The sequence below is a fragment of the Pelagimonas sp. genome (assembly GCF_058892305.1).
This window is the reverse complement of the sequence record NZ_JBZXVN010000017.1, coordinates 57,672-115,342: the sequence shown is the minus strand read 5'-3', so window position 1 is coordinate 115,342 and position 57,671 is coordinate 57,672. Positions and strand designations below refer to the sequence as shown.

The following is a 57,671-nucleotide window of genomic DNA, read 5'->3' as shown; positions in this document are numbered from 1 at the left end:
TTCGGGACAGCCGAGATCGCGCGGCATTCGCGCGGCTTTTTGACTATTTTGCGCCGCGCCTGAAGGGGTTTGTGATGCGTAGCGGCATGGGGGGGGCGCAAGCCGAAGAAATCGTCCAAGATGTGATGCTAACCGTGTGGCGTAAGGCGGCGATGTTTGATCCGCACCGGGCGCAGGCCTCGGCTTGGATATATCAAATCGCCCGCAACCGTCAGATCGACATCATCCGCAAAGAACACCGGCCAATTCCAGATGAATTGAAACACGATCCCGTGGCGGAGCCAGACGCAAGTCAGATTCTCGCGTTTGATCAAGAGGCTGAGAAACTGAAATCCGCAATCGACCAACTTGGTCCAGATCAAAAAGACATGATCGAAAAGGCCTATTTGGGCGACCTCACACATCAAGAGATCAGCGCCCAAACCGGCCTGCCGCTTGGCACTGTAAAATCTCGCATCCGGCTGGGGCTTCGCCGCCTGCGAAAAGAGTTAGAGGGGTTGCGTTAAATGAGTGCAATCACACATCATATTCCCGATGCCATGATGGCCGCCTACGCCTCTGGCAATCTGCCGCACCCGTTTGCTGTTGTTGTCGCGTCCCATGTGTCGCTATGCGCCGAATGCCGGGCTGCTCTTGGCGCCCATCAATCGGTTGGTGGCGCGCTGCTTGAGCGGGCTGACCATGTATCGGTATCGGCAGGGCTGAAATCCAATACTATGGCCATGCTTGACGATCCGGTGGTGCCCGAACCCATATTTGAGCGACAGGGAATTTATCCGGGGCCGGTTGTCGAAGCGCTAAAAGGAAAACCACCGCGATGGAAAACCCTTGGTATGGGGGTCAAACAGAGCATCTTGTCCGAAACCGGCGGCGGCTCGGTGCGGCTGCTTTATATACCAGCGGGCCAAGCTGTCCCTGATCACAGTCACAACGGACTGGAAATGACGCTGGTTTTGCAAGGCAGTTTTAGCGATGAAACCGGTCGTTTCCACGCTGGCGACGTCGAGATTGGTGATGAAGACTTGGAACACACCCCAATCGCCGATGCCGGTGACGCCTGTATTTGCCTTGCGGCAACCGATGCGCCCTTGCGGTTCAACGCTTTTGTACCACGCTTGTTGCAACCGTTCTTCCGGATTTAACGATTGTTGCGAAGAAGACCGAAACCGCCCGCAATTTGCGGGCTTTAATAGCCGTGTTATTTGTTTCTCCTTTTGAACCCGAAATCCAGAAAAACAAATCTGATCCCAAGGCCTTGGGCCCATCAAATGCTCGTCTTCAGCAAAATGGGAGACACCCAAATCGCATCTAAAGACAGACAACAAAAACCACTTTCAAAGCAGCCGTCATCGCCCTTGCCTAGGAGCCTTACTGACCACGATACACAAGCCAGTCGGGAAGCATATCAAACGCCTTGATCCCCCATGAAAACGGCCGTGGGAAATCGGTTCGGAACCGTTTACCATCCATCGCTTTCAATACGGTTTTCGCGGCTCTTTCAGATGTCATAAGCTGCGGCATCGAAAAACTGTTTTTATCGGTCAGACGTGTTTTGATAAATCCCGGGTTGATAATCCGCACGTTCACGCCCGTGTCTTTCAGGTCATGATGCATGGTTTCAGCAAGGCTGATCAGGGCGGCTTTGCTTGCGCCATATCCAACCGCCGATGGCAAGCCTCGATATCCGGCCAATGAGCCGATTAAAGTTATATCACCCTGATTTTTGGCAATAAACTCTGGCACGACATGCCCGAGCACCCGCAAGGCACCGGTCAAGTTGACCTCCACCATCCTCAGCGCCGCCTGATTGTCCCAGACCTTGGTATTTAAAGGATCATAGACACCGGCGTTATAGACCAGACCATCAATCGGACCAATGTTTTGTGCTGCCGTTGCAACCGACTGTGGGTCGGTAACATCCATAGGAAGAACCGTCGACTTGTCGTTACCACTTGAGAGGTCTTGTAACCGAGCCTTGGACCGCGCCGACAGCACAACATGCGCCCCGCCCTGAACCAGCCCTTTGGCAATTTCACGTCCAAGGCCTTCGCTGGCCCCGATCAGCCAATAAGTTTTGCCATGGAACCCGCTCACAACTCTGCCCGTGTTGCTTTGCAATTGGACACCAACGGCTTTGGAGGGGGTGGTTTGCGCTTAAACGGGGCACCTTTGAGCCAGAGTTTCAAGGCTTGCCAATAAATGAGAGCAACAACCCGAACCGCCCCAAACGGTCGACGCAGAGCAATTTTCACAAAGTCATATGATGATGCAGGGGTCCGCAAACCGTTGAGTGTCGCCAAAACACCTTGGTCGCCGTTTTCATAAGAAATCCGAATGTTGAAGGCCAGATCGGTCATCTCAAACCCAAAGCGATACTGGCCTGCGACTTGCTGAAACGGAGACACATGCATGAGCTTTTCGGCCTGGATAACTTCGCCACGTTTGATCGGGCGGAAATCCTCTTGGGCACAGAAATAACAATGGCGATGGCCAAAGGTATTGTTAACCTCGGCGACAAAGGCACGGGGTGTACCATCAATGACGGCGATCCAAAAACTTACCGGATTGAAGTGAAACCATAGAAAGCTTGGCTGGGTTAAGAGCAAAAGTTGTGCGCGCTCTACCGGGAATCCGCGGCTTTGCAACACGTCGCGAAACCACTCAACCCCTACCCCATGACCACGGGGGCCGCCGTGGTGGCGGTCATGGATTGAAAACAGGTTGAACCGATTGCGTGACAAAAGCGGCGGTGCGCCCGTTGTCATATCGGTCAGCACATAATCCACGCCATAGCGAAAGGCATTTTTCGATCGGCCGCGGCGGGCGTGATAGGTTTGGGCAGAAACAAGTTCGATCATACCAGTCATACGGCCTCCGGCCTATCGCGGATCACTTTTAAGACGCGTTTTTGAAAACAAAGTGATCCATCTGTTGGTCCGTTGCGTATCCCCCTCAAACACAATCACGAACGAGGACCGCATGTTGGATCAAACCCAAGGGCCACGCCGCAAGATCGCCATCGTTGGTGGCGGCATTTCCGGATTGTCAGCGGCCTATTATTTGTCGGCCCAACATGACGTGACATTGTATGAGGCGGCATCGCGTTTGGGCGGACATGCACGCACGGTTTTGGCGGGCAAGACGGGCGATCAACCCGTCGACACGGGCTTTATCGTCTTTAACTATGCGACCTACCCATACCTGACCCGCCTGTTTCGCGAATTGGATGTGCCGGTGATGAAAAGCGAGATGAGCTTTTGCGCCAGCATCGACAACGGCAAGATCGAATACGGTTTAAACAGTCTCGCGGCGATTTCGGCGCAAAAACGCAACCTTGTGCGGCCCGAGTTTTACAAGATGGTGTTGGATATTCTCCGCTTTGGCAAGGAGGCCGAAGCCGCCGCGACCAATGACGACAAGACCATCGGTGAATTGGTTGCCGAATTGGGTCTGGGGCGTTGGTTCCGTGACAACTATTTGATGCCAATGTGTGGCGCGATCTGGTCCACACCTGTGACCGATGTCGACGCTTTTCCGGCCAAATCCCTCATCCAGTTCTTTCGCAACCACGCGCTTTTGGCCGGAACAGGACAGCATCAGTGGTGGACCGTAAAAGGCGGTAGCATCGAATATGTTCGACGCCTAGAGGCCGCGATTTTGGCGCGGGGATGCACAATCCATACCGCAACCCCAATAGAACACGTCACCCGAGGCGGTACCGATGTTTCGGTTGTTGCCCAAGGCCACGGGGCACAAAAATTCGATGACGTGATCTTTGCCTGCCATTCCGACCAAGCCCTTAACATTTTGGGACACAATGCCACCTCGGGCGAAGCTGATGCGCTTGGTGCGATCCGATACCGGCCGAACACAGCCGTTTTGCATTGTGACGATCGGCAAATGCCAACACGACGCGGGTGTTGGTCTAGTTGGGCCTATCGCAGCCAAGATGGCGGCGTCGGCGTCACCTATTGGATGAACCGCCTGCAAAACATCCCCGAAAGCGATCCGCTTTTTGTGACTCTCAATCCGACGACACCAATCCCTGCTGATAAAATTTATGACCGCGTCGCGTTTTCGCATCCGGTTTTTGACAAAGCGGCGCTTCGGGCTCAGCGCCAATTGCGCGCCATGCAAGGCCAGAACAACACATGGTTCGCCGGGGCCTATAATCGTCACGGGTTTCACGAAGACGGCATCGCCAGCGCCATGCGGATTGTTCGCATGATGACCACACCAAGCGCCCTGACAACCAAAGGACACCCGCATGACATTGACGAACAAAGCGATGACATCTCAATTTCTGGAAACCTGCGCGCAACTGCGTGAGGGGCAATTGACACTGCGCACGCCAGATGGTGCGCGCTATCAGTTCGGGACCCGCGGCCCCGAAGCCGAGATGCAGATCCACGATTGGGCCGCGCTCTCGGCAATGGCGGCGCATGGTCAGGTCGGGCTTGGCGAGGCCTATGTACAGGGCTTGTGGGATACCCCTTCGATTGAGGGCTTGATGACGGTGGCAATGCTGAACCGCGAGCATTTGGGCAATTATGATCAGGCAAGCCCGTTCAATCGCGCCAAATTCCGTCTTGTTGACCGGGTTCTACGCGCCAATTCCAAACGTGGGTCGCGCAAAAACATTCGGGCGCATTACGACGTCGGCAATGAGTTTTATCAGCTTTGGTTAGATGAGGGCATGACCTATTCTTCGGGGATTTTTGAAGCCGGTGGCGACGATCTTGCCCAGGCACAGACCCGCAAGAACGATCGTGTCTTGTCGCGACTGAATGGCAAAGAAAGTGTTTTGGAAATCGGCTGTGGCTGGGGCGGTTTTGCCGAACACGCCAGCTCGGAAGGTCGCGCTGTGACGGGGGTGACCATCTCGCGCAATCAACACAGCTATGCCGATTGCCGGCTGGATGGACGCGCCGATATTCAATTGTGCGACTACCGTGATGTGCAGGGTCAGTACGACAACATCGTCTCTATTGAGATGATCGAAGCCGTGGGCGAAGCCTATTGGCCCAGCTATTTCAATACGTTGAAACGCAACCTCGCCGAAGGCGGGCGGGTGGTTTTACAGGCGATCACCGTGCGCGATGAATTCTTTGACAACTACCGTAGCTCTTCCGACTACATCCGGCAATTTGTCTTTCCTGGCGGGATGCTTTTGTCCGACCAAGTCATCGCCGCACAGGCAAAATCCGCCGGATTGCAGGTCAAAGACAACTTTGCCTTTGGTCAGGACTACGGCAAGACCTGCCGCATTTGGGCCGAGCGTCTGGTGACGCAGAAAGCCAAGATTGCTGAGCAAGGCTATGGCGAAAGCTTCTTTCGCAACTGGCAATACTACTTGGAAATCTGCGCGGCCTCGTTTGCGATTGGGCACACCAATGTTGTGCAAGTTGAGTTGGCCCATGCGTAACCTGACGCTGGCCATATTCTTATGTCTTGTCCCCTTTGCCAGTGCGGCAAGACCGCTGGCGTCGGCACTCCCTGAGGCAGAACTGCGGGGGCAAGCATCGTTGCGCTATTTGGGGGTCACAATCTATGACGCCAAGCTTTTTACCAACGGCGGATCGGCCTTGGATTGGTCACAGGATTTTGCGCTAGAGTTGACCTACAAACGCAACCTCACCCAATATGATTTGGTCGAAGCCACCCTGCGTGAAATGTCACGGATGGGCAATGCCACGCCCAGTCGGGCGCAACTTGAACGCTGCTATCAGGCCGTCGCACCGGGGGACCGCTATTTGGCCGTTAGTCGCGGGCCGGATCACCTGCGGTTCTGGCGCAATGACCGCGCGGTTTGTTCCTTGTCGTACAAGGGAATCAAGACGACGTTCATGGCCATTTTTCTTGGGGAAAACAGCCGTTCGCGGCGCTTTACCCGGTCTCTATTGGGGCAATGATGGTCTATCCTAGGGTCAGCCTATACGCCGTGATGTTGGCCTGTGCTGGCATCCCGCTCTACATCCATCTTCCACAATTTGCCGCAACCGAGCTTGGCCTTGGCCTGGGAACATTGGGCGCAATCTTGCTTGCGATCCGGCTGTTTGACGTGGTGCAAGACCCGCTGATTGGCTGGGCGATTGATCGTTGGCCGCATTGGCAAACCAAATTTGCAATGGCGGCAGCGGCGGGCCTTGCCATTGGTTTTCCGCTGCTGTTCAGCTTGCAAAGTGGCCCCTATATTGAAGCCGAATTGATTGGCGTGCTGATGCTTTTGTTTTCGGCATACAGTCTTGGTATGATCTTGCTTTACGGGCGCTCAGCGACCTTGGCAAAATCTCCTCATTCCCGCGACTTGATGGCTCTGGCAACCTACAGAGAAAGCGGCATGTTGGCTGGCGTTGTCGTTGCGTCGATTGCCCCCAGCATTCTGGTCGGGTTGGGACGCACGGGCCAAGGATATGGAGCATTTGGCGTGCTCTTGGGCGTGGTCGCTTTGGCAGCAGGGATTTTGACCAAACCAATTTGGACACGGCCCGCTCTGTCTGGGCACCCGATAAGTCTTGCTGCTCTGTCGCAGGCAGGAGGCGTAAAGCTGCTTTTACTGGCCGTTCTCAACAGCCTGCCTGTCGCCCTCACGTCAACTTTGTTTTTGTTCTTTGTTCAAGATCATCTGGGCCTGGCCAAACTGGCAGGTCCTCTGTTGGTCCTGTTCTTTGTCTGCGCCGGTCTGAGCGTCCCCGTCTGGGGGCTGGTGGCCCGCAAACTTGGAACCAAACCAACCCTGCTTATTGCCATGCCTCTGGCTATCCTAAGCTTTATCGGTGCGGCCTTCTTGTCCGCTGGCGATGCCCTTGGGTTTGCACTCATTTGCATGGCGTCCGGCGCGGCGCTTGGGGCGGATATGGTACTATTGCCGGCGCTCTTTAGCATTGCCCTCACAAAGGCTGGCCTCAACGCGGCGACCGCCTTTGGTATCTGGTCCTTTGCTGGCAAGTTGGCATTGGCTCTTGCCGCCGCTATTGCGCTACCGGCTTTGGAATTGCGTGGGTTCGTTCCGGCGTCTGACAACTCCCCCAGTGCCTTGGCCGCCCTTGTTGCGGCCTATGCGATCTTGCCATGTCTCTTGAAAACTGCGGCTTTTGGCTATGCCATGACGCTGCCCTCTGAAAGCACCTCCTGATGAAACTGATTGCTGCCTGTCTTTTGATCCTGCTGATTGCCATCATCGCAAAAACCTATCTGTTCAGCTTTCGATTTCAATCCCCCGACGATTACGTCGACAGCGGACCGCAGTTTGACCTGAAAAAGCATCTGTCCGGAGAGATTCTCTCCGAAGGCCTCATCTTTGGGCCCACTGGCAAAATGACCAATAGTTTTGTCGCCAAAATGGTTGGGGAATGGGAGGGAGACACCGGAACTCTGAGCGAAGAGTTTACTTATTCCAACGGCAAAACCCAAAGCCGTAAGTGGTACCTCACCCTCGGACCAAACAACAGGTTCACAGCAACCGCAGATGATTTGGTCGGCACAGCCCAAGGTATCATTTCCGGATCAACCGTTAAGTTGACCTATGATATCATCCTTCCCAAAGACGCAGGGGGCCATACCCTGCAAGCCACCGATTGGATGTACCTTACGGCCGATGGGGCGATCATGAATAAATCCGAGATGCGCAAATTTGGTTTGAAAGTCGCCGAACTCATCGCGACAATGCGCCAAGAGGATAACGATTAGGGGCACGATTGATCACGATTAGGACGGCGCGATTTAGCCCCAGTGCTCAATCCGTGTTTTGCAAGGAATAGGCCCCCCCGACGGTTCTCGCTGCCACTGGGTAAGACGTCAAACGAAGAGGTTCATTGACGTTAACACCGCGCGTTCAACTCAGTCCCGCATGTCTTGGTCATTTCTCACGCCAAATCACCGGTTGGCAATCTTATACGCGGTCTTGCGCAAAATCGCCTCTCTGCCCCTGAGTCTACTGGCCCATGACTTGCCGGGCATAGGCCGCAGCTTCGGCGCGAGATGATATTCCGAGTTTGGTATAGATGGTCTTGATATAGCCGGAGACTGTGTTTTCGGATATCTTCAATTCCCTTGCAACCTCGGCATTTCGAAGGCCAAGCCCAATAAGATCAAGGACTTCGTGTTCGCGATTGGTGAGCGCAACATCAGGCATGATCGGGGCTGTGGCTTGAAAATGGCGCATAATCCGATTGGCGATTGTCGGGGACAGCGCCGGCACACCCATCGCCACCTGACGCAATTGCGCGCTTATGATTGCCGGTTCGTGGTCTTTCAGAAGATAGCCCTGCACGCCTGCTGACAAGGCTTTCACGATGCTGGCATCATCTCCGGCCACTGTTGCAACCACAATAAGAGCATCGGGAGATGCCTGTCGGATTTCACTCAGAAGATCGAGCCCATGTCCATCAGGGAGGCCCAGATCCAAAAGAACCAAATCATGCTTTAGGTTTGCAATAAGAACGCGGGCCTCAGCAAGAGACGCGGCAAGCGTGATGTGACAATCGTCAAATGTGTCCTCAATGATGTGCTTTAGCCAAAGCCGGGTTTCGCGCACGTCTTCAAGGATCAAACAGGTTTTCATACACGGCCTCTATCTTGGGACTGAGAGGTTTTTCCAAGACGATTGACCCCAATTGTCAAACACAACCCAGCGCCACCGGGACCGGGTTCAACCGAGAAACCACCGTCCAGTTGCTCAACACGTTCTCGCATGTTTCGTAGCCCATTCCCGTCTCGCACATCGACGCCAAGCCCCTGCCCGTTATCGCAAATCGTGATGTCGATTTGTTCACGTCCTGCGTGCAATGCATAGGAAACCTGGGTGGCTTGGGAATGACGGATCACATTGGTAATCGCTTCGCGCGTCACCGCCTGAATGGTGGCGCCGACCTCTTCGCTAACGACCTGGCCCCGTAGGTCCGACACCGGCCATTCCAAATCTATCGACCGGGCAGTCAAGGTTTCGGCCATCGACAACCGCAGCTCGCTCAACAACAGGCCAAGGTCCGTTTGGGTTGCAGGATCGCCCGATATAATGCGGCGCAAATCGCCGAGAGTTTCGCGCACACAGGCATTTTTGCGTTCAGGATCGTCGCTGTGCAAAGCGCTGAGCAAATGGATGCTGATGTTGTCGTGAAGGTCGCGGGCAATGCGGGCCCGTTCGGTGGCAACACCGGTGTCATAGGCCTCCTGACCGCGCAACAATTCATCGACCAAGGCCAGTATTTCCGAAGCACGGTCACGGTCCTCGGCGGCAAAAAGACGATGGCCACGATTGGGGAGCACCAAACGAAGCGGGTCCATCCCGTCGATGGGGGGCGGAAGATCAAGCGCCCGGCCGAATTCAACCAGCGTTGGCGATTTCGGGTGTACATCGCTTGGCAGGCGTTCGATTTCCAACGGGTCAAACAGCTTGCGCAGGCTGTCTTGCCAGCGGGTTTCAGCCAGATCGAGACGATGCGCCCGAGAAATAAAATCCGCCATGGCCAGCAGGCTCACCCCTTGGTCCGGGATGGCTTTGGGCCGCCGAACAAGCAAAGCCATCAAACGGTCGCGCAAAGGCAAATAGAAAAAACCAACGACAAGAAGCGAGAGCGCCAACGCAGGTGTCCGGTCGAGCGCAAGACCGTAAATCAAAAGCGCGTCGAATGCCAAAAGCACACAGGCACCAAAGAAATAGAACAATAACAAAGACGACCATCGCGGCATGTCAAACAGGCGGTACTTTACCACCGCCAAGGCGACGCTTGCATAGACGAGGAAAATGACAGGAAACAGAGTTGCTTGCGAAACCAGCAACGGGATGCCCAACAAAATGGGCAAGGTGCGGGTCATAATAAACGCCCCTGCCCCCACGATCACCCCCAACCCCAACAGGCGCAGGGCAGCCCGAGCCAGAGCGTCTTGCCGCGCGGCCACAAATTGTATGGCAATAAAAACAAGAATCGCAATCATGAGGAGCAGCGTCGGGAGATAGTTCCTGATCTCAGTCGATTGCACCGCAAAAAGCTTCATGGCAACGTTCCACAGCACCAGAAGCACCACCGGAACCCAGATCATACGCGGGCCAAGGAGACGTATGGGATAAGTCGAAAAAACCAAGACAAGACCCAGCCCAAAGGTAACTGTGCCGGTTTGGTTGGTCACGCTGAGAGAGGAAAAGACCGGCAGCGGCAAGGCAAGTTCACGGCTTGAATAAACCGCCGCTGCACTTGCCGAAAGCTGAAGCCCGAGACCGGACAAAAGCAAAGCCGACTGAGGCCACCTTCGCGGGTTTAGCGACCAGACCCACCCCCCCACAAGCGTCGCCGCCAGACCACTCAGTATCTGAATCCAAAAGCTAAACGGCACATTCCATACGGCACGCGTAGGTTGGGCGGTTATGGTGGTTGTCCAATCGCCGTTTTCATTCGTCCCCGAAAGCGTCACCGGACCGGCGATTAGGGCCCGCCAAAGCTGATCTTGCGTGGCCATGAATGCCTGCATTTGGTCAATGCTCCCAAGGGTATCAGGCTCTTCGGTCAAGGTGGTGGCAGTGATGCTTAGCTCGGTTCCATCCGCGGCAACCAACCGATCAACAATCCAGCCCGCTTTGATCTCTGACGCGGGCCCGACCCCGGCACTTTCGAGCTGAACCTGTCCATCCAAAGTCAGCCCAAGATCGAGACCAAGAAAGGGTTGCTTGACGGTCAAGGCGAGGGCCGTTGCGCAAATCGCCAGAGCAACAAAAAAGATCGCACTTAAATACCGTATCGGAGCGTTGTGGGGTGCCATGAAAAAAACCTGCCTCGGTCGTGTAGAAAAAGAATCACCTCAATCGCTTCGACCGTTACGTCGTCACACTTAAAAACATGCATTCTAAATTAAGTTTTTCCAAGCGTCTGCCCCCCGTTCAGGGGGGAGACGACGATCACAGTTCCCGCATATTTAAGATTTAAAATTTCTTACGTGTTATCTTCATAGGAAACGATATGACCATTAACGCCAATGTTACCTTGGGAACGACCCAGTCTTTGGACAATCTCTCCGGGGTGGATGGATATAATACACCCGTCCAGACCTATGACCTTGGCGACGGTCGCGTCGTGTCAACGTGGCTCAATGGCGATGATTTCACCGGATATTATTCAATACATTCGATTGATGGGTCTGAGTTGGTGGCCGCGACCGCCTATGATCCGGATGGCGCATTTGATCCAGGGATATTTGGATCTGCGCAATCGGTCTTTGCAGTGACAACAAACTCAGACGGGTCGTTTGCGTTGCATTTCACCGCCACACCACCGCCTGCAGTTGGTTTTCCTCAAGGGGCAGATCACTACTCGGTTCAGATATCTGCTTCTGGTGTGCCCGCTGATCCGGTCGAGGTACCGTCTTATACGGCGATCATCACTGCGACCAACTCTGCAACCTTGAGCCTGAGCAATGGAACGGCCGCCATTGTATCAGACGCTGGCTTGACGGTGATTGACAGTACTGGTGCCGTGATCGGTGGGACATCGGAAGGGCCGGTCAACTTTTCGGACAGAAGTATCTACGGCCTGACCGAAACCCCCTCAGGCGGGGTATTTGTCGTGTCCGGCACGACAACGGATTATTTTGGCACAGGGTTTGACATTAAAGGTCAGTTCTTTGACGCCAACGGCCAAGCACTGGGAGACGCCTTTGAAATCGCGAACCCAGTGGATGCGGCCCCAACATCGAATAACCTTAACGGTCGGTTGAATGTCGCAACCTTATCGGACGGGCGGTATGCCGTTGTATTTGATCATCGCGATTCAGAACTGGAGGCTGGCGACAACTCAAGTGCCATTCATGTGATGATTTTGAACGCCGATGGCTCTGTTGCAGTTGGCCCCTTCCTTGGCAATCCCGATGCCGCAAGCGCCCGACAGTTTTATCCAACCGTGCACGCATTTGAGGACGGTGCCTTTGTTGTGGCCTATCAGACTGATGACGTGACGGCGGAAAATGTGAGCCCGCTTTGGCGCCTTCAGGTTTTTGACGAAAATGGAGTCGCACAGGGCGAGTCCTTCTTTCGCGGGCCAGATACCGACGCTCGGACAACGACGCATCTTGAAACAGTCGTTCTGCCCGACGGGCGGGGTTTGGTGATCGATCACGGCGGCGGGTCTACGGCCATTACCATTGGTGATGGCAATGGTAGCGGCACTCCAGTTCCAAGCAATGCCGCACCTGAGACGCCTGGCCTTGAGATTGAAGCCACCCCCGGCGAAGTCTTGACTGACACGTTGATTGCGACCGATGCAGATGGCGATTCACTGATTTTCTCAAACGGTGCCGTTGTGGCATCGCTTGGCATCGCAGCGGTGAACCCTGATGGCAGCTTTTCCTATACGGCCAATCCCGGAGCGTCAGGCACCGACACATTTACCTATCAGGTTGCGGATGGCACCAATCAACCGGTGATTGGAACCGTAACGGTTACGATCAACGCAACGCCAAACACGCCGCCGGTTATAGACCCCATCACACTCCGCGGGTCCGAAGACAGCACGCTCATGGGTTTGGCAACGGCTACGGACAATGAAAACAACGCGTTGTTCTACGGTCTCGGCGCGACACTGGCCACAAATGGCACCGCCTTCATCAGCGAAACCGGTGACATAACATACACCCCGAATGATGATTTCTTTGGGACGGATCGTTTCGACATCACCGTGACCGATGGCAATAGCGACCCCGTCTCGACCACCGTTTCCGTGGATGTCACAGCCGTCCAAGACGCGCCAATTGCACAAGATGACGCGGCCTCAGTGATCTCGGGAGACGTATTGACCACAACGCTAGAGGCATCGGACGCAGACGGCAATACGCTTGAATACATGCTTGAAACCGGCCCCACGCACGGCAGCGTCACAGTCTCTGCCGACGGAACTGCGGTTTACACCCCCGATGCGGGATTTGTCGGAAACGACAGTTTCGTTTTCAATGTGTCAGACGGAACTGACACCGCATCCGGGACGGTTTCGTTAGACGTTACACCGGCCTCTGTCCCCGCCAACTCTGAGACAAATCTCGCGGCTCTTGATGGCACCAACCTGAGTGGGCTAACACCCGGAGGGCGCATAACAATCAGCGACGGGACCGATCTTGGCTTTGCCGATTTGGTGGTGAACACCGGTACCGGACAGGTTACTTTCGGAACAGCAACTTTCAACGTTGATGCCGATCTGGACGCCAACAGTTTTGTTGTGGCCGACGCGACGGGTGGTGGGGTCGACTTGATCCTGCTGGATGAACTCCTAGGAGACGGAAACGATCTTGCCGATGGTGCAGCCGTCTCTGCGGGCATGGTCAACGGCCTTGGGCCAGAAGAGTTCTTTGCGGGGAATGGCACACGCGATTTTACAATCACATTGGACAGAGCAACATCGGGCTACGACAACGCCATCGGGGCCTATGTTCGCAACGCGGACGGCAGCATAACTGACGTACAAATTCTATTCGCAGATGCCCAGGCCGCCGGGATTGGCGCGACAACCACTCTGTCGAATATTCCCGACGACGGCACGTTGGAATTCTTCTTTATCCAAGACGCGGCTGCCGACGCTGCAACCCTTGGGGCCGATCTTTCAATTGGTGCAGATGGGGTTTTGTTGGATGGTGGCACAGACACTGGGCTGACAACCTATTTCTCAGAAGGCGGACTCAATAGCGACGGGGTCGAGCATTTTTTATCCGGAGCAATTGATGGCGGGGGTGAAATCCGCGTTGGGATCGAAGACCTCACAGGCGGAGGTGATCTAGATTATCAGGATATGGTCTTTACGGTTGGCTGGACAGACGACGGTATCTAACACTCTAATACGACCTTGGTTCAAAAGTTTTCTAGGCAACTAGAATGAAAGGAATTCTTCCACCGTTTCAGGTGGAAGCGCCTTGGACATTTTGAGACCAAGGGAGTGACTTCATATTCTAAGCGCGGACTTAACAACGAAAGGGATCAAACCGCCCTTTTCCACTTATGAATATAGACCGAAAATTCTGAAGTGTTCGCGATAACAAGCCATGGTAAAACACCAGTCGACACGACTCTGTCTCCAATTCATCAAAACAATAGTAAAAGGCGGTCCGGCCGCGTAAGTCACATCCACACACCATACTTCTCCTGAAAGTATTTTATAGCGCGCTTGTTTGATGCCATTCGATCATCACCGTTAAAAATGCTATTTCTCAGCGCATCAACGGTGTCGGTCTCCGCTTTTAAGCAAACCGGAATTCTTTTGGGGAGCCAAACTGGAATATTCCGTCTGGCAAAATGCCCAGATAACCAAATATCATCCACCATCCAAAGATCATCGGGTATGTCGTAGAACGCGTCGTCGAAAAAACGAGACGTTACTAACACACCCGCATACCCAAGAAGAATTTCAGTCTGACCGGCCTGAGCGACCAGCCCCCGGAAGGGCCGCGGTCCGGTGGGTGTTAACTTAAACTCCCGTAATCGCTGAATTGTTCTAAGAAGTCTATACCTTGGATCAAAGTATTCCTTACCCACTTTCGCACGCCTATGACGTTGTCCCAAGGGTGGGCCCGATACGATGTCATTAAGGTGACGGCCGTGGGTTGCGATACAACACTCCGGTTTCTCATTATGTGCTTGCAGCAACTTTTCCGCCCACCCGATAGGATACAAACGATCGTCATCACAAAAAACAATTGGCGTATTGGTTCCTTTCAACTCATCTGCAACATGCAATACTTTGGAAGCGGGTCCAAAATCATCGTCCACACGAATGAGGTTAACCTGAGGCGGAACACTGGGCAGTTGGCCGTTCCAATCAGGAAACCGTCGATAGGATTTAGGGATGTAAACCCTAATTTCTTCGACACTGGGCCCCTGTTGGCAAAGTGTTTCTAAGGTTTTTTGTAGTTTTTCGAACCTTGAGGGGATACTTGTAAGTGAAATAATTGTCATCTTATCTTGCCGAAAACCCACATTCTTGAATACTATGGAAAGTATCACTTTTCTCGAAATGTGTCACTCATTGAGTGTAGGCAACATCAAATTTCTCGATCACGCTCAAGCATTTTGAAGTGGTACAACAGTCAAACAAGATCGACATATATGTTCTTTTACATCAAAAATAAGTCACTAAAAAGTCGCCTGACATTCAAGTCTTTTCATTTTTGTTTTTCGGCTCATTTATTCCACCCAATTCACTGCCGATTGGCATCATCAGGGTTGGACTTATTTATTTGTGTCGCTCATTATGGAAAAATATGTGTTATCATACACTTGAATTGAGAAGCCAAGTTTGATTGCTTTGGCAAGTCTGTCGAGTCGCTGAGAGCGTGTATTTTTGATGCCCTTCGGGTTCCCGATTTTTTGTCCCAAACTGCGTTACATGCTTTTGAAATAGAAGCCTTGTTTACTGCGGACATCTGTCTTGCCTGACACAAGAATTGAAGAACTGAGCGATGCCAATTGTTGGGTCCTGCCCCTAGAATTTTGATGTTTGTTCTCGGAACTGATCGACAAAAACTACGATCATTGCTCCGTTTCCGGGTGAAACACGACCCCTGCCCGAAAAGAGCTGCCACCAGCAACGCGTTTTGAGATGCTGAAGTTCGTGCTGCGCTTTGAGGGACGAAGCGCAAAGCCAATACGCCCAACACGGGCGAAAAAAGTCAGTGACTTACCTAGAGAACGTGGTGCGGGTGAAGGGACTTGAACCCCCACGCCTTGCGGCGCCAGAACCTAAATCTGGTGCGTCTACCAATTCCGCCACACCCGCATCCTGATCCGGTGACTCGGGTCGCCCCGTGTCCGGTCAGGCGGGGTTTAACAAAGCTTTGAACCAAGTGCGAGAGGAAAATTGCAATAAATTTGATCTGATTTAGAGCTAAGAAAAAGCGCGACATTTACCAGTTCTTGCAATAATGTGGCCACAAAGAGGCAGAAAACATAAGAGGCAATACGCCAATGGAACCGAAAACGGTCCGGCGTGCTCTAGGGGCAGAATCCCACGCGCGCCATATTGCGCCTGAAGACGCTAGGAATGCGTTACCCGCCGGTATGGTGGTGTTAACGCTTGATGGTGCACTTCCGGTCGAATTTCTGAACGAAGGAGATCGTGTGATCTCCCGCAACAGTGGGGTCGCGACACTCGTTCGCGTCACCCGCTATCGCCGCACAATCCCAACAATTGCAATCAAGCATGGCACACTCGGCGTATCGCGCCCGGAACGCGACGCAATTGTGCCCTCAAGCCAAGAGATTCATGTTCGAGATTGGCGTGCCGCAACCTTATTTGGAGCAGATCAGGCGTTGGTTCCAGCCATTCGTTTGGTGGACGGAGAATTTGTTCGAAACGCTGGCAAGATGACCTTGGACTTGTTCGAATTGCACTTCGACGCGCCACAGATCATCTATGCCGACGGCTTGGAACTGGCATCGGCCACAAGGGTGACCGTACCTGCTTAACACCTACATGCCCAAGGAACAAAAGACCTTGGGCAATTGCTCCGGCAGATCTTCGGCTATCAAACCCGGCCCAAAACTGCGAGCGCACTCAGAGTGGAGCCACGCCCCCGCTTCGGCGGCCTCAATAGCGGTTAACCCGCGTGCCATTAGTCCTGTTATCATCCCGGCCAAAACATCCCCCGCCCCAGCGGTTGCGAGCCATGGGGCTGCACTGTTGTAAACACAAGCATTCACGGCACAATACCCGTCTGGTGCGGCAATGACCGTGTCTGCCCCTTTATACAAGACAACACATCCCGCGCGTTTGGCCGCTTCAAGAGTGGCCGCAACCTTGGAAACCCCCGAATCTTTTTTGAGCCTGTCGGCAATGTCGGGAAACAATCGCGCAAATTCGCCTCCATGCGGGGTCAAAACACAGTTCTCATGCAAAGCGTCGAACAAAAGTTCAGGCTTGCGTTGAAAACGAGAAAGCGCATCCGCATCAAGAACCGTACCGCGCTTGGCCGCAAGTGCATTGCGGACCAAATCCGCCGTGGCCGGCCCAAGTCCCAACCCCGGCCCAAGACAAAGTGCATTGATCCGGTTATCTTCAAGCAGTTCGGACAGCCCATGGGTGCCGTCGATCCCACGCACCATGATGGCATTCAAATGGATGGCATGTTCGGTCACCGCGCGCATTGGGCAACCAACCGTCACCAATCCGGCCCCAATCCGCAGCGCCCCCCGCGCCGCAAGCCGTGCCGCGCCGCCCTGCCCTGGCGGGCCTGACAAAACCAATGCATGACCATGGTCAAACTTGTGCCCCGCCCTTTTGTCGAGAGCGGCACAAAACAAGTCTACAGACCGACCGCCCCTTGCCTGCGGCGGCTCCAAAAGGCGTACATGCCCCTCCACAGTAACAGAGGCGCCTGACGCGCTGTCATACTCCGGCACACCAGCTAAGGGCACGACGACCAATTTTCCCGAAAAATCCGGACCGACATTCAAGTAATGCCCAAGCTTTGCGTTATGAAATGCAACGGTTAAGTCACAACTGACAGCCCAATCCATAGACCCCAGTGGCCGATCGGTCATTCCCGCCCCAAGATTTTCCTCTGGCAAAAGGAGTTTCCCTGTGTCCGAAGAGACACCGGTTGGAATATCAACGGCAACACAGCGTAATTTTCGACCATCCCGCACCACCTCACGTGTCCAATTATCCCGGACATGGCGTAATATTCTTGCCACCTCAATAGGAACGGGCCGCGTCAAACCTGTTCCAAACACCGCATCCACGACCACCTCCGGTGCGGGCTTTTGAGCTAGCTCCTGCCAAGGCTCAATCCGCCCTCCAAGGTCAATCCAGGCGGCATAGTTCCCGACCGCATCCCGAGACGCCTCCGTCGGAATGGCGAGGCACCAAACATCAACCTCCCACCCCCGCTCTTTCAACACCCGCGCCACGACAAAGCCATCACCGCCGTTGTTTCCCGGCCCGCATAAAACGACCGCCCTGAGCCGTCTTTCATCTTGCCCAACAAACTCAGGGGAGCGCGAGGGCTTGGCCCCTCGCTCCGTCTCACCCGCCAATTCCGGCCACTCTTGGAAAATCGCGTCGACAACACCTTGCCCGGCACATTCCATCAGCTCCAACCCTGTGACCGCCCCTTCTTCGATTGCCGCTTGTTCAATTGCCCGCATCTGCGCCGCTGTCAGCAATTCTGTCATCATTCAAATCTCCGCGATTCACTTTCGCATATTTTTTAAGCATTTCGCCCAATTTACAGGCGTGATGAATTTTTCAGCACATCAAAAGCAACCTGCGTCACCCTATCCGATTGTCCCGGCCCAATAGAAGTGGTCTCCCTCTGCTCCAAGAAACGGGATTACATGAGAGGAGCCAACGGCCATGAAAAAGATCGAAGCGATCATCAAGCCATTTAAGCTCGATGAGGTAAAGGAAGCCTTGCAAGATGCCGGCATTCAGGGCCTTAGCGTCGTCGAAGTCAAAGGCTTTGGACGTCAAAAAGGTCATACCGAGCTGTATCGCGGTGCGGAATATGTCGTCGACTTTCTGCCCAAAGTAAAAATCGAGATCGTTCTGGATGACGATCAGGTTGATGGGGCCGTCGAGGCCATCACATCTGCGGCAAAAACCGACAAAATTGGCGATGGCAAAATTTTTGTCTCCCCTGTTGAGCAAGCCATCCGCATTCGCACCGGCGAATCCGGTTCGGACGCTCTGTAACACCACACGTTGGGGCGCAAAGAGGTCATCGAACCGCATCCGCGCCCCGCTCGTCATTTAAGTACAACGCAACCAAGGGAATAGTGATATGAGCGCACAAGATCTGCTCAAGCTGATCAAAGACGAAGACGTCGCATATGTCGACATTCGTTTCACCGACGTACGCGGCAAGCTGCAGCATGTGACCGTCGATGTTGATCTCGTTGACGAAGACTTCCTCGAAGAAGGCTTCATGTTTGACGGCTCCTCCATCGCAGGCTGGAAATCAATTGAAAACTCGGACATGAAACTCATGCCCGACTGTGACAGTGCCTATGTTGATCCGTTCTATGCGGAAAAAACCATCTGCGTTCACTGCTCGATCGTTGAACCAGACACCGGCGAATCTTATGAGCGTGACCCACGCGGCACCGCCCAGAAAGCCGAAGCTTACCTGAAGTCCTCTGGCATCGGCGACGTTGCTTACATGGGCCCAGAAGCCGAATTCTTCCTGTTTGATGACGTTCGTTTCTCGAACACAATCAACAAGGTATCCTACGAAGTTGACGCAATCGACGCCTCGTGGAACACCGACACCGAATACGAAATGGGCAACACCGGCCACCGTCCGGGCGTTAAGGGTGGTTACTTCCCTGTGAACCCAATCGACGACGCTCAGGACATCCGTTCCGAAATGCTGTCGACCATGAAACGCCTCGGCATGAAAGTAGACAAGCACCACCACGAAGTGGCGTCCTGTCAGCACGAGCTGGGCCTGATCTTTGACAGCCTGACCAAACAGGCCGACGAGCTGCAGAAATACAAATACGTGATCCACAACGTGGCTCAGGCGTATGGTAAATCCGCAACCTTCATGCCCAAGCCCATCTATGGTGACAACGGCACCGGCATGCACGTAAACATGTCGATCTGGAAAGACGGCAAGCCTTTGTTTGCTGGCGACAAATACGCCGACCTGTCTCAGGAAGCGCTGTATTTCATCGGCGGTATCCTAAAGCACGCGAAAACCCTGAACGCCTTCACCAACCCTTCGACAAACAGCTACAAGCGTTTGATCCCAGGGTTCGAAGCCCCCGTTCTGCGCGCCTATTCGGCCCGTAACCGGTCTGGTTGTGTTCGTATTCCATGGACCGAAAGCCCCAAAGCCAAGCGCGTTGAGGCCCGTTTCCCTGATCCAGCGGCAAACCCCTACCTGTGCTTCGCAGCCCTGCTGATGGCTGGCCTTGACGGCATCAAAAACAAGATTGATCCCGGCGAAGCCATGGACAAAAACTTGTATGATCTGCCTGCCGAAGAACTGGCCGGTATCCCAACTGTCTGTGGGTCGCTTCGCGAAGCCATGGAGAGCCTGGAAGCCGATCATGACTTCCTGATCGCTGGTGACGTGTTCACCAAAGACCAGATCGAAGGCTACATTGCCCTCAAAATGGAAGAGATCGAGCTGTACGAACACACGCCACACCCTGTTGAGTTCGGCATGTACTACAGCTGCTAATCCATCTTGGATTTCAGATTTGGAAAGGCCTCCGGTTTCCGGGGGCCTTTTCTTTTGACCTTGTTTCTTTGGTCCAAGCGCCCGCTCAGCGCCACATTATTGCCTTGAATTTTAATCAACACATCGCGTTTTTGGGGCATTTCAGTGTCATTTTGGGCTGATTTTGTCAAAAAGGCCCCCTTTCAACACCTTTGTGGCCAAAACTAGGGCAGCGTGACGCAGTCCCGTCACATTTCCCTCTCCCTTGCCCCAGCACTGCCTTGCTTGACGGTAATACAGGTGTTTCAGGCAACCACCTTCAAAGGAGAGAGAGGGCATGCAACGTTCATTGGCCACAACAGCAACCATGATCTTTACCGAAGATCGGTTTGTTTCCCTGTCCAAGGTGGCCGAAATTCTGACCACGGCCCTTTTACGTGTTAAAGAGGTGGTTGCCGCAGTTGAAACCACACAAAACAGCGTCATAGTAACCTGTGACCGGTTTTGCGCCCATCTTGAGGTTGTCTATGGGGATCGTGAAACCAATCTGACGGTTTGTGTCGCGGATCGAAATGACGCGCTACAAACCGATACCGATACAAAACGCGCCCATCTCGCGTTTTTACTGTTTCCCCTGGCGCTCAACCTTCCGGTCACATTCCTTGTTTGGCCGAGTTCGGATGTGCGTATACCACGCTTGCGGTTTATCGAAGGCCTCGCAGACAGTTTTTCACCCCACAAAGACTCGATCAAACCGCGGGAAAGGCCCGCCGAAGACCTCCCCGACGAAGACGATCTGCGCGAGATGATAAGGCAGGCCTCTGGCAGTTTAACCGGCGCAAATAGTCTCGCTCCGCCGTCAGCGCCAAAATCCATGTTTGAGCGTCTCGCCGACGCCGCCCGACCCGTTCTCAGCAGCCTACACTAAGAATTCGGCCAATGCTTCTTGATCGCTGCTGCCATATAATCCACCGGTAGGCTTTCCACCCCCGACCGGCCCTTGGTGACAAAACCGACAAATCCTAAATTTGTGTGCGGCTCGATCGCGTGTACGGCAATTGCGTCCGGCACAATAAGCCTTCGACCATAGGCCTCTTGTTGTGGAAGCGACAGACCCGGCATCGCCAAATTGATCAGCTCGGTACAGAACAAACAGGACTGAGACGACAGGTCCATGTGCATATCAAAGGGCTTTTCGTGCTGGTCAAGCAACGTCGCTAGTGCATATCGCTGCTCCGCCTGGTCCAACCGAGGGCGCAAGATCGCGACGCTATCAACGTCAAACACCATATCGGGTCGGGAAAATGTGACCGCTGGCGGTGTGCTTTCGAAAAACACCTCGCCGTGGCCTATACGGTCGTGAAACGGCCGCATCGCTGGCAGGTTCCAAAACCCGCGCTGTCGGAGCTGAGCTTCCGTGCCGAGGTAAACCAGCGAATGTGAGAAATAGCCCGGAATCAAATAGCCGCTGATCTGGCTTTTGTCGCTCACCAGCAAGATATCCAGCGGGCGCAGATGATCCATCACATAGTCCCACGCCTGTGGTTTGTCCTTTAGATAGGGGCGGCGCAGGATTTGAGGTTTGTTCAAAAGAGCGGCCTCATCCGCCTTAGGCTCCATGATTTCCACCATCGGGTCGGGATAGATTTCAAGCGCGTTGCAACATCCTTGGACAAGCTCGCTGGCCTTTGTCGCTTGGGAGGTTGGTTGCGCCACATAAGGGGCACAGGCCGCCAAAAAGGCCAAGACACCGGTCACTACGGTCAAACGCATCTGTTGCCAAATCGTCATAGCCTCTCCTTGATCCGGCCAGACCTTGTTCTGTCGTAAAGGATGCTCCTTGGCGGTGAATTTTTCAAGCTGACCGCGCCCTTCGCCCTTGCGGCATTTGCGCCCCTACCCCGCGGTCCAAGTCGCCCATAGTCAGGAATTCCCCCTTGGCCACTTGCCCCTAAACCGGTTAACGTCGCGCTGAATTTATACTTATGTCCGGAGAGCCTCATGCGCCGTTTCGTTACCGCCCTTTGCCTTTCATTATTGACCGCAGGCCCCGCGCTCGCCGCAAGTTGCGGCAATGACAGTTCCGGGTTCAACGCCTGGAAAAAGGAATTCGCCCGCGAGGCTCAGGCGGCAGGTGTCAAACAAAGGGGCATTGATGCGTTGATGGCAGCAAGCTATTCACACGGCACGATCAAGGCCGACCGTAGCCAAAAGGGTGTTAAGTACAGCTTTGATAAGTTTGTGAAAATCCGTCTCGGGTCGCTTGATGGATTTGCTGCAACGGCGCGCAAGCGCAAGGCCCGCAATGCCAATTTTTATGCCAGTCTTGAGAAACGCTATGGGGTGCCCGCCGGTGTGATCATCGCCATCCATGGCATGGAAACCGCCTATGGTAAGTTCATGTGGCCCAAAAAGGCCCCGACTGTTGTGTCGTCCATCCTGACTGTGGCCTATGATTGCCGCCGCTCCGCCTTTTTCACCCCCCATGCGATGGCCGCGTTGAAAATGGTAGATCGCGGAATGCTTAGCGCCAGCCAAAAGGGTGCCTATCACGGCGAATTGGGTCATACCCAGTTCTTACCTGGCAACGCCATGCGCTACGGCGTTGATGGCAATGGCGATGGTCGTGTCGATTTCTACAAAGAGGCCGATGCCCTGGCCTCAACCGCCAACTTCCTGCGCCAAAAAGGCTGGAAGCCTGGCAAAGGTTACCAGGAAGGGCAACCAAACTTTCGTGTCTTGAACGAATGGAACGCCGCAACCGTGTATCAACAGGCGATTGCCGCGTCTGCCATCCGCATTGATCGCTAAGATTTACCCGACGTTAACCATTACGGCACATCTGGTTCGCTAAAATACTGTTAAAATCACTATTCCGCCTGATTGTTACCCAAATCAGGCGGAATAACAGGTCCTCAAGATGAATTTTATTTCAATGAGGACTCTTATGTACGCCACCGAGCATCCATATGCGGGGTTGATTTTACCCGACGCACAGGATCTGGACCCTCGTCCGTACCTGAACGCTGCGCGACGTGTTCTGGCCAAGCTAGATCCGCACCCAAATGGTGGATCACGTCTCAGCGAAAGCGCGGATACGGTACGCGGTGGATTCTTCGGCCTCCGTGTCACCCCACAAGAAAACAGCGACTACGGCCCCCGAATGGTGCTCGAAGTGGTCACCAGCGAAGGCACGCCCACAGAAGACGAAGCCGCTGCGCAAATTTTGTCTGACACTGTGTTGAGCGCCCTCAAGGACTCGCCTGCCGATATCATCGAATGGTACTCCCCTGACGTCTTGCTTGATGCCGAAGATTTTGTGCGCTTGCGCAGCTATGTGTCGCCCAAACGCGGACGGGTAAAACCGAACCGCCCTGCTCGGCCCGTGGAAACACAACCTTTGCCGGGCCCCGCGCCTTTGCCCAACCCGGTCACCGAAACATTGGTCCTAGGAGATCATTTCGACGAAGAGCCGCTGGAACGGAATATTTTGACCGAGCTTTATGACACTCCACAGGAAAAGATGGAGGTGCCTGCGGCAACACCGGAAACAGACCTTTCCGATCAAGCCCAAGCCTCAAGGCTCAGTGCTGCAGGATGGCTGATTGCCGCCATTGTGGCCATCGTCTCATTTCCTGTGGGTGTGGCGATGTTCATCGTTGGCCTCTACCGCGGTATGGATTTTCGCCTTGTATCACAGGTGATGGTCGTGACCATTCTGTTTGCCGTCCTCTACAACACAGATCGTCTTCACCTGGTCCTGCGTCAATTCTTGCAGTAAGCCCGCAGCGCATCCTCACGTTTCAAAACAAAGCTGTGGATGGAAAACACCACAGCTTTGGTTTTTGGCAACCTCAGAATGCATTGCCGTTCGCACCGTAGATAAGGTGCAGTGTCCGGATTTGCCGGTGGTCGCGGATCAGAAACCGCCCGAGGTTGAAACAAATCCGGGTCGTCGTTCCAAAGCGCGTTCCAACGCCAAAGCGGTTTTTCCGGGCGTACACCATCAAAAAGCCGCTGAACCCGTTTGGCAATATTCGGGTCGTAATCAGCAACCGACCCATGGATATGGGTCAGCGGGCGATTGAACTTTTCTGATAACATCCAACTTGCCGGAAAGCACAGAACCGCTGCCGTCAACATATGTTCAGTCACGCCTTCTTGGAGAATACAAAAATCCTCTTGTACTAAATTTCCAATCGTTTCCAATGCACTGCCCTGCGACATTGATGTGGAAACCCCTGTGGGATCTGTCACATGATGTGAGGTTTTGGAAAACTCTAACGGTAGATTTTGCAACACGACTTCCAAGAGCTCCTGGACCGCTGCAACCGCATCTGGCGACTGAGCTAAAACCTCTTTTGGTCGCTCCTTGATCAACTGTCGTCGAAGGGAAATTTGCTGTTCATAGGTCTCATCGACTTGCAGCCAATCCGCCATCTCCAAAGGTGCAATGCCGGGCAATGGCCTCGGTTTGGAGACATCAAAGGGTAAGCTCTGATTGACTATCAAAGGTTGATTGAAGCTGTTTACGAATGCCATTTTGACCACACAAGTTACGCAAAATTTCCGGCACGTTCTACGAACTTGTCCCGCAATCTGAGAACCGAATTGTCACCTGTGTATATATCTAGGTCCGACAAGGAAATCCATTTCAACGCTTTGGATTCAGCGGTGATTTGAACCTCCCAATCATCCGCTTGCATCAAAAAACGGACATCGAAATGAAGATGCTCTGGCTCTTTTGAATTTGCAGGTATGCTGTGAACATCGAGATCAAACACGTCGGGTGACAGGAAGGAAATCCGAGCAAGACCCGATTCTTCATAGGCTTCTTTCTGCGCGACAAACCGAACGTCACGAATCCCGTCACAATGCCCGCCAAGTTGCAGCCAACGGTCCAACTTGGCGTGGTGGGTCATCAACACCGCCTTTTTGTCGGGAGATAAGACAAAGGCCGACCCAGTAACATGGCCACCAATAGAGGGATCACGTGAGTAACTAGCCGCGCCATTTTCGTGTAAGAACGCCGCCAATCGGGCTTTTTCGCCTCGTTCGCGGGCATCATCATACATAAAAAAACCGATATCGTGCAGATTAGTCATGACTTGGCCTCGACAATTCTGCCCACAACCCGTGATGATCCGAACCGTTTTTGTCGAGACGAGACACCGTTTGCGCATAACCCGGTGTTGTCAAAACATGATCGATCCCAATGGGCAAACCGATCACTGGCAAATGAAAGCTCGCCCTGTAAGGGCCGACCCGTTTGGTTCCTGACGCGCTTTGCACTTGACGTAAAGTATATGACCACGCCACCGCATTAAAATCACCGGCCATAACTATCGGCCCGTCTAAAGTTTTTAGATAAGGCAACACTTGCTTGACATGATCGGCCTGCCCCTTGGGCCATGGCCAACTCAGATGAACGGAGACTACCCAAACAGGCCCAAACGGTGTCTCCACCTGCATTCCGGCCAAACCATCTCGGGCTGAGCAAAACCCGCTGCCTTCGATTTTTGGATGGCGAGACAGGACAGCTTCCCCCAAAGCTTCCCCCAAGGGACAAAGGTGTTGTGACGGGTAATCAGGGCGTAGAGCGTCAAGTATTGGTCGATTGGTGACTGAAACTTCTTGAAATGTTACAAAGTCCGGCAGCCTTTGACGCACCACCTCAAGAACCCCGGCCCCGTCGTCACTTCGGTTGAATAGCAAGTTTTGCTGGTAAAGGGTGAAGTCGAAATCGCTTGTGCCCCATTGAACTGACTTAACCACATGGGTTGTAAAGAGGCCGAGACAGAGCACTGTGATGCCCCACCGGATCAAGCGCGCCCCGTCCGACCAAATGGTCGCCAAGGCGCAAGTCACCGTAAACTCAACCCGAAACACCGCCAGCGAGTCCCCGATCGGGTGCCATTTTCCGGCAAATCCGACCAACACCGCAAGCCCAGCCAGTATTGCAACAGCTTTCACCAAAACCGTCAAAGCGCTCACCTTCCCGTCATCAGACCGACACATCCCTTGTGTGTCGCCACTTTGGCGCTCAGTTTTAGGGCAACGCCACAGACATACAAACACAAGATCGGGGCCACCCCCGATACAGGATTTAAAATGCCCACTGAACGTATCACCTTCCAAGGCCATGACGGCACGCTTGCCGCTCGGCTTGACCTGCCCGATGGCCCGCACCTAACTACGGCGCTGTTTGCGCATTGTTTCACTTGCGGCAAGGATATTCCCGCCGCACGCCGAATTGCCGCGCGTCTTTCGGCGATGGGGATCGCGGTTTTACGATTTGATTTCACAGGGTTGGGCCATAGTGAAGGCGAGTTTTCAAACACAACCTTCACCTCAAACGTTGCCGATCTGCGCGCCGCCGCCGCCTATCTGGAAACGCGTGGCATGGCCCCTAGCCTGTTGATTGGCCATTCACTTGGCGGGGCGGCTGTGTTGCGCGCTGCGCCTGATATCGCCTCCGTCAAAGCGGTCACAACCATCGGAGCGCCGTTTGACCCCGGACATGTGACACATAACTTCGGCGATGCGCTTGATGAAATCGCCGCCAAAGGCAAGGCCGAAGTCATGTTGGGCGGACGCCCCGTTACCCTTGGCCATGACTTTGTCAAAGACGTCGAGGCCGAAACGCTTGGTCCGATCATTGCGACAATGAAACGTGCGCTTCTGGTGCTTCATGCGCCACGCGATGAGATCGTCGACATTTCCAATGCGACCGAGATTTTCACCGCCGCCAAACACCCCAAAAGCTTTGTGACGCTTGATGATGCCGACCATTTGGTCACCGATCCCTGTGATGCGGAATACGCCGCCGACGTGATTTCGGCCTGGGCTGGTCGCTATCTGGACCTGCGTCCACCTGCTCCGCCAATTGGGGCCCCCGAAGGTGTCGTGCGCGTCAAAGAGGCCGACCCGGCCGGGTTCCTGCAGGATATCCAGCACGGGCCGCATCACCACGCCGTCGCCGATGAACCGCTAGCCTATGGCGGGACAAATCGTGGCATGTCGCCCTATGGGTTTGTCGCCTCGGGTCTTGGGGCCTGTACCTCGATGACGATCCGTATGTATGCGCGTCGCAAAGGGTGGCCGCTTACCGGGATTTCTGTGGATGTGGTCCATGACAAGGTTCATGCGCAAGACGCAGAAACCGCCAAAGACACGCGGGTTGATCGCTTTGTGCGTCGCATTTGTTTTGATGGCACTCTGAGCGAGGATCAAATCCAGCGATTGTTGGAGATTGCCGATAAATGCCCGGTGCACCGGACCTTGGAAAAGGGTGCCCAGATCGACACGGAACTGGCGGTATGCCCGTCGGAATGACCCCCTCCGCGCCCCTACCCCGCCTCGTCCAAGACTGTTAGGGCGTGGCGGAAGAGGAAGTGGAACTCTGACGCGCTTTGCGGTGCCATACGCGACAAGAGCAAAAACCGATAGTTGTCTGCATCCGCCATGCGCAGTGCAGATGACAGTGCCAAAAGCCAGCTTTCATCAAAGCTTCGATTGCCATCACCGGGAGCGTTGAACGCAGGATCCCGCGCCAAAAGACGTGGCATGGCGGTCAACATCGCCGCCACAGCTTCCTCGGACTGACGCATGCCAGCCTCTTGGATATGGGCCGAGACAATGCGCAATGTTTCCAGAAATGGATCGTAGCTAACATCCATATGTTGCACCCAAAGGCGCGACCAATAGGCATGAGCCGCTTGACGAGTTACCATGATGATCTCCTGTACCTTTGACCAGAGCTATGGTATCCGAGTGTTTCGGTCAAGTTTTTAACGAGCACAAAAAAAGGGCCCCGAAACCTCGGAGCCCTTTCTTGATTGTTTGTCGCTTACCTTAGTCGATGCGCTTGAGCAGCTCATCAAGGGATGCTTTGGCGTCACCGTAGTACATGCGGGTGTTTTCCTTGTAGAACAGCGGGTTTTCGATGCCGGAATAACCGGTACCCTGACCACGTTTGCTCACAAACACCTGCTTGGCTTTCCAGCATTCCAGAACCGGCATTCCGGCGATGGGCGAGTTGGGATCTTCCTGAGCGGCCGGGTTCACGATGTCATTGGAACCAATAACAATCGCAACATCGGTCTCTGGGAAGTCGTCGTTGATCTCATCCATTTCCAGCACGATGTCATAAGGCACTTTGGCTTCGGCCAAGAGTACGTTCATGTGACCGGGCAGACGACCGGCAACGGGGTGAATCGCGAAACGCACCTCTTTGCCAGCGGCACGCAAGCGGCGGGTCAGTTCAGCAACGTTCTGCTGGGCCTGAGCCACGGCCATACCGTAACCGGGGATGATAACAACGCTGTCGGCTTCTTCCAAAGCTTGGGCAACGCCGTCCGCATCGATCGCAACCTGTTCGCCTTCGACTTCCATCGCCGGACCAGACGCGCCGCCAAAGCCACCAAGGATAACGCTGACGAACGAGCGGTTCATCGCCTTACACATGATGTAGCTTAGGATCGCACCGGACGAACCAACCAACGCGCCAACCACGATCAACAGATCGTTGCCGAGGCTAAAGCCAATCGCCGCCGCGGCCCAACCGGAATAGGAATTCAGCATCGAGACAACCACAGGCATGTCCGCGCCGCCGATCCCCATGATCAGGTGATAGCCGATAAAGAACGCCAGCAAAGACATCAGGATCAATGTCCAGCCGCCGCCAGTGCTCATGTAGATGGCCAGCAGGATCAGCGAGCCAACGGCCGCCGCTGCGTTCAGCATGTGACCGCCGGGCAGTTGAATCGCCGAGGAGGTCAGCTTGCCCGAGAGTTTGCCATAGGCCACAACCGAGCCGGTAAAGGTGATCGCACCGATGAACACACCCAAGAAGACTTCGACCTGAAGAATGCCGATTTCAACCGGAGTTTTATGCGCAACCTTGGCCGAGAAGCCCTTGAGCGCGTCGATGCCAGCCTGATCCAGACCGGCGACATTGTTCATCACCAGTTCGGCGTTGTAGCCAACAAAGACCGCCGCCAGACCGACAAGCGCGTGCATACCGGCCACAAGTTCCGGCATTTGGGTCATTTCGACTTTGGTGGCCAGCATGTACCCAATGGCACCGCCAGCAACGATCAGGATGACCGACAGCCACCACAACCCAGCACCGGGGCCGATCAATGTGGCGACAACCGCCAGAGCCATGCCAACGATGCCGTACCATACGGCGCGCTTGGCGCTTTCTTGTCCGGACAATCCGCCCAGTGACAAGATAAAGAGGACAGCCGCGACCACATAGGCCGCTGTTGTAAATCCGTAATCCATTGTCCTCTACTCCTTAGGATTTCTGGAACATGGCAAGCATGCGCCGTGTCACGAGGAAGCCACCAAAGATGTTGATCCCTGCAAAGAAGATCGAAATCGCGGCCAGCAGAACCACCAAGAACCCGCCGCCCGATCCGATTTGCATCAGAGCGCCAAGAATGATGATCGAGGAAATGGCATTGGTCACAGCCATCAGCGGAGTGTGAAGCGAATGCGCAACGTTCCAGATGACCTGGAACCCGACAAACACCGCCAGAACAAACACGATAAAGTGTTGCATGAAGCTTGCCGGAGCAACAAGCCCGACACCAAGGATCACTGCTGCACCAACCGCCAACAGGGTGACCTGCTGTTTGGTTTGCGCTTTGAATTCAGCAACTTCTTGGGCTTTCTTCTCTTCTGGTGTCAGCTCAGGAACAACTTCCTTGGGCTTGGCCGCAATCGCCGCAACCTTGGGAGGAGGCGGTGGGAAGGTGATTTCACCCTGATGCGCAACAGTCGCGCCGCGGATGACGTCATCTTCCATGTCATGATTGATCTGGCCGTCTTTTTCAGGGGTCAGGTNNGTCATCATGTGACGGATGTTGGTCGCGTACAAAGTTGACGACTGGGCCGCCATGCGCGATGGGAAGTCGGTATAGCCGATAATGGTCACGCCATTTTCGGTGACGACTTTCTCGTCCATCACGGTGCCTTCGGCGTTGCCGCCTTTTTCGGCCGCAAGGTCAACGATAACCGAACCCGGCTTCATCGCTGCGATCATATCCGCCAACCAAAGCTTGGGCGCTTCGCGGTTGGGGATCAAGGCGGTGGTGATGACGATATCGACCTCTGGGGCCAATTCGCGGAACTTGGCAAGCTGCGCTTCGCGGAACTCGGGGCTTGAGACCGCAGCGTAACCGCCGGTGGCCGCGCCATCCTGCTGTTCTTCCTCAAAATCGAGATAGACAAACTCGGCACCCATCGATTCGACCTGCTCCGCCACTTCTGGGCGCACATCAAAGGCGTAGGTGATCGCACCAAGCGAGGTCGATGTCCCGATTGCGGCCAGACCCGCAACACCGGCACCAACAACCAAAACCTTGGCTGGGGGCACTTTGCCCGCCGCGGTGATCTGACCGGTAAAGAAACGGCCAAAATTGTTGCCTGCCTCGATCACGGCACGGTAGCCGGCGATGTTGGCCATGGACGACAGGGCGTCCATCTTTTGGGCGCGCGAAATACGCGGCACCATTTCCATGGCAATGACGTTTGCGCCCGATGCCTTGGCTTGTTCCAGACCGGCCTCATTGCCACCTGGATTAAAGAAGGTGATCAGCGTCTTGTCAGACGTCAGCCGACCCAGCTCTTCTTCGGTTGGTATGCGCACCTTGGCGATGATGTCGGCGGTTGTCCAAAGCGCGTCGGCGCCCTCGACAACTTCAACATCGGCAGCCGCGTAATCAGCATCCGCAAACCCGGCTTTCGCACCGGCCCCGGACTGGATCACGCAATCGTAACCAAGTTTCTGCAATTGACGCGCCGAATCCGGTGTCATCGCAACGCGATTCTCACCAGCTTCGACCTCTAACGGCGTCCCTATCTTCACGGTATTCCCCTTTATGCTCAGGTACTCCTACGCCCCTGATGAGGCGTTAATTCGCGTTTCGCCTTGACTAAAGGCACTGCAGCGACAGGCAGCGCGCGCTGTAAAGCACAAAGCGCGATAAAGTTAAAGCCACCGGCGCGTTTGTTGCGAATAGCGCGTAAATTCGGCAACAAACTTTCGTCGCAATCCGCTTTCTTCCGGCTCAATAAACCGCTTTTCCAAAACCCAGACAAAGATCGGAATCAGGGCCAGTGCCAAAACCGCATCCCAATAAAGGATAAACCCAGACAGTATCATGACATCGCCAAGATAAATCGGGTTGCGTGACCGCTTGAAGATGCCACTGCTCACCAAACGATCCGCACTTTTATGCGGAAAGATAGTGGTGCGATGGCGACGCATTTCGTGAATGGCCAAAGCCATCAAAATCACCCCGCCACCAATCAGGATACCGCCAAAAAAGTCAGCGACTCCGGGACCAAAGTCTAACCCAAGTGAAAAATAAGTCTTTTGCCACCACGCAAGCCCTAACGCCCCCGCCATCCAAACCGGCGGCATGTCCAACCACTTCATGCGATCCCCCAGTGTTTCTTCTTTCCCAAAGTATCCCAGAGTGAATTGACCGCAAGGTCAAGAGGGGCAGCGCCGCTACTCCCACTCCATCTCTTCAAACACGCGACCGGCGTTTTTGGTCGCCAATTCCTCAAACGTATCCATGTGCTTCCAACGGTCCTGATCAACGTAATAGGCTCCGGCAAGGTCTCCTCCTGCGTCAATATGCGCACCAATCTTTGCCCGCAAATCATGCAGGTAATCCGAGGTGCCCATGGTCACCATGGCCATATTGGTTGGGTGCCCATGTCCGGGGATCACATAAGTCGCCCCCAAATCGGTAAACGGCCCCTCAAATGTCTCCAACCAGCAACTTGTACAGGTCTCTGCAAAGATCGGCGGCATGCGCTCATGAAAGGCGATGTCACCGGCAATCACGATTTTCCACGCAGGAATCCAGACCTGAACGTCGCCGGGGTCATGTGCCGGGCCAAGGTGCAGCGCCTCGATGGTCAATCCGCCCATTTCGATGACGTATTTGTCATCAAAAGACAGATTCGCCGCAACAACCCGCGTCCCTTCGGCCTTGTCGCGATTATAGCGCTCCATCCCTTGCAGGATGAAATCTCCGTTTTCCTGAACCACATGGTTTGCATCCGCATGAGCCAGAATATCAACGCCAAGATCAGCCCAGTAGGCATTGCCGAGCATAGCATGCCCCTGCCCGTTCTCATTGATCACTAGTTTCACCGGCTGATCGGTCACAGCCTTGATTTCGTCGTGTAAGGCCGCCGCCAACCGCACACTGGCCCCACCATTGATCACAACAACACCGTCGCCGGTCACAATGAAGGACAAGTTGTTGTTATGGCCCGAATTCTCATAGGTCGGCGGCGCGGTCGCCCCAATCGCCGAATAAACCCCCGGTATCACTTCGACCGGTTTGTCATAAAGCTCGGACTGTGGGTATTTGTCGGCAATATCTTCGCTGGCCAAAGCTGTTGTCGCCAACAGAGTGAACGCCAAAACGCTACGGATCATGCGGGGTCTCCTCCTGAAATCGCAAACACATTCGCATACGTGAATTGGAAAGCCAAGCGTCGTTGCGTCACGGCCCTCGTGTTCCCTTGTCTCCTCCCAGATCACCGCTACGCTACCGCCAAACGGGAGGACATCATGCTTAACAAAAAACACGCGCTGGTCACCGGCGGCGGCAGTGGTATTGGGCTGGCCATTGCACAAACCTTGGCCGCCAATGGGGCAGAGGTCACAATCACAGGCCGCCGCGCCGAGGTTTTGCAGGCAGCGGCAGGCGACTCTATCCACCCGCTGGTGATGGATGTCTGCGATGAGGCCTCGGTAAGCGAGGGAATCGCCTCTGCGGTCGCTGCGCGCGGCCCAATCCAAATATGCGTGCCCAATGCAGGTATCGCCGAAGGTAAATCCATTTTGAAAACTGATCTGGAGTTTTGGCGCAATATGATGGCCACCAATCTTGATGGGGCCTTCCTCACCATTCGTGAAAGCCTGAAATCCATGACCCAAACCGATTGGGGCCGGGTCATCGCCGTGAGCTCGATCGCTGGCGTGCGCGGTCTCAAAGGTGCGCCCTGTTATAGTGCCACCAAACACGGGCTTCTTGGGTTGATCCGCTCACTCTCGGCCGATTACGCCACTAAACCTTATACGTTCAATGCGCTCTGCCCGGCCTATGTTGAAACTGAAATCATCACGCGCAACGTTTCCTCGATCATGGAGCGTACCGGCCTGCCCGAAGACAAAGCCCGCGCCCTCATGACCGACATGAATCCCCATGGCCGTCTGATCACAACGCAAGAGGTCGCCGATGCGGCGCTCTGGCTTTGTGGAGACAATAGTGGCTCTGTGAATGGTCAGGATATCCGCATTGCAGGCGGTGAAATCTAACGGCTAGGCGAAACCGAAACGGCACGTCTGAACACCAGCTCGAGGAAGACGGCTTGCCGGATGACGAGGGATCGTGGGTTTCCCATCGGGGCACCCCGTTTAACAACCATCTACAACCAATAGGATTAAACAGATAATCCTCGTCCAATCAGTTTGGCCAGTTGCACAAGATTTGCGTCAAGCTGATCAAAGGGCGGTTTTTTGATACCATCAAGGGCCGATACGATCACCCGCGCCACATCGCGGGCCTCCCCCTCAAAATGCACCACCCCAGCGGCGGATTGCGCTTCAAGCCAATCGGCAAAACTTTGTTCCAGCTGCGCCATACCCTCGGCGACATCCTCAGCCGATACCGCATGTCCCAGCGCCAACAACTCTTCACCATGCGGGGCGCTCAGCATCTCTTCCATTCCGTCTAGCTTGGCTCGAAATGCCCATTCCAACACCTGGTCAGGGCTGCCGGGTTCGGCCAAAGCCGCCTTAACCTTGGCCACCGCATCGCTGAAATAACCGCGCACAAGGCTACAGGCCACATCATCTTTGTTGCGGAAATATTGATACAGTGCCGGGCGTGACATTCCGGCCGCGCGCGCTAGATCCTCCATTGAGGTCTTGCGATACCCATACTGAGAAAAGGTTTGAAGCGCCGCCGTTAGGATGGCTTGAATTTTCGCTGGGTCTTTACCTGCATCATCTTTCATAAGACCATTCTGACAAAAATAACAGTTTTTGTCAAACATGCAATTGACACCCTGACACATTTCGCGCATTTTGTCAGGAACGAACGGAAAGAGGAGTTTTCCATGGCCAAGTCGATTACCGTCAACGGGCAGACCCATCAGGTCGATCTGCCAGACGATGTTCCCCTCCTTTGGGTTCTGCGCGATGAGCTGAACATGACCGGCACCAAATTTGGCTGCGGCGTGGCGGCCTGTGGGGCCTGTACGGTTCATATTAATGGCGAAGCTGTGCGGTCTTGCCAGATGCCGCTCTCTGATGTCGAAGGTGAGATCACCACAATCGAAGGTCTTGGCACCCCGGATATGATGCACAAGTTGCAACAGGCCTGGGTCGATCATCAGGTCGCCCAATGCGGCTACTGCCAGTCTGGCCAAATCATGCAGGCCGCGGCCCTTTTGGACACGACACCAAACCCCAGCGATGATGAGATAGACGAGGCCATGGCCGGAAACCTCTGCCGTTGTGGCACCTACCCCCGCATTCGCGCCGCCATCAAAGACGCCGCCGGGTTGGAGGGATAAGACATGGCTAGCATTGGAAAAATCGCCCGTCGTACGTTCTTGTTTGGCTCGCTCGCCATTGTTGGCGGTGTCGCCGTTGGCGCGTGGTATGTGAACAAACCTGCTCCAAACCCGCTCAAACCCGGCCCGGATGAGGCCGCGCTTAACCCATTTGTTTTGATCAACGCCGATGGCATCACTCTGATCGCACCACGCGCCGAAATGGGCCAAGGCACCCATACAACTTGGGCCGCCCTGCTTGCCGAAGAACTCGATGTGACTTTGGATCAAGTCACCGTTTTACACGGTGAACCCGCACAGGCCTATTACAACAGCGCCTTGATGGGCGAAGGGCTAAACACCAAAGGCTATGATGACAGTTCGTTCCAACACGCACTGGCCGGGGCCGTCGGCAAGGTTGGCAAAGTGCTCAGCCTTCAGGTCACTGGTGGGTCAACCGCCATGCGCGACGGCTATGAGCGGATGCGCGTGGCCGGAGCTGCTGCCCGCGAAATGCTCAAGGAAGCAGCAGCGCAACAGCTTGGCGTCAAAGCCAAAGAGCTGAAAACCGAAAACGGCACCATCATCGCCCCCGATGGCACCACCCTGCCCTACACGGATGTGGCCATGGCCGCCGCCGAGATTGACCCGCCCAAGGTCAAACTGCGCCCGCAATCTGACTGGAAAATCCTCGGCACATCTATTCCGCGCATCGACATTCCTGGCAAATCCACCGGCACCGCGCAATTTGGCATCGATACCCGCCTTCCGGGGATGAAATTCGCCTCGGTGCGCATGTCGCCCAAACGCGGTGGTATGAAAAGCTTTGACGCCCGCGATGCCAAGGCGATGCCCGGCGTCGAAAAAGTCGTTGATATGGGCGACGGCGTTGCAGTTATCGCCAATAACACTTGGTTGGCGATGCAAGCGCTCGACGCGATTGAGGTCGACTGGGACGATGCACCCTATGACGCCACAACCGACGCCATTTTCGCCAAGATCGAGGCCGGGTTTGACCTTGAACCAAACTCGACCCTGCGCGACGATGGCAAAGCCGATGCTTTGCCCGAGGGTGCAACCGAGGTCACAGCCGAATACCGCGTGCCGTTCCTCAGCCATGCCACGATGGAGCCGCAAAACGCCACAGCCTGGATTGATGGGCGCAAATTGCGCGTCTGGTCTGGCAATCAGGCCCCCGGTTTTACCCAAAGCGCATGCGCCGAAGAGGCCGGGCTTGATGTCGACGATGTGATTGTAGAAACCACCCTGATGGGCGGCGGTTTTGGACGGCGCGGCGAGCTCGACTTTTCGGTTCTCGCGACCCGCGTTGCCAAATCCGTTCCCGGTACGCCGGTTCAGGTCACATGGTCTCGCGAAGAGGACATGACCCATGACTTCTATCGCCCCGGTGCCATTGCGCGTATGACGGGCGGTGTCAAAGACGGCACGGCGGTCTTGCTTGATGCGCGTGTGTCGGCCCCTTCGGTGACCAAACAGGCGATGAACCGTTGGCTTGGCTTCACCCCCGGTGGCCCCGATCGCGCCATCACCGACAGCCTGTTCAACCAACCCTATGGCATCGAAAACTACCGGGTGCGTGGCTATCAGGCCGACACCAATCCGCCGATGGGCTTTTGGCGGTCTGTCGGAGCGAGCTTTAACGGTTTCTTCTCCGAAAGCTTTGTCGATGAAATGGCGCTGGCGGCCGGTGTTGATCCGCTTGAATTCCGTCTCAAACTAACGCGGGATGAATGGGAACCAGCCTACAACGTCTTGCAGGCGGTCAAAGAGATGTCGGGCTGGACCGGGGAAACACCTGAGGGTGTCGGGCGCGGCGTGGCGATGGTCTATAGCTTTGGCTCACCCGCTGCGATTGTCATCGAGGTCAAGGATCAGGACGGCGACATTCGAATGACTGACGCTTGGATCGCCGTTGATCCCGGCGTTGCGCTTGATCCATCCATCATCGAAGCCCAGCTTTCTGGAGGCATGGCCTATGGTCTATCCGCCGCTATTGGCGAGGAAATCACATGGGCCGATGGTGAGGTCGAACAGCTCAACTTCCCAGACTATGAGCCGCTGCGCATTCAGCAAATGCCACGGGTCAGTGTTCGCATATTGGAAACACAAGAACACATTGGCGGGATCGGCGAAGTCGGCACTCCGCCCGCCGCTCCGGCGCTGGCCAATGCCATTTTTGACCTGACTGGAACCCGTGCCCGGAGCCTGCCGCTGAACAAGGAATTCAGCTTCTTCGTGTAAGATACACCTTTCAATACAAGGAATTGCCCGAGCTTTATCGCTCGGGCTTTTTCATATCTGACCCAAAATATTTGTGTCCAACCTATCTAAAACTTTCCCCTGATTTGCCTCAATTGGCCCACATCGCCGCCACGCCGCAACTGTATCCCTTTTGGAAACGGACCCGAAAACCGGGCCACGAGCAGTGAATTAGGTAGGAGCGAGACGATGCCAAACGGTTATCTCGTCACATTGGGAAACGGGGTTCTGGATCCGGGCGACACAATAAGTGGCAGCCTGATCACCTTCACCACCTCAAGCAACCTTGGCAACGGCCAATGGGAATGGTCCGGCACCTATGGCGGATCCACCTATACCAACACGCTTGAACCGGGCACCTACTACCTTGCCACAGATGGCAACACCTATTTTGTCCCCGCCTATGGCCCCGTTGATACGCTGACCTCATCCACTGTTGTCACCTCCCCGGCTGATGGCATTGTGTCGGGCACCTCGGGCGCGGATCTGATCGACCCGGATTTCACCGATAGCCAAGGCGAAAGCCCCGAAGACGTGTCCACCGGTGATGACATTCGCGCCGGTGATGGCAATGACACGGTGATGGCCGGCAACGGCAATGACACCGTCGACGGTGAAGCGGGCGATGACCTCATTTATGGCGACTACGGCACCTTTACCCCGGATAACATCGCACAAACCCTGAACTGGACCGATCAGGGTGGCAATGGCACCGATGTCTCGGCGGGCTTTACCCAAGACACCGGCGATATTGATGTGACGCTTGGCTTTACCAATGACGGCGACAACGCACCGCTGTTTCAGGTCGATACCGATGATTTTCAATATAACGCTGGTGGGTTTGCGGGCCGCTCGTCGCTTTACCTTTACGGCAACGGTGACGGCGACACCTCGACGACAAACATCTCGTTTGGGGCCAGTTCCGGGGCCTCCGTAGAAGACGAAGTCGAAAACGTCGCCTTTCGGATCAATGACATCGACAGTTTCGCCGGCAACCACACCGATGTGGTCACGGTCAACGCCTATGACGCCGATGGCAATGCGGTCGCGGTAACCTTTACGCCTGCCGGTGGCGATACGGTTGTTGGCAATACCATCACGTCGGATGCCGCCTTGAACAATCCCAATGACGCGGATGGCTCGGTTCTGATCGAGATCGCCGGGCCGGTGGCCGAGATCGAAATCACATATGGCAATGGCCAAAGTGGCACACAGGCCATCTGGCTCACCGACATGCAGTTCGAAGCGGTCCAGATTGCCAATGGCAACGATTCCCTTATCGGCGGAAGCGGCGACGACACCATTTATGGCGAAGCGGGCAACGATACGCTTGATGGCGGTGCGGATGATGACGTTTTGGATGGCGGCATCGGGGCCGATAGCATTCTAGGCGGGGCCGGTGACGACACGATCTTTGCCAGCCAAGGCGACACCATCAACGCCGGGGATGGCGACGATGTCATCACCCTTGTTGATCTCGCCGAAAGCGGTTCGGGTGACATCTTTATCGAAGGTCTCACCACCTTTGAAGGGACCGGCGATGTTCTTGACCTAAACGGCGTTGCCGATCGCGGCACCTTGAATATCACGTCGAACGTGGCGGGCGAGATGTCCGGTACGGTTCAGATGTATGATGGGTCGGTGGTGAACTTCACCAATATCGACGACATCATTTGCTTTACCCCCGGCACGCGCATTCTGACCGCGACCGGGTACCGCGCCATCGAAACACTGAAACTCGGCGATATGATTGTGACGCGCGACAATGGTCTTCAACCCCTGCGCTGGACCGGGTCGCGCACCGTGTTGGCCCGTGGGAAAACCGCGCCCTACCGCATTGATCCCTCGCTCTTTGGTGGGGATCGCCCGCTCATGGTATCGCCCCAGCACCGCATGTTGCTCGAAGGCTATCAGGCCGAGTTGATGTTTGGCGTTGACGAGGTTTTTGCCACGGCGCGCCATCTGGAAAACGGTCATGAGGTCCGTCAGGTCGAAGGTGATCTGGTCACCTATATCCACCTTATGTTGGATCAACATGAGGTCATCTACGCCGAGGGCATGGCAACCGAGAGCTTCTTTGTCGGGGCCGAAGCACTCAAGGCGCTGCACCCGCATGCCCGTGACGATCTATTCGACAACTTCCCTCATCTGCGCGATGATCCGACAAGCTTTGGCCCGACCGCCCGCCTATGCCTCAAGAAATACGAAGCCCAAGCATGGGTCACGCAAATGACGGCACAACCAATGGCTTTGGCCGCCTAAGGTTACGCAGATTTGCGGACCGGATTGCGCCGTGCATCGGCATAGGATCGCACCGCATCGCCAAAGGCAGTGAAAAGCGGGCGTGACACCGGGTCATTGGCCGCATCCCATTCCGGGTGCCATTGCACCGACATCGTGAACCCCGGCGCATCCTTGATATGGATCGCTTCGGGGGTACCATCATCTGCAAGACCTTCGACAATCACCCGCGCACCGGGGCGTTTTATCCCCTGCCCGTGCAAGGTGTTGGTCATCACTTCGGTCGCGCCAAAGAGATCTTGGAAGAGCCCCCCCTCTTTGAGGTGCACCATGTGGCGAATTTCGAACTTTTCCTCAAGCGTGCCATCAGGCGGCATGCGGTGATTATTCCGTCCGGGCAAATCACGGATTTCAGGGTACAACGACCCACCCATCGCGACGTTGACCTCTTGAAAGCCACGGCAAATGCCAAAGAACGGCTGACCGCGATCCACACAGGCCCGAACCAAAGGTAAGGTGATCGCATCCCGCGCCCGGTCCATGTCTCCATGGGCGTCGCTATATTCCTCGCCGTATTCTTCGGGATGCACATTGGGCCGCCCCCCGGTGAGCAAAAACCCGTCACAGGTTTCCAAAAGCTCTTCGACCGACACAAACCGTGGATCGGCCGGGATAAGCAAAGGCATACAGCCCGACACCGTTGAAATCGCTTCTGAATTCATCGTGCCGCCCGCATGGGCTGGATACTGGTCATTCAACAGATAGGAATTACTGATGATACCAACTATGGGCCGAGGCATTTTAATCTCCTGCTTGTTTCACTCAGGTTTATACCACTCCGGGCGTTGTCGAAAGGTTTTCGAACGGTTCTAAGCGTGCGCAGCCGCACAACGCCCATGTCACTTTCACGACAACGCGCGCAAAAGCTTGGATTTCAACTGAGCCCAAGCGGCATTGGTCATACGTTTTGGGCTTAATTCACAACGGATTAAGGCCGCCAGCTGAGATTCCGACAATCGCGCCACCCGCGCAATGGACCGGTCCCAATCGGCAACGCCATAACGAGCGATTTTTCGGTTTGCCCAAAAACCAAACAAATATTGCAGCAAAAACCGTTTTTGCCAGCGTTTTTGGTAATTGCGAAGCGGTCGGTCCGAATTCTGATCCGCGCAATCGCAAAGCCGCTGCCCCAAATCACGCCCCATTTCGATGGCAAGCCGAATGCCTTCGCCCACCGTTGGCGTTGCGACATTGGCGCTATCGCCAACTCGGATCACCCGCCCAAAAACCAAGCGCCGGTCATAGGGTTCAGACGGGATCACCCCGGCGTTCACCTGAATACGCGCGCCGAGCTTCAAGCCGTATCCTTGCAGAAACTCGGGTGTCAGAAGGGGTTCGATAATGCCACGCGGCGACAGATCAGTATCGGGATGGATAACCCCAACACCGATGCGCAAATGATTGTTGGGGGCCGGAAAAATCCAGCCATAGCCCTGCAACACCGGGTTTCCGACAAAAAGGACCGCGCGGTTTCTAGGGGCCTCAATGATCTCGTATTCATATTCAATCCCAACGCCACGACGTTCGGCCGGTTTGCCAAGCCCCAAGGACGCCAAAACCGCGCGAGGCGTGCCAGAGGCATCGACCACATAGCGAGACCGATATTGAATATCACCCTGCCCCTTGATGCGGACATCCGAGAGGTAGTGCCCCCCTTGTTTGACGGTGCTGAGGAACTTGGCCCCGGTATAAACCTTGGCTCCCGCCTCATGCGCCAAATCGGCCAGCCATTGGTACAGACCGGTGATATCCAACACTGCCATTTTATGGTGATGCATGTGGTGAAAGCTGCGCTGGTGATCGGATCGGATGTCGATCTCATCTATGGTTTGAAAAAACCGCTCGGGCACGCCAAGCGCTTGCAAATCACGCACCCACGACCCGCCAGAGGTCCGCACCGGCTTGCCAATTTCATTGTCCTGATGAACAACAACACAGCTGAGATGCCCCGGCAATTGCGCAGCACAGGCAAGCCCGGCCGGGCCGCCACCAACAATCAACACATCGACATCAATCGGATCTCTCAAAGGGCGCATCCTAAAATGAGGGTCAAACGCAGCGCGTTACCCTAGAGAAACGCCCTTGCGACCGGCCAAATCGGTGAAATACTGCCATGCCACCCGGCCAGACCGGGCCCCGCGCGTCGCTTGCCATTCGATGGCTTCAGCATGCAGGGTTTCGTCCGATATTTCAACATCATAGGCCGTGCAATAGCCTCGGATCATCGCCAGGTATTCGTCCTGGCTACAGGGATGAAAGCCGAGCCAGAGACCAAAACGATCAGAAAGCGACACCTTTTCCTCAACCGCCTCAGAGGGGTTGATGGCCGATCCGCGTTCGTTTTCGATCATGTCGCGCGGCATCAGATGACGGCGGTTCGAGGTCGCGTAAAGCACCACATTGTCCGGCCGTCCGGCGACGCCCCCGTCCAAAACCGCCTTGAGGCTTTTGTAATGCTGATCGTCATGGCTAAAGCTCAGGTCATCGCAGAACAGCACAAACCGATAGGGCGCGTCGCGCAGAATATCCATCAGGCGAGACACCGTCGGGAGATCTTCGCGCTGTAGTTCTACCAGCTTCAGATCAAGGCCTTGCGCACAAACAGCGGCGTGTACCGCTTTGACAAGGCTCGATTTCCCCATACCACGCGCGCCCCACAAAAGGGCATTGTTGGCGGGTAATCCACGGGCAAATTGCAACGTATTGGCCAGCAAAGTATCGCGTGAGCGATCCACCCCAAGCAACAACGACAAATCAACCCGAGAGACTTTGCTCACCGGCTCTAGCCGTTCCGGGCCGGTATGCCAAACAAATGCCTCGGCACTAAAATCAGGGGCCGCCAGCGGCGCAGGAGACATACGCTCCAACGCCGCGGCGATGCGTTCCATCGGGTCGGTCAAGTGATCCATCACTTGCTATCACCCTTTTCGTCGTCATCTTCGTCGAACTCTTTGAACAAGGGGTCTTCACCCTCTTCGTCGTCTTCGAACCACAATCCTTGCGCCCGCAAATCCGCTTCGCGACGTTTTTCGACCATACGGACAAGGAAGATCGACAGCTCATAAAGGCCATAGACCACAGAAAACAGGATAAGCTGGGTCACAACATCGGGCGGTGTGACCAGAGCGGCCAATAGAAGAATCCCGACAGCCGCATACTTGCGAACCCCGCCAAGACCTTCTGCTGAAACCAAGCCCGCCTTGCCCATCAGGGTCAGCAAAACCGGCAATTGAAAGCACAAGCCAAAAGCCATTATGAATTTCAGCGTGATATCAAGGCTTTCGTTCACCTTGCCAAAAAATGTAATTTGGATGCCACCGTCGGTTTCCGGCACAACAGCTGCCGCTTCCGGCAAGTCCTGAACCGCTCCGGCCAAGAGATTGGCAAAGATTGAACTGACATCTGCAAAGCCAAGGAAGAACGCCATAGCCAGAGGGGTCACAACAAAATGGGCAAAGCTTGCGCCCAATAGGAACATCACCGGCGAGGCCAAGATGAACGGCAAAAACGCATTCTTTTCAGTCTTGTAAAGACCGGGGGCCACAAAGCGCCAAAGCTGATGCGCGATCACCGGAAAGGCAAGCGCAAAGCCAAACACCATGGAAATGCGAAACAGCGTGAACAGGTATTCCTGTGGGCTGGTGTATTGCAACGTCGGAGACGGATCGCCCAACTCGCGCAGGGTTTCTTCGATTGGCGCAAGCAAGAATTGTAAGATCGGTTCCGCCACAACAAAGGCCAAAATGATCCCGACCAAAAACGCCCCAACAGAGCGGATCAAACGTGTGCGCAGTTCTGCGAGATGTTCGATCAACGGCGCGGCGCTGTCTTCGATCTCTTCTTCGGTGGCGCTCATGCGTCTCCTCCGTCGCCGCCGCCGTCGGCGGGGCCATCCGTGTCACGGGTCATCATCGCCGCTTCAAGTTCCTTGGCCTTTTTTGAGGCCTCTTCGGCCTCGCGGGCCTTGCGTTCCGCCGCGACCTTGGCCGCGTTGGCCTCGATCTTTCTGCGGGCATCTTCGCGTTCGGCGGCCAGTTTTCCGGTTTCGCTATTGGGGTCGAGGTTGGTTACCGAGCTGGTCAAATCTTTGGCCGCGTCTTTGACCCCGTCCATGGCGGTGCCCACCGGGTTGGTCGCTGCCTTAAAGGCTTTTTGAGCGTCCTTGACCCCACTTGCATCCGCCGCGTCATTCATGGCGCTGCTGAACTCGCGGGCCATGCCACGCGCTTTGCCTACAAACTGACCTGCTTTTTTAAACAGAACCGGCAGATCCTTGGGGCCCACGACGATCAACGCCACAACCCCCACGACCAGCATCTCGGGGAACCCGATATCGAACATGGCTACGCCCCGCTGCTTCAGACTTTGTCTTTTTCTTCCGCAGGCGTCACATCGACCGCCTCATCTGCGGCTTGGTCTTCGATCTCTTGTTTGCCGTCATCCACGCCCTTTTTGAACGCGGTGATACCTTTGCCCACTTCGCCCATCAGCGACGAGATTTTGCCGCGGCCAAACAGAACCAGAACCACGACGGCGATCAGCAGAAGGCCAGGAAGGCCGATATTGTTGAGCATGACTTTCTCCTTGTCACGGGCGGGCAGCTTGATTGGTCCACCCGGATAAATTCTACATGACGTATCTAATGCCTCTGATCCCCATCGAAAAGCGCCAAAGCGACGCGTTGCGCTTTGACTTTTGTCATGAGAGTGTCAGTTGTCAGGATTTTGTCAGGAGCGAGTGAGACAATGCGGCGATCAGATCGGCTTTATGCGCTGATGCAGCGGTTGCGCGATGGGCAATTGCACACGGCAGAGGCGATGGCGCAGGACCTCAAGGTGTCGGTGCGCACCATTTACCGCGATATGGAGACCTTGGCAGAATCAGGTGTGCCCGTCGAAGGCACGCGTGGGTACGGCTATACGGTTCGCGCCGCGGTGACGCTCCCGCCTTTGAACCTGACCGAAGATGAGTTGGAGGCCCTGCATTTGGCACTTGCCGCGCTTGGGGCCTCTGGGCTTGATGACATCAGCGCCGCGGCGCGTAGCCTGTCGGGCAAAATCGACGCGGTTCTTCCCGAGGGCTCGGGCCCGGCCCCTGCGCCCTTTGGCTTTGCCACCGATGCCTTTGCCGAAGCCGCCCGCGGGTTTACGCATATGCCGGCGATCCGAAGTGCCATCCGGGCCCGGCAAAAACTGCGGATTTCCAGCGACGGACAAGACCACATTATTCGCCCGCTTCATATTGATTATTGGGGCCGGGTTTGGACCTGTGTTGCCTTTGATGAAACCAGCGGCGCGTTTTTGTCGCTTCGCATTGATCGCATCACCAGTTTGGCGGTTCTGCCCGGACTATTTGTTGATGAACCGGGCAAAACACTGGCGGATTGGCGCGCCCAGCAAGACCCGCGCCCCTAGAGTCAGACCCCTATTCCGCAACAAAAAAACTCCGAGACAGGGTGCCCCGGAGTTTTGTTTTTTAGTGTGCAAGAAACGCTTACAGAGAGGCGTTATAGATTTTGTCGATGTTGCTGCCCAATGCGGCGTTGAATTCGTCATCCGATTGCTGTTTGGACAGGCCCTCGGTCAAGGCACGGCTAAAAGAGGCGATCATCTTGGGCTGTTTGGCCAAACGGTCACAGGCAACTTCGGTCGAATAGCCACCCGACAGCGCCACAACACGCACAACGCGCGGGTGATCCGCCAAGCTATCGTAAAGACCATCGACATTCGGGATGGTCAGTTTAAGCATCACATTCTGGCCCTCGGCCAGCGTATCAAGCTGCGCGGCGATCTCGGCTTTCAGAATGTCTTCGGCCTCGGCTTTGGTGGGTGAGTTGATGTCGATCTCAGGTTCGATGATCGGCACGAGACCGGCGGCGACCACCTCTTTGCCAAGCTCAAATTGCTGGGCAACCACGGCTTTGATGCCCTCGGCGTTGGCTTCGTGGATCACCGACCGCTCTTTGGTGCCGAAAATGCCAAAGCCTTTGGCATCGGCCAATGTTTCAGACAGGCCCGGGATCGGTTTCATCAGCTGAACACCATTGGCCTTGTCTTCCAAACCCTTGTCGATTTTCAGGAACGGCACGATACCACGGTCTTCCCAAAGCAATTGCGCCGTTGGCTTTCCGTTGATTTCACCGCGCATGGTGCGTTCAAACAGGATCGCACCGATCACCTTGGCGCTGGTGAATTCCGTCGCCAAGACAATGCGCGATCGCATGGCGTGGATTTCATCAAACATCGCCTCGTCGCCGTCATACATGTCTGCCGTCACACCGTATAGGCCAAGGGCCTTTGGGGTGGAGCCGCCCGATTGGTCAAGCGCTGCAATAAAGCCCTTGCCGGAGGCCATCTGTTCGGATTGCTTCTCAAATGACATGTCTGATCCTCGCTGGAAAACGTCTTTGCGCCTTCCTTAAACGAGCCGTGCCGCGCTTGGTAGAGCCGTTACAAAGGTTTAGCGCTAACGATTTGGTATACCAATTTTTTCGCGCTTCGAATTAATTGAACAGGCTATCTCTGACTGACTTTTAACCAAATTCCGTCACGCGCACGCACGGTCAAATGCGCCTCGGGGACCGGGTCGCGCCCCTCTACCCGCTCAACCTTGAGATCACGCAGCAAGAGCGACAGCAAAAGCACCCCTTCGACCATGGCAAAGCCCGCCCCCGTACACACACGCGGCCCGGCAGAAAACGGCATATAGGCGTCGCGGCCACAGGTCTTGGCCTCTTCCCCCTGCCATCGCTCGGGCTTAAAGGCATCCGGGTCGGACCAAATGCGCTCATGACGATGCAAATGCCATGGGCTTAGGACAATTTGCGATCCCCTCGGCACATTACGGTCGCGAAACCGCTCCGGACAGGTCGTTTCCCGCACCATCATCGGCACCGGTGGATAGAGCCGCAGCGTTTCGCGAAACACATCGCGACACAGGCGCAATTTCGACATCTCGGAAAAGGCCCCGGTCAATTGTGCGTCCTGCGCTTCTTTGGCGACTTTATCCTGCCACTCCGGATACATCGCCATCAGATAGAGGCCCCAGCCCAGGGCGCTGGCACTGGTTTCGTGACCCGCCAAAAAGAAGATCGCCACCTGATCCACCATCTCCTCGGCCGAAAATGTCTCACCTGTTTCAGGGTCTTGGGTTGTCATGATCTTGGTGGCCAGATCATCGGGCGCGGTGCCGTCCTTGATTGCTTGCATGCGTTGATCGGTGAGCTGGCCAATGAGATCACGAATGCGTTTTGCCGAGGCTTTGGTATCCTTGCGGAAAAACCGCGGCATCCAACGTGGCATCGGCAAAAAGGCCGCGAGGTTCAAGATCGGTTGGCTGCGTTGATAGGCACGAAATTCGTGGAACACCGCGCTGGCGATGTCATCCTCGATTGGGATGGAAAACAGGGTGCGAAAGATCACATCCGCCGCCGCGTGGCTGGCAAGTTCCTCGACTTCGACAACCGATCCCACCTGTGCGGCCAGCCGCGTTTGTGCCGCCAAACTCGCGGCCCACATAGCCGGGAAGGTATCGCGCAACCGCCCACCTTCAAACGCCGGATCAATGATGCGACGTTGGCGTTTCCATGTCTCGCCATTGGTCAAAAACACCGAATTGCCAAGCAACGGCCGCAAGCCTTCGGAGATCCGGCCGGATTTTGGGAAATCCATCGGGCGTTCCTTGAGAACGGTTTTGAGCAGCTCAGGTTGGTTGACCAGATATGATCGGAAGAACGGCGTTTTGAACTCGGCCATCCAAGCGCGGTATAGCTTGGCCGGTTGCGCCGACAAGATGTCTTGGCGAAACAGCTTGGTGTATTGGCGCAGCGACACCCGCCCCTTTCGGGCTTTGGGTTTGGGGGGCAAGGGCGCGGTCATGGTTTTGTGCTCGTGAATTTTGAAACCGCGTGATCAATGCGGCTTGCCGATGGGGGTCTTTTTGCATAGCGGTCCGCGAGAAATTCCGGCCCGGCGGTGATTTGGAAATAATCGTAATCAAGCGGGCGGTCAAAGGCGCAGAGATATTGAAAATGCAGACGGAAAAACCGCCAGCGTAGCTCTTTCCAGCGCTCCGGGCTGAGGGATTTGGTAAACTGGGCGGAAAACACCAGCGGCCAACGTTTGGTATCGGGGGCAACGCCGGACACCGAGACCGGATCGCAAAGCGCAAAGGCACAGCCATCCCCCGGCGCGGTCACATCTACCCAAGTTAGCTCATCCCGCGCACTGAGATATTGCAGATCGGCCCGCAACCGCCAAGCATCGCGCAGGAAGGACACCATCGGCACCACCTGCCCTAGGCTTAAGAAGGCCAATTGGGGGCCATTGGCTGGCACCTGCCCTTTGCGGATCAGACCGGCGAGAATGGACACCGCCAGATGCGCGCCGGAACTATGACCAACCACCAGAACTTCGTCGACATCACTGTGCAAAGCCTCGGCAATGATCTGTTCGAACTCGGCCAAACGCCCTTCGAGTTCAGGCGGGTTGGCCCCGCGGTAGCGCGCCGAATAGGCGTAGTCATGCATCAAGTAATAGATGTAAAACTTGCCATCGCGCGCCTTGAACCAGCGCAGAACCAGCCATGCGCCAATTGGTGTCACACCGAAAAACGCCAACGCGCCCAACAAGGCCCCATCTTCGGGGCCGGTCATCTGATTGACGCCCCATTCAACGGTGCTTCCGGCGGTAAAACCCACGATCGCACCGATCAGAACCGACAAAATCAGCTGTAAAATCAACGCCCCAATTGGGTATAGGGCCGCAATCACCGGCCCCTTGCGCAGGCGCATCAAACGCCAAAGCGCGCCGGTGGCGATATATTCCCAAGACGTGCGCAGCATCTGCCAGTAGGTCGCCGGGATTGAATTTGACATGCTGTCGCGCACAATATCGGACCAAACCAACACCTCGACATCGGCCTGAACCGGTTGGGCGTCGATAGTGGCGTCAACATGCCAACCATAGGCCCCGCCGCCGGTCTTGGGGCTAATCCCGATGTCATAGCCCGACACCTGTGCCTGCGCGGCGCTCTCTTTGCGGTAAAGCTCGCGGTAGCGGCGCGGATGGATCGGGTCGTAGCCGGGAATGTAAAACACCCGCCGCCGTGTCACAGATTGATCTTGCATCTTGCCCATACGCATTCGCCTTGTCTTGGCGCTGACACTAGCGCGCCAATTCGGCAAGAGTAAGACCGCAATGGGGTTTACCTAAGGGTGAGCAAAGACCGGTGAGTTAGCCGACGGTCGCCAAAACCGGAAAGGTTTCAAGCAACCAAAAGGCCATGGCCGTAAAGGCCCCGGTGATCATCGCCACGCCAACGGCGATCAGCAAAAGGCCCATCGCCTTTTCGATCACACCCATGTGGCGTTTGATCTTGTTCATAACGCCCATGGCGCGGGTCAAGAACACAGCCGCCAAAAAGAACGGCACCCCAAGGCCAAGCGCATAAACGCCAAGCAGGATGGTGCCGCGTGCCACCGAAGCCTCGGACGCCGCCAAAGATAGGATCGTGCCAAGGATCGGCCCGATACACGGCGTCCAGCCAAAGGCAAAGGCAAGGCCCAGCACATAGGCCCCAAAGGCCGACCCACCGGTTTCGCCGGTGTCCATACGGGCTTCGCGATCAAGGAAGCCGATCCGGAACACGCCAAGGAAATGCAGGCCAAAGATGATGACAACTGCGCCGGCGACCTTGGCCAGGATATCTTGGTTATAAAGGAAGAACGACCCGAGCCAAGAGGCTGTGAATCCGAGGAAAATAAAGACCGTCGACAGACCCAGAACAAAGAACAGCGCCGCAATAATAAGGCGTGATCGGCTGCGCCCTTCGGTCATGTCCCCCATGCTCATCCCCGACATATAAGCGAGGTATGGCGGCACAATAGGCAGCACACAGGGGCTGAGAAATGAGACAATTCCAGCCAGCAGCGCCACGAACATGGCGGGCAAAAGCGATGCGTCTATGAGGTCGATTCCAAACATAGACCCGACATAGGCCATCGCGCGCTTGGCGTCACCTGCACAAGCGGTCACATCCTCGTGGACCTCTGTGTCAGATCGGTCTATCTGGGGGATATGACCCATGAATTAGACGCCATCGGGCTACTTTGCCCCCTGCCCGTTCTCAAAGCCCGCAAGCGGATGCAAGCTCTGGCCGTTGGTGAGACCCTTGTCGTCCATACTGACGACCCCGCCGCCGTGATCGACATGCCGCATTATTGCTATGAAAGCGGTCATGAGCTGGTGGATCAGGCCCAGAATGGCGACGTGATGGTTTGGACGCTTCGCAAAGCTTAAGGAATACACTCACTGGTTCAGGTTCATCGCTGAACAACGGCGTTTCTTCTAGGTGATCGTCGCCGGGCATGTTTAAGCTGTAGTCATTTGATTACGAACATGTACTGGAGTTCTTGAGTGAGATTGGAAATTCTCGACGGCGTCCGGGGTCATTTATTGATTATGATGATGCTGGCACATCTCTCTTGGCAGCCAAGCATGGGGTATTTAGGTATTATCCACCATGCCAAAATTATCGGTTTATTCGATGCCGAGTTTCTGGTGTTCCTGTCCGGTTTGCTGATTGGCATGTTAACAGTAGACAGGTATATTGGCGCTCAGCGCTTGAACAACTTTATCGTAAAACGGCTAGTAAAGGTCTATTTTTATTACCTTTTGTCAGCTATCCCATTTCTCCTCCTCGTCCTGATCAGCGCACCAGATTTTTCAACCTTTATAAAAGACGGGCTACGGGCAGCAGTTGAAATTTTGGCGGTTCAAAACGGAGGCGGTTACTCTGACATCCTTCCGATTTACCTATATTGCTTTGTCTTTTTGCTCATAATTTCAGCCACCTTCACACGATTTAGAACGGTTGCAGTTTTGATCGCATCATTCGTCATCTATATTCTAAGTCTACCAGATTTTTCTTACGGATTCTTTTCCCTCAGCGGAAAATTCATGGCATTTGATGTTGCTGCGTGGCAATTTCTTTTCGCGATAGCATTCGCGTTTGGCACACAATACAAAAAAATAATTCACTCAATAAACTCCTTAAAACCTTCCATCTTTTTGTTTCTAGTAGCTGTCACAGGAATTCTAGTTCTTGTTCAGCGCGGCTGGCTGGAATACCAGGTCTTGTTCACCGTCCCCCAGACTATCCCAGACAACTGGCCACGCATGCAACTGCATCCCACACACGTTGTTCGAATTCTTATTGTTTGCGCCTTTTTCTCTCTTATTCTCATTCGAAAACACCGGGCAACTTCGGTCCTCACCAGGCCAATTGAGTGGTACCTGCATTTACCAATTTTGCGATATACAGGCATTTATTCTATTCAGATGTTTGTAGTCCACGTCTATTTGTTGGCAATATTTCAATATGTGGACCAAGATTTAACGCAAACTGGTAAAACTCTACTTGCCCTATTTCTCCTTTGTATATTTTTTGCCCTTCCGCACGGCCTGTTTTATTGGAAACAGGGAAATCGCACTGTATTTCCAACTCGTTTAGCCCCCGCTCGAAAAAAAAATGACAAAAGCGGTTTGTGACATATGCACGTCAGAAAACAACCACCGCAGCCATCGGATCTGGAGAATAGGTACCTTTCGTGAATGTGCCCAAACGGGTGACAATCCGTTTAGAAAGCCGGAAGTCAATCTTCCCTACATGTTTGATACGAAAAAACGCTGCCGGAGTATCCCGGCAGCGTCGCTTTTCTCGCTCAAACCTGTTTGCCCTAATGGCGCAACAGCGCGTTGTTTATCGCCCCAACGACCACCAGCCGCGCCGTTTTGGCTTGGCCTCTTGTGTGGTGTCCTCGGCCTGTGCCACAGGAGCCTGATTAGGTTCCGCTTCAACGGCGGCCTCCAGGGGGGCTTCGGACGGCGCATCGGCAAACGGGGCACCGACGTCAGTGGCCTCTTGCGCCTCAGGCTCTGGTGCCATCCCAACCGACGCAATCACATCAGACGCCTTGCGCCGTGTACGTCGACGTTTGGGCTTGGTGTCTGCTTCGGGTTCATCCGCCGCAGGAGCCTGTGGCGCAGGCTTTGCAGCTTTGGTTTCAGGGGCCACAACCGCTTTGTTCTCTTCTACCAGAGCTTCGGTTGTTGTCTCAGCTGTCTCAGCAATCGCCTCTACTGGGGCTTCAGCGTCCGCAGCTGTCTCAGCAGGCGCAGCGATCTCGCCACCGTCACCAGATTTGGCCTCGGCATCCGAAGGGCTCTCATCAGCTTTGGCTTCAACCGTTTCGGTCGACTTTTTGCGTGACCGCGACCGACGCGTACGGCGCTTCTTGGGCTTTTCGTCCCCCTCTGCACCTTCAACAGGGGCCGCTTCGCCATCCGCCTTTGCGTCACTATCGTCCTGCGTCTCGGCCTCGGGTTTCGCATCTGACGGCGTCTCGGCCTCTGATCCTTCAACACCCTCTTCGCGCGACTTCGACGACTTGCGACGGCGACGACGACGGCGCTTCTTTGGCTGGCCGTCTTCACCGGTTTCGGTGGCCTCGGGCTTTTCGGTCCGCTCAATCACCTCGGCATCTTCAATCGCGTCGGCTTCGGCCTCTTCGTCGATCATATCCATGAGCGACGTGTCAACAGACACAACCGGCGCAGTGGCCACGGGCACAACCCGTGTGGCGACCTTGAATTTCTCCATCGAGAAATCAGGCGCAACCAGATGCGGATCACCTTCGATACGCACCGACATGCCATAGCGCGTTTCGATCTGAGCGATGTGTTCGCGTTTCTGGTTCATCAGGTAGTTGGCAATCGAGACCGGGCATTTCACCAGAACCTCGCGCGAGCGACGGCGCACGCCCTCTTCTTCGATCTGACGCAGCACCTGAAGCGCCATGTTGTCGTCGGACCGGATCAAACCGGTGCCGTGACAGGCGGGGCACGGCTGGGTCGTTGCCTCAATCATGCCAGGGCGCAAGCGCTGACGCGACATTTCCATCAGGCCAAAGCCGGAAATCCGGCCGACCTGAATACGGGCACGATCGGTTTTCAGCTTATCTTTGATACGCTTTTCGACCGCGGCGTTGTTCTTACGCTCGTCCATATCGATAAAGTCGATGACGATCAGACCGGCAAGGTCGCGCAGGCGCAGCTGGCGTGCCACTTCTTCGGCGGCCTCCAGGTTGGTCTTGGTCGCGGTATCCTCGATGCTGCCTTCTTTGGTGGCACGGCCCGAGTTCACGTCGATGGCAACAAGCGCTTCGGTCACGCCGATCACGATGTAACCGCCGGACTTGAGTTGAACCGTCGGGTTGAACATCCCGCCCAGATAGCTTTCGACTTGATAGCGCGCGAATAACGGCATCGCTTCGGTGTAGTTTTTCACGTTTTTGGCGTGGGACGGCATGATCATTTTCATGAAGTCCTTGGCGATGCGATAACCGCGTTCGCCCTCAACAAACACCTCGTCAATCTCACGATTATACAGGTCGCGGATCGAGCGTTTGATCAGATCGCCTTCTTCATAGATTTTAGCCGGTGCGGTCGATTTCAGCGTTAGCTCGCGGATTTGTTCCCACAGGCGTTGCAAGTATTCGTAATCGCGTTTGATCTCGGTTTTGGTGCGTTTGGCACCAGCCGTGCGAATGATAAGGCCCGCGCCCTTGGGCACGTCAATCTCATTGGCAATGGATTTCAGCTTGGAACGGTCCGCCGCATTGGTGATCTTGCGGCTGATGCCACCACCCCGCGCGGTGTTGGGCATCAAGACACAGTAGCGACCCGCCAGCGACAGATATGTCGTCAGGGCTGCGCCCTTGTTTCCGCGTTCTTCTTTGACAACCTGCACCAGTAAAATCTGGCGCACTTTGATCACTTCTTGGATCTTGTAGCGACGTGGACGCGGTTTGCGACGCGGGCGAATTTCTTCTTCCGTGTCATCATCAGCAACCGATTCAATCGACGCGTCTCGATCCGACGCGTTGGCTTTGGCCTTGGGCTTGTCGTCCTCATCGCCTGTCGCAGCGGCTGCATCGGGCGTTTCGGCGGCGTCTTTTCCCTCGTCCTCGGCCTTTGCGTCAGTCTTTGGCGCAACAGCGGCATCGGCGGCTTGTTCGGACACCTCTGGTTCGGCTGGCTTTTCTACCGCATCCTCGACAGGTGTGTCCTCAAAAGGAGTGTCAGCGACCTTTGTTTGTTCCTCAGTATCGGGCGTTTGTTCCGCCTCAACTTGTGGGGCGTCTGTGCTTTCGGCCTCTGGTGCGACGTCTGCGTCAACCGCAACGTCGTCGGTCTGAGCCTCAGCTTCCGCAGGCGCAACACCTTCTGCTTCAACAGCCGCCGGGGCGTCTTCAACAGGATCGGCTACCACGTCCGGAGCTGCCTCTGCAGCTTCTTCCGTGTCTGCCACCGATTCAGGACTCGTTTCCACCACAGGCTCGTCGGCCGCCGGAGTGTCATTCACCTCCGATGGATCGGCGCTGACGATCACTGGCTTATCGTCAGAATCCGCCGCAATGGGGCGTTTGGGTGTTTCTGCCTCGTCAGAAGTTTCTTCCTCTGCAGGCTGATCCGCGGCGGCCGCAACTGTGTCATCACCGGCTGCGCCCTCAGCCACGGCCTCTTGTGCCGGCTCTTCGGCAACCGGAGCTTCGGCTTCGGCAACAACAGGTGTTTCCGTAACTTCTTCAACTGCCACGGCTTCTGGTTCAGCTTCTTCCGCAGGCGCGGCCTCGGCAATCTCTTCAGGCTCGACACCTTCAACGGAATCGATTGGCTCGGCCACAGGGACCTCATGAACCGTTTCCATCGGAGACAGGCCCTCGCCCGGTTCCCCGGCTTCGGTGTCATCCCCATCATCAAGGTCAATGGTTTCCATGCCGCTGATTTCGCGCGGCGCATCGGTCGCTTTTGGTGCGGTGGATTCCGCAGCAGAGGTGTCAGCCTCAGAGACAGGTACGGAGACCTGATCGTCCTTAGCCTCACTCGGGGCATCGCCCGATTTGGTGTCCGTTGATTTGGGCTTGCGGCGTGACCGCGAGCGCGAGCGCTTGGGCTTTTCGCGTTCTTCATCCTCTTCCGCCGCCGCAGCGGCCAAAGCGGCCTCTTCTTCCATCAAAGCCTGACGATCCGCGACAGGTATCTGGTAATAATCGGGGTGAATTTCCGAAAACGCCAGGAAACCATGCCGGTTTCCACCATAATCCACAAAGGCCGCTTGCAGCGAGGGTTCAACCCGCGTGACCTTTGCCAGATAAATATTGCCAGCTAGCTGGCGCTTGTTTTCTGATTCAAAATCGAATTCCTCGACCTTGTTTCCGTCCACCACCACAACGCGGGTCTCTTCCGCGTGGGTGGCATCGATAAGCATTTTCTTAGCCATGTTTTCCGTGTGCACGCGGCCGATCCCCTGTTTGACAAGGAGTGTTCCGCCGGGGGTATCCCCGCGGTCACCCCTGGCGGTGCAGAGGTTCGGTAGGCGTGGCTTGTAAGGGCGAGCATAGGCGCGCGGGCATGGCGGTGCGATGTCGCCCCGTCTCGATGCCTCATATATGTCGCGCGCTTCATCGCGTTTCTTCTCCGACGCTCGGCCCTCCTGATACAGGAGGCGGCGCCCATTCAAGGCCCGTCGCTTTTGGCGGTCCGGGCACAGTACATCGGCCTTGCGGCCCAATCGGTCTGCCTTGGGGGTCAGCGACTTGCTGATCAGGGTCCAAAACAGCGAAACTCTTTGGCGGTGTACGTAGCACATGCGCCTAGCATGCAACATAAAGGTAGGTCTGTGGAAAAGACAATGGGCAAAATCACGCCATGGCAGGCTCAAACGCCGATTTGATCGCTCCTAGCGCGACTGGCTGCATAAAATCTTTTGCAAAAAGATTTGCAAATTCCATGCATGGAATTTTTCACCCAGCCAACATGGGCACCGCCTGCCACACCTGCTCCGCAAAAAACGCGCCAAAACGCCAAACGCACCTCCCGCCTCTCTGCACGAAAGCTCCAGAAACCAAGGGCATTGGCACTTAGGCAGAAACGCTGAAACCGCGAAATCCGTAGTCAACCCGAAGTGGAGATTGTCTACTCAAATAATGGCGAAATCCAATTAAAGATTGTGCCTCCATGTTACCAAGTTTGGTCCAACATCTGCGGGCCCACCGATCCGTGCAGATGCAGATCCGATTGAAATAGGCGGTTTGGCATGAAGCACAAATGGCAACCGCTTTTGAAGGTGGAGCGGGTCCCCGGAAACAATTTCCTGAGCTTTGTTCATCCAGCTTTCGACGGCCCGACATCCCCAAGGACCATACCCAGACTTGCCGGAACTTCGTTTGTATCTGAAACAAAGAAGGAATCCTGATTTGTCCCGAGATACTGCGCCTCCCCGTTCAATTTTCCATTCACCTTGAACTATTGCACGGTTTCTCGGATACCATAGATAGGCACCTCCGTTTTCTGACATGTATTCAATCTGATTTCCATCAGAGGAATAACTCCGATAGGTGCGATTGGCGACATATCTAGCAGTCTTTTCAGATATCGTTGTCGACCTGACGGTACGAATAAACTCTGGCGCTTTCAAGGGCTCCCAGTGCTCAACGTCATTTCCAATGCTTGCTCCACATGCTGTTAGCGTCAATGCAAGTAAAACGACAAGGAGCGCTCTCACCAGTTCCATCTCCACCAATATTTTTCTTTTACGAATGCGTTCAGGGTCTAAGACTGCCGCGAATTTTCGCCACTGTCCACATGCTTTAGTTGCCGCTCAATTTAGAATGTTGTCAATTTCAGGAAAGGGTCACCGGTTGCATTATCTAACAACGGCTGGCAGCCCAAACCAGACACGCGGTTTTGACAACTAGGACGAATTATTTGAACCTCGCCGAGGGTAGGCCAAGTAAGTTTTTCTGCGGGTTGAAACAGCGGGCATTCCGATTGCAACAACGTCCAACAAATCTTGAAGGGTGCTTCGTGAACAGAAAACCTTTTGCGGTGGGAATAACACCGCCCTTTCATTCCCTTACCGGCCAACAATTTCCGAAGGAAATGAAATGCCGCTGTTCAACGCCTTATGATAGATACCCGGGAATTAGGTTGTATGCCCCGTAGGGGACGTATTGACCACCCGGCAATTCCTGAATTGCAATATCGTCTACAGTCAAGTCCTGACCACCGATGATGATGGCAACGATTTGACCTTCAACGGTTAGTTCCGCTCCTGTTCCATCTGCCAATGGCATGATGGAGATGTCGTCTGTTTCAAGCAATGTTCCGGCAAGGCCTCTCACAAGGATTGTGTCCTCTCCAGGAGTGAAGTCTGTGATTATTGTAGGATCTAGCTTATTTGGTCCGTCTGAGATGACATCTTCATGTTCTTCAAAGGCTTCACTCGCGTTTTGCAAGACAAATAGGTCGTCACCCTCTCCGCCCGTCAGGTCATTCCCGTTGAATGAATGGATGATGTCATCGCCGTCGCCACCATCAATTGTGTCTCTCTCAAAATCAACAATCGTGTAGCTATCTCCGTGGTTCGAGTTTGTATCGACCCTCCCGCCATCTGCAAAAATGGTATCATTACCGTCGCCACCATTGACGGCATCGGACCCACCTCGGTTGGCGATCACATCGCCCGCATTGCTTCCGGAGATAGTATCGTCACCGTAGCTGCTTACGACCGTTGTTCCGAATCCGTTTTCGCTGTCACCGATTGTATATTCGATGGGCGTACCGTCATCGAATTCAAAACTGACCGTAAGAGTGATATCATCTAGGGTGAAGGGCGTGCCGCCAGATAGCCGGATAACCAGTTCGTCCCCAAGATATAGGTCGCGACCTAGTCCATCTTCCCGCTCAATAAGAGCGAATTCCCCCCCGTCTCCGTTGCTGACGCCCAGATCAACGAACAAGGTGTCTTCTGAAGGATCAAAATCGGTGATTTCGCTGACTGCCGTGTTCGACAGGCTCTCTTGCGCGATGAAGCTGTCTGACCCTAAGCCACCGGTGACGATGCTGCCATCGCCGAAACGCATGGTATCATCCCCAGCGCCCCCATCTATGAATTCGGCTAAAATATCGTCGTCACCGTCGTCGCGGCTACGATTGTTTATCACATCATCGCCGTCACCGCCCAAAATGGTGTCGGTGTTCGCACCACCCGACAAAGTGTCATTGCCTGCACCGCCTTCGATGCTGTCTTGGCCCGCCATCCCGAACACATCATCGTTGCCTGAGCTGCCAGTCAGCGTGTCGTTTCCATTTCGGCCATGAATCGAGTCATCGCCTGATCCGCCATCAACACTGTCATCACCATCATGGGCGTCGAGACGGTCATTGCCTTCGCCGCCTAAGATTGTGTCATTCCCATCAAAATATCCGTCGGGGTAATCCTCGTTCAAGTAGCCCCCC

General features: G+C 55.0%; 51 protein-coding genes, 1 tRNA gene and 1 pseudogene (2 of these 53 cut by a window edge). 22 read left to right on the top strand and 31 right to left on the bottom strand.

Translation table 11 applies throughout. The features are described from left to right. Together AC5EFR_RS07055 and AC5EFR_RS07050 are read left to right on the top strand one after the other, a co-directional pair. Positions 1-506, top strand: the 3' portion of a protein-coding gene (locus tag AC5EFR_RS07055) for a sigma-70 family RNA polymerase sigma factor (protein ID WP_493575163.1). Its footprint begins 124 nt before the window's first position; only the last 506 of its 630 coding nucleotides appear in the window; its start codon lies off the left edge, out of view; its stop codon occupies positions 504-506. Then, entirely contained in the window at positions 507-1,142 is a 636-nt protein-coding gene (locus tag AC5EFR_RS07050) for a ChrR family anti-sigma-E factor (RefSeq protein ID WP_493575162.1), read from the top strand. It begins immediately after the preceding gene. A 226-nt stretch (positions 1,143-1,368) separates the two neighbouring features. On the opposite strand, the gene AC5EFR_RS07045 is transcribed toward AC5EFR_RS07050, so the two are convergent. Beyond that, positions 1,369-2,094, bottom strand: coding sequence for an SDR family NAD(P)-dependent oxidoreductase (locus tag AC5EFR_RS07045; protein WP_493575161.1), 726 nt, complete (start codon positions 2,092-2,094; stop codon positions 1,369-1,371). Continuing rightward, complete coding sequence (locus tag AC5EFR_RS07040) at positions 2,091-2,858, bottom strand: DUF1365 domain-containing protein (protein WP_493575291.1); 768 nt, start codon at positions 2,856-2,858, stop codon at positions 2,091-2,093. Before AC5EFR_RS07040 ends, AC5EFR_RS07045 begins: the two co-directional genes overlap by 4 nt. A 121-nt stretch (positions 2,859-2,979) precedes the next feature. Here AC5EFR_RS07040 and AC5EFR_RS07035 point away from each other — a divergent pair, with 121 nt between their 5' ends. Genes AC5EFR_RS07035 through AC5EFR_RS07015 form a run of 5 tightly spaced genes read left to right on the top strand, consistent with a single transcriptional unit; the run spans position 2,980 to position 7,689 of the window. After that, the gene (locus AC5EFR_RS07035) at positions 2,980-4,329 is read left to right on the top strand and encodes an NAD(P)/FAD-dependent oxidoreductase (RefSeq protein ID WP_493575160.1); all 1,350 of its coding nucleotides are present in this window, start codon (positions 2,980-2,982) and stop codon (positions 4,327-4,329) included. Then, positions 4,268-5,425, top strand: coding sequence for a class I SAM-dependent methyltransferase (locus AC5EFR_RS07030; RefSeq protein WP_493575159.1), 1,158 nt, complete (start codon positions 4,268-4,270; stop codon positions 5,423-5,425). The genes AC5EFR_RS07035 and AC5EFR_RS07030 overlap by 62 nt, the downstream gene beginning before the upstream one ends. Further along, positions 5,418-5,912 carry a hypothetical protein gene (locus AC5EFR_RS07025; protein WP_493575158.1) on the top strand — a complete coding sequence of 165 codons (495 nt, stop codon included), beginning with the start codon at positions 5,418-5,420 and terminating at the stop codon, positions 5,910-5,912. The genes AC5EFR_RS07030 and AC5EFR_RS07025 overlap by 8 nt, the downstream gene beginning before the upstream one ends. Beyond that, a complete protein-coding gene (locus AC5EFR_RS07020) occupies positions 5,909-7,135 on the top strand; it encodes an MFS transporter (RefSeq protein WP_493575157.1) in 1,227 nt (408 codons plus the stop codon). Before AC5EFR_RS07025 ends, AC5EFR_RS07020 begins: the two co-directional genes overlap by 4 nt. Next, entirely contained in the window at positions 7,135-7,689 is a 555-nt protein-coding gene (locus tag AC5EFR_RS07015) for a DUF3833 family protein (RefSeq protein WP_493575156.1), read from the top strand. The genes AC5EFR_RS07020 and AC5EFR_RS07015 overlap by 1 nt, the downstream gene beginning before the upstream one ends. 244 nt (positions 7,690-7,933) lie before the next feature. Here the strand turns inward: AC5EFR_RS07015 and AC5EFR_RS07010 are convergent, their stop codons facing one another. Next, entirely contained in the window at positions 7,934-8,563 is a 630-nt protein-coding gene (locus AC5EFR_RS07010; protein WP_493575155.1) for a response regulator, read from the bottom strand. Then, complete coding sequence (locus AC5EFR_RS07005) at positions 8,560-10,755, bottom strand: sensor histidine kinase (protein ID WP_493575154.1); 2,196 nt, start codon at positions 10,753-10,755, stop codon at positions 8,560-8,562. The genes AC5EFR_RS07010 and AC5EFR_RS07005 overlap by 4 nt, the downstream gene beginning before the upstream one ends. 197 nt (positions 10,756-10,952) lie before the next feature. Between AC5EFR_RS07005 and AC5EFR_RS07000 the strand changes: the two genes are divergently transcribed. Next, positions 10,953-13,802 carry a cadherin-like domain-containing protein gene (locus AC5EFR_RS07000; protein WP_493575153.1) on the top strand — a complete coding sequence of 950 codons (2,850 nt, stop codon included), beginning with the start codon at positions 10,953-10,955 and terminating at the stop codon, positions 13,800-13,802. A 287-nt stretch (positions 13,803-14,089) separates the two neighbouring features. Here the strand turns inward: AC5EFR_RS07000 and AC5EFR_RS06995 are convergent, their stop codons facing one another. Continuing rightward, on the bottom strand, positions 14,090-14,923 hold the full coding sequence (locus tag AC5EFR_RS06995) for a glycosyltransferase family A protein (protein WP_493575152.1): 834 nt from the start codon (positions 14,921-14,923) through the stop codon (positions 14,090-14,092). Positions 14,924-15,658: 735 nt separating this feature from the next. Then, positions 15,659-15,743, bottom strand: a tRNA-Leu gene (locus tag AC5EFR_RS06990). A 188-nt stretch (positions 15,744-15,931) separates the two neighbouring features. Between AC5EFR_RS06990 and AC5EFR_RS06985 the strand changes: the two genes are divergently transcribed. Beyond that, the gene (locus tag AC5EFR_RS06985; RefSeq protein ID WP_493575151.1) at positions 15,932-16,432 is read left to right on the top strand and encodes a Hint domain-containing protein; all 501 of its coding nucleotides are present in this window, start codon (positions 15,932-15,934) and stop codon (positions 16,430-16,432) included. 3 nt (positions 16,433-16,435) lie between these two features. Here the strand turns inward: AC5EFR_RS06985 and AC5EFR_RS06980 are convergent, their stop codons facing one another. Beyond that, positions 16,436-18,142 carry an NAD(P)H-hydrate dehydratase gene (locus AC5EFR_RS06980; RefSeq protein ID WP_493575150.1) on the bottom strand — a complete coding sequence of 569 codons (1,707 nt, stop codon included), beginning with the start codon at positions 18,140-18,142 and terminating at the stop codon, positions 16,436-16,438. A 178-nt stretch (positions 18,143-18,320) separates the two neighbouring features. On the opposite strand from AC5EFR_RS06980, the gene AC5EFR_RS06975 reads away from it, so the two are divergent. Together AC5EFR_RS06975 and glnA are read left to right on the top strand one after the other, a co-directional pair. Beyond that, positions 18,321-18,659 (top strand): P-II family nitrogen regulator, encoded by a 339-nt coding sequence (locus tag AC5EFR_RS06975; RefSeq protein ID WP_299928182.1) that lies wholly within the window; start codon positions 18,321-18,323, stop codon positions 18,657-18,659. Positions 18,660-18,747: 88 nt separating this feature from the next. Continuing rightward, positions 18,748-20,154, top strand: coding sequence for a type I glutamate--ammonia ligase (glnA, locus tag AC5EFR_RS06970; RefSeq protein ID WP_493575149.1), 1,407 nt, complete (start codon positions 18,748-18,750; stop codon positions 20,152-20,154). On the opposite strand, the gene AC5EFR_RS06965 is transcribed toward glnA, so the two are convergent. Further along, positions 20,151-20,324 (bottom strand): hypothetical protein, encoded by a 174-nt coding sequence (locus tag AC5EFR_RS06965; RefSeq protein ID WP_493575148.1) that lies wholly within the window; start codon positions 20,322-20,324, stop codon positions 20,151-20,153. The two genes, glnA and AC5EFR_RS06965, sit on opposite strands and share 4 nt — an antisense overlap. A gap of 146 nt (positions 20,325-20,470) precedes the next feature. On the opposite strand from AC5EFR_RS06965, the gene AC5EFR_RS06960 reads away from it, so the two are divergent. Continuing rightward, positions 20,471-21,061, top strand: a complete 591-nt coding sequence (locus AC5EFR_RS06960) for a hypothetical protein (RefSeq protein ID WP_493575147.1) — start codon at positions 20,471-20,473, stop codon at positions 21,059-21,061. On the opposite strand, the gene AC5EFR_RS06955 is transcribed toward AC5EFR_RS06960, so the two are convergent. Beyond that, on the bottom strand, positions 21,058-21,924 hold the full coding sequence (locus AC5EFR_RS06955) for a hypothetical protein (RefSeq protein ID WP_493575146.1): 867 nt from the start codon (positions 21,922-21,924) through the stop codon (positions 21,058-21,060). The two genes, AC5EFR_RS06960 and AC5EFR_RS06955, sit on opposite strands and share 4 nt — an antisense overlap. 210 nt (positions 21,925-22,134) lie before the next feature. Here AC5EFR_RS06955 and AC5EFR_RS06950 point away from each other — a divergent pair, with 210 nt between their 5' ends. Next, on the top strand, positions 22,135-22,944 hold the full coding sequence (locus AC5EFR_RS06950) for a lytic murein transglycosylase (RefSeq protein WP_493575145.1): 810 nt from the start codon (positions 22,135-22,137) through the stop codon (positions 22,942-22,944). 136 nt (positions 22,945-23,080) lie between these two features. Next, complete coding sequence (locus tag AC5EFR_RS06945; RefSeq protein ID WP_493575144.1) at positions 23,081-23,914, top strand: hypothetical protein; 834 nt, start codon at positions 23,081-23,083, stop codon at positions 23,912-23,914. Here the strand turns inward: AC5EFR_RS06945 and AC5EFR_RS06940 are convergent. Genes AC5EFR_RS06940 through AC5EFR_RS06930 form a run of 3 tightly spaced genes read right to left on the bottom strand, consistent with a single transcriptional unit; the run spans position 23,899 to position 26,127 of the window. Continuing rightward, entirely contained in the window at positions 23,899-24,675 is a 777-nt protein-coding gene (locus tag AC5EFR_RS06940) for a heme-dependent oxidative N-demethylase family protein (RefSeq protein ID WP_493575143.1), read from the bottom strand. The two genes, AC5EFR_RS06945 and AC5EFR_RS06940, sit on opposite strands and share 16 nt — an antisense overlap. Before the next feature lie 14 nt (positions 24,676-24,689). Beyond that, entirely contained in the window at positions 24,690-25,238 is a 549-nt protein-coding gene (locus AC5EFR_RS06935; protein ID WP_493575142.1) for an NUDIX hydrolase, read from the bottom strand. Then, the gene (locus tag AC5EFR_RS06930) at positions 25,231-26,127 is read right to left on the bottom strand and encodes an endonuclease/exonuclease/phosphatase family protein (protein ID WP_493575141.1); all 897 of its coding nucleotides are present in this window, start codon (positions 26,125-26,127) and stop codon (positions 25,231-25,233) included. The genes AC5EFR_RS06935 and AC5EFR_RS06930 overlap by 8 nt, the downstream gene beginning before the upstream one ends. A 117-nt stretch (positions 26,128-26,244) precedes the next feature. Here AC5EFR_RS06930 and AC5EFR_RS06925 point away from each other — a divergent pair, with 117 nt between their 5' ends. Further along, positions 26,245-27,468 (top strand): bifunctional alpha/beta hydrolase/OsmC family protein, encoded by a 1,224-nt coding sequence (locus AC5EFR_RS06925; RefSeq protein ID WP_493575140.1) that lies wholly within the window; start codon positions 26,245-26,247, stop codon positions 27,466-27,468. Positions 27,469-27,482: 14 nt separating this feature from the next. On the opposite strand, the gene AC5EFR_RS06920 is transcribed toward AC5EFR_RS06925, so the two are convergent. The 6 genes and pseudogenes from AC5EFR_RS06920 to AC5EFR_RS06895 form a co-directional block, all read right to left on the bottom strand. Beyond that, entirely contained in the window at positions 27,483-27,866 is a 384-nt protein-coding gene (locus tag AC5EFR_RS06920; protein WP_493575139.1) for a hypothetical protein, read from the bottom strand. 121 nt (positions 27,867-27,987) lie between these two features. Beyond that, positions 27,988-29,421 carry an NAD(P)(+) transhydrogenase (Re/Si-specific) subunit beta gene (locus tag AC5EFR_RS06915; protein ID WP_493575138.1) on the bottom strand — a complete coding sequence of 478 codons (1,434 nt, stop codon included), beginning with the start codon at positions 29,419-29,421 and terminating at the stop codon, positions 27,988-27,990. Positions 29,422-29,434: 13 nt separating this feature from the next. Beyond that, a pseudogene (locus AC5EFR_RS06910) lies at positions 29,435-29,985 on the bottom strand (proton-translocating transhydrogenase family protein); the annotation flags it as partial. A 2-nt stretch (positions 29,986-29,987) separates the two neighbouring features. Then, a partial coding sequence (locus AC5EFR_RS06905) for a Re/Si-specific NAD(P)(+) transhydrogenase subunit alpha (RefSeq protein WP_493575137.1) occupies positions 29,988-31,009 on the bottom strand: 1,022 nt, incomplete at its 3' end. A 123-nt stretch (positions 31,010-31,132) separates the two neighbouring features. Continuing rightward, positions 31,133-31,582, bottom strand: a complete 450-nt coding sequence (locus tag AC5EFR_RS06900; RefSeq protein ID WP_493575136.1) for a methyltransferase family protein — start codon at positions 31,580-31,582, stop codon at positions 31,133-31,135. Positions 31,583-31,657: 75 nt separating this feature from the next. Continuing rightward, positions 31,658-32,602, bottom strand: a complete 945-nt coding sequence (locus tag AC5EFR_RS06895; protein WP_493575135.1) for an MBL fold metallo-hydrolase — start codon at positions 32,600-32,602, stop codon at positions 31,658-31,660. Between the two features lie 132 nt (positions 32,603-32,734). Here AC5EFR_RS06895 and AC5EFR_RS06890 point away from each other — a divergent pair, with 132 nt between their 5' ends. Continuing rightward, positions 32,735-33,487, top strand: a complete 753-nt coding sequence (locus AC5EFR_RS06890) for an SDR family NAD(P)-dependent oxidoreductase (RefSeq protein ID WP_493575290.1) — start codon at positions 32,735-32,737, stop codon at positions 33,485-33,487. A gap of 125 nt (positions 33,488-33,612) precedes the next feature. Here the strand turns inward: AC5EFR_RS06890 and AC5EFR_RS06885 are convergent, their stop codons facing one another. Further along, on the bottom strand, positions 33,613-34,188 hold the full coding sequence (locus tag AC5EFR_RS06885; protein ID WP_493575134.1) for a TetR/AcrR family transcriptional regulator: 576 nt from the start codon (positions 34,186-34,188) through the stop codon (positions 33,613-33,615). Positions 34,189-34,290: 102 nt separating this feature from the next. Here AC5EFR_RS06885 and AC5EFR_RS06880 point away from each other — a divergent pair, with 102 nt between their 5' ends. From AC5EFR_RS06880 to AC5EFR_RS06870, 3 genes are all read left to right on the top strand, one after another. Beyond that, on the top strand, positions 34,291-34,749 hold the full coding sequence (locus AC5EFR_RS06880) for a (2Fe-2S)-binding protein (protein WP_493575133.1): 459 nt from the start codon (positions 34,291-34,293) through the stop codon (positions 34,747-34,749). A 3-nt stretch (positions 34,750-34,752) separates the two neighbouring features. After that, on the top strand, positions 34,753-36,990 hold the full coding sequence (locus AC5EFR_RS06875; RefSeq protein WP_493575132.1) for a xanthine dehydrogenase family protein molybdopterin-binding subunit: 2,238 nt from the start codon (positions 34,753-34,755) through the stop codon (positions 36,988-36,990). A 207-nt stretch (positions 36,991-37,197) separates the two neighbouring features. Further along, positions 37,198-39,270, top strand: a complete 2,073-nt coding sequence (locus AC5EFR_RS06870) for a Hint domain-containing protein (protein ID WP_493575131.1) — start codon at positions 37,198-37,200, stop codon at positions 39,268-39,270. Between the two features lie 2 nt (positions 39,271-39,272). Here AC5EFR_RS06870 and AC5EFR_RS06865 read toward each other — a convergent pair whose 3' ends face one another. The 6 genes from AC5EFR_RS06865 to AC5EFR_RS06840 all read right to left on the bottom strand — a co-directional run bounded on the left by AC5EFR_RS06865 (position 39,273) and on the right by AC5EFR_RS06840 (position 43,883). Then, a complete protein-coding gene (locus tag AC5EFR_RS06865; protein WP_493575130.1) occupies positions 39,273-40,049 on the bottom strand; it encodes a gamma-glutamyl-gamma-aminobutyrate hydrolase family protein in 777 nt (258 codons plus the stop codon). Between the two features lie 105 nt (positions 40,050-40,154). Further along, positions 40,155-41,336 carry an NAD(P)/FAD-dependent oxidoreductase gene (locus AC5EFR_RS06860; RefSeq protein WP_493575129.1) on the bottom strand — a complete coding sequence of 394 codons (1,182 nt, stop codon included), beginning with the start codon at positions 41,334-41,336 and terminating at the stop codon, positions 40,155-40,157. A gap of 36 nt (positions 41,337-41,372) precedes the next feature. Beyond that, positions 41,373-42,218, bottom strand: coding sequence for an ATP-binding protein (locus AC5EFR_RS06855; protein ID WP_493575128.1), 846 nt, complete (start codon positions 42,216-42,218; stop codon positions 41,373-41,375). Further along, on the bottom strand, positions 42,218-43,165 hold the full coding sequence (gene tatC, locus AC5EFR_RS06850; protein ID WP_493575127.1) for a twin-arginine translocase subunit TatC: 948 nt from the start codon (positions 43,163-43,165) through the stop codon (positions 42,218-42,220). The genes AC5EFR_RS06855 and tatC overlap by 1 nt, the downstream gene beginning before the upstream one ends. Further along, on the bottom strand, positions 43,162-43,650 hold the full coding sequence (gene tatB / locus AC5EFR_RS06845; RefSeq protein WP_493575126.1) for a Sec-independent protein translocase protein TatB: 489 nt from the start codon (positions 43,648-43,650) through the stop codon (positions 43,162-43,164). Before tatB ends, tatC begins: the two co-directional genes overlap by 4 nt. A gap of 17 nt (positions 43,651-43,667) precedes the next feature. Next, on the bottom strand, positions 43,668-43,883 hold the full coding sequence (locus AC5EFR_RS06840; RefSeq protein ID WP_299928114.1) for a twin-arginine translocase TatA/TatE family subunit: 216 nt from the start codon (positions 43,881-43,883) through the stop codon (positions 43,668-43,670). Positions 43,884-44,054: 171 nt separating this feature from the next. On the opposite strand from AC5EFR_RS06840, the gene AC5EFR_RS06835 reads away from it, so the two are divergent. Then, positions 44,055-44,723, top strand: a complete 669-nt coding sequence (locus tag AC5EFR_RS06835) for a helix-turn-helix transcriptional regulator (protein ID WP_493575125.1) — start codon at positions 44,055-44,057, stop codon at positions 44,721-44,723. Positions 44,724-44,802: 79 nt separating this feature from the next. Here the strand turns inward: AC5EFR_RS06835 and AC5EFR_RS06830 are convergent, their stop codons facing one another. The 4 genes from AC5EFR_RS06830 to AC5EFR_RS06815 form a co-directional block, all read right to left on the bottom strand. Beyond that, the gene (locus AC5EFR_RS06830) at positions 44,803-45,690 is read right to left on the bottom strand and encodes a fructose bisphosphate aldolase (RefSeq protein WP_493575124.1); all 888 of its coding nucleotides are present in this window, start codon (positions 45,688-45,690) and stop codon (positions 44,803-44,805) included. 134 nt (positions 45,691-45,824) lie between these two features. Continuing rightward, a complete protein-coding gene (locus AC5EFR_RS06825) occupies positions 45,825-47,186 on the bottom strand; it encodes a cytochrome P450 (RefSeq protein WP_493575123.1) in 1,362 nt (453 codons plus the stop codon). Beyond that, positions 47,183-48,445: a hypothetical protein gene (locus AC5EFR_RS06820; protein ID WP_493575122.1), complete on the bottom strand. Its 1,263-nt coding sequence runs from the start codon at positions 48,443-48,445 to the stop codon at positions 47,183-47,185. Before AC5EFR_RS06820 ends, AC5EFR_RS06825 begins: the two co-directional genes overlap by 4 nt. A 97-nt stretch (positions 48,446-48,542) precedes the next feature. After that, a complete protein-coding gene (locus tag AC5EFR_RS06815) occupies positions 48,543-49,292 on the bottom strand; it encodes a cytochrome c biogenesis CcdA family protein (protein ID WP_299933509.1) in 750 nt (249 codons plus the stop codon). Positions 49,293-49,385: 93 nt separating this feature from the next. Here AC5EFR_RS06815 and AC5EFR_RS06810 point away from each other — a divergent pair, with 93 nt between their 5' ends. Beyond that, entirely contained in the window at positions 49,386-49,607 is a 222-nt protein-coding gene (locus AC5EFR_RS06810; protein WP_493575121.1) for a sulfurtransferase TusA family protein, read from the top strand. 123 nt (positions 49,608-49,730) lie between these two features. Further along, on the top strand, positions 49,731-50,858 hold the full coding sequence (gene opgC / locus AC5EFR_RS06805) for an OpgC domain-containing protein (RefSeq protein ID WP_493575120.1): 1,128 nt from the start codon (positions 49,731-49,733) through the stop codon (positions 50,856-50,858). Between the two features lie 211 nt (positions 50,859-51,069). On the opposite strand, the gene AC5EFR_RS06800 is transcribed toward opgC, so the two are convergent. Then, positions 51,070-54,651: an Rne/Rng family ribonuclease gene (locus AC5EFR_RS06800; protein ID WP_493575119.1), complete on the bottom strand. Its 3,582-nt coding sequence runs from the start codon at positions 54,649-54,651 to the stop codon at positions 51,070-51,072. Positions 54,652-56,335: 1,684 nt separating this feature from the next. Continuing rightward, positions 56,336-57,671: the 3' portion of a calcium-binding protein gene (locus AC5EFR_RS06795; protein ID WP_493575118.1), read on the bottom strand. The gene runs 293 nt beyond the window's last position; the window shows 1,336 of its 1,629 coding nt (coding positions 294-1,629); its start codon lies off the right edge, out of view — the gene reads right to left on this strand; its stop codon occupies positions 56,336-56,338.

Coding starts and splice junctions, on each gene's coding strand:
- AC5EFR_RS07050 (WP_493575162.1), top strand. CDS start 507: ATGAGTGCAATCACACATCATATTCCCGATGCCATGATGGCCGCCTAC.
- AC5EFR_RS07040 (WP_493575291.1), bottom strand. CDS start 2,858: ATGATCGAACTTGTTTCTGCCCAAACCTATCACGCCCGCCGCGGCCGA.
- AC5EFR_RS07035 (WP_493575160.1), top strand. CDS start 2,980: ATGTTGGATCAAACCCAAGGGCCACGCCGCAAGATCGCCATCGTTGGT.
- AC5EFR_RS07030 (WP_493575159.1), top strand. CDS start 4,268: ATGACATTGACGAACAAAGCGATGACATCTCAATTTCTGGAAACCTGC.
- AC5EFR_RS07025 (WP_493575158.1), top strand. CDS start 5,418: ATGCGTAACCTGACGCTGGCCATATTCTTATGTCTTGTCCCCTTTGCC.
- AC5EFR_RS07020 (WP_493575157.1), top strand. CDS start 5,909: ATGATGGTCTATCCTAGGGTCAGCCTATACGCCGTGATGTTGGCCTGT.
- AC5EFR_RS07015 (WP_493575156.1), top strand. CDS start 7,135: ATGAAACTGATTGCTGCCTGTCTTTTGATCCTGCTGATTGCCATCATC.
- AC5EFR_RS07010 (WP_493575155.1), bottom strand. CDS start 8,563: ATGAAAACCTGTTTGATCCTTGAAGACGTGCGCGAAACCCGGCTTTGG.
- AC5EFR_RS07005 (WP_493575154.1), bottom strand. CDS start 10,755: ATGGCACCCCACAACGCTCCGATACGGTATTTAAGTGCGATCTTTTTT.
- AC5EFR_RS07000 (WP_493575153.1), top strand. CDS start 10,953: ATGACCATTAACGCCAATGTTACCTTGGGAACGACCCAGTCTTTGGAC.
- AC5EFR_RS06995 (WP_493575152.1), bottom strand. CDS start 14,923: ATGACAATTATTTCACTTACAAGTATCCCCTCAAGGTTCGAAAAACTA.
- AC5EFR_RS06985 (WP_493575151.1), top strand. CDS start 15,932: ATGGAACCGAAAACGGTCCGGCGTGCTCTAGGGGCAGAATCCCACGCG.
- AC5EFR_RS06980 (WP_493575150.1), bottom strand. CDS start 18,142: ATGATGACAGAATTGCTGACAGCGGCGCAGATGCGGGCAATTGAACAA.
- AC5EFR_RS06975 (WP_299928182.1), top strand. CDS start 18,321: ATGAAAAAGATCGAAGCGATCATCAAGCCATTTAAGCTCGATGAGGTA.
- glnA (WP_493575149.1), top strand. CDS start 18,748: ATGAGCGCACAAGATCTGCTCAAGCTGATCAAAGACGAAGACGTCGCA.
- AC5EFR_RS06960 (WP_493575147.1), top strand. CDS start 20,471: ATGCAACGTTCATTGGCCACAACAGCAACCATGATCTTTACCGAAGAT.
- AC5EFR_RS06955 (WP_493575146.1), bottom strand. CDS start 21,924: ATGACGATTTGGCAACAGATGCGTTTGACCGTAGTGACCGGTGTCTTG.
- AC5EFR_RS06950 (WP_493575145.1), top strand. CDS start 22,135: ATGCGCCGTTTCGTTACCGCCCTTTGCCTTTCATTATTGACCGCAGGC.
- AC5EFR_RS06945 (WP_493575144.1), top strand. CDS start 23,081: ATGTACGCCACCGAGCATCCATATGCGGGGTTGATTTTACCCGACGCA.
- AC5EFR_RS06940 (WP_493575143.1), bottom strand. CDS start 24,675: ATGGCATTCGTAAACAGCTTCAATCAACCTTTGATAGTCAATCAGAGC.
- AC5EFR_RS06935 (WP_493575142.1), bottom strand. CDS start 25,238: ATGACTAATCTGCACGATATCGGTTTTTTTATGTATGATGATGCCCGC.
- AC5EFR_RS06925 (WP_493575140.1), top strand. CDS start 26,245: ATGCCCACTGAACGTATCACCTTCCAAGGCCATGACGGCACGCTTGCC.
- AC5EFR_RS06920 (WP_493575139.1), bottom strand. CDS start 27,866: ATGGTAACTCGTCAAGCGGCTCATGCCTATTGGTCGCGCCTTTGGGTG.
- AC5EFR_RS06915 (WP_493575138.1), bottom strand. CDS start 29,421: ATGGATTACGGATTTACAACAGCGGCCTATGTGGTCGCGGCTGTCCTC.
- AC5EFR_RS06900 (WP_493575136.1), bottom strand. CDS start 31,582: ATGAAGTGGTTGGACATGCCGCCGGTTTGGATGGCGGGGGCGTTAGGG.
- AC5EFR_RS06895 (WP_493575135.1), bottom strand. CDS start 32,602: ATGATCCGTAGCGTTTTGGCGTTCACTCTGTTGGCGACAACAGCTTTG.
- AC5EFR_RS06885 (WP_493575134.1), bottom strand. CDS start 34,188: ATGAAAGATGATGCAGGTAAAGACCCAGCGAAAATTCAAGCCATCCTA.
- AC5EFR_RS06880 (WP_493575133.1), top strand. CDS start 34,291: ATGGCCAAGTCGATTACCGTCAACGGGCAGACCCATCAGGTCGATCTG.
- AC5EFR_RS06875 (WP_493575132.1), top strand. CDS start 34,753: ATGGCTAGCATTGGAAAAATCGCCCGTCGTACGTTCTTGTTTGGCTCG.
- AC5EFR_RS06870 (WP_493575131.1), top strand. CDS start 37,198: ATGCCAAACGGTTATCTCGTCACATTGGGAAACGGGGTTCTGGATCCG.
- AC5EFR_RS06865 (WP_493575130.1), bottom strand. CDS start 40,049: ATGCCTCGGCCCATAGTTGGTATCATCAGTAATTCCTATCTGTTGAAT.
- AC5EFR_RS06855 (WP_493575128.1), bottom strand. CDS start 42,218: ATGGATCACTTGACCGACCCGATGGAACGCATCGCCGCGGCGTTGGAG.
- tatC (WP_493575127.1), bottom strand. CDS start 43,165: ATGAGCGCCACCGAAGAAGAGATCGAAGACAGCGCCGCGCCGTTGATC.
- tatB (WP_493575126.1), bottom strand. CDS start 43,650: ATGTTCGATATCGGGTTCCCCGAGATGCTGGTCGTGGGGGTTGTGGCG.
- AC5EFR_RS06840 (WP_299928114.1), bottom strand. CDS start 43,883: ATGCTCAACAATATCGGCCTTCCTGGCCTTCTGCTGATCGCCGTCGTG.
- AC5EFR_RS06835 (WP_493575125.1), top strand. CDS start 44,055: ATGCGGCGATCAGATCGGCTTTATGCGCTGATGCAGCGGTTGCGCGAT.
- AC5EFR_RS06830 (WP_493575124.1), bottom strand. CDS start 45,690: ATGTCATTTGAGAAGCAATCCGAACAGATGGCCTCCGGCAAGGGCTTT.
- AC5EFR_RS06825 (WP_493575123.1), bottom strand. CDS start 47,186: ATGACCGCGCCCTTGCCCCCCAAACCCAAAGCCCGAAAGGGGCGGGTG.
- AC5EFR_RS06820 (WP_493575122.1), bottom strand. CDS start 48,445: ATGGGCAAGATGCAAGATCAATCTGTGACACGGCGGCGGGTGTTTTAC.
- AC5EFR_RS06815 (WP_299933509.1), bottom strand. CDS start 49,292: ATGTTTGGAATCGACCTCATAGACGCATCGCTTTTGCCCGCCATGTTC.
- AC5EFR_RS06810 (WP_493575121.1), top strand. CDS start 49,386: ATGACCCATGAATTAGACGCCATCGGGCTACTTTGCCCCCTGCCCGTT.
- AC5EFR_RS06800 (WP_493575119.1), bottom strand. CDS start 54,651: ATGGCTAAGAAAATGCTTATCGATGCCACCCACGCGGAAGAGACCCGC.